General features: G+C 42.8%; 48 protein-coding genes, 1 tRNA gene and 6 pseudogenes (2 of these 55 cut by a window edge). 10 read left to right on the forward strand and 45 right to left on the reverse strand.

The annotated features are described in order from the left end of the window. The 25 genes and pseudogenes from DXA07_RS04025 to tig form a co-directional block, all read right to left on the reverse strand. Positions 1-501, reverse strand: partial view of a hypothetical protein gene (locus tag DXA07_RS04025; protein ID WP_118483470.1) — the 5' portion only. Its footprint begins 21 nt before the window's first position; only the first 501 of its 522 coding nucleotides appear in the window; its start codon is at positions 499-501; its stop codon lies beyond the left edge, outside the window. A gap of 212 nt (positions 502-713) precedes the next feature. After that, complete coding sequence (locus tag DXA07_RS04030; RefSeq protein ID WP_118483472.1) at positions 714-1169, reverse strand: class B sortase; 456 nt, start codon at positions 1167-1169, stop codon at positions 714-716. 30 nt (positions 1170-1199) lie between these two features. Next, positions 1200-1328, reverse strand: coding sequence for a hypothetical protein (locus DXA07_RS13690; RefSeq protein ID WP_256448233.1), 129 nt, complete (start codon positions 1326-1328; stop codon positions 1200-1202). A 90-nt stretch (positions 1329-1418) separates the two neighbouring features. Beyond that, entirely contained in the window at positions 1419-3275 is a 1857-nt protein-coding gene (locus DXA07_RS04035) for a recombinase family protein (protein WP_001820670.1), read from the reverse strand. 54 nt (positions 3276-3329) lie between these two features. Next, positions 3330-3521 (reverse strand): hypothetical protein, encoded by a 192-nt coding sequence (locus DXA07_RS04040; RefSeq protein ID WP_001820669.1) that lies wholly within the window; start codon positions 3519-3521, stop codon positions 3330-3332. A gap of 71 nt (positions 3522-3592) precedes the next feature. Continuing rightward, on the reverse strand, positions 3593-3823 hold the full coding sequence (locus DXA07_RS04045; protein WP_001206986.1) for a PC4/YdbC family ssDNA-binding protein: 231 nt from the start codon (positions 3821-3823) through the stop codon (positions 3593-3595). Positions 3824-3868: 45 nt separating this feature from the next. Next, the gene (locus DXA07_RS04050) at positions 3869-4723 is read right to left on the reverse strand and encodes a ParB/RepB/Spo0J family partition protein (RefSeq protein ID WP_000743700.1); all 855 of its coding nucleotides are present in this window, start codon (positions 4721-4723) and stop codon (positions 3869-3871) included. An 8-nt stretch (positions 4724-4731) separates the two neighbouring features. Continuing rightward, a complete protein-coding gene (mobV, locus tag DXA07_RS04055; RefSeq protein ID WP_001820668.1) occupies positions 4732-5697 on the reverse strand; it encodes a MobV family relaxase in 966 nt (321 codons plus the stop codon). A 522-nt stretch (positions 5698-6219) separates the two neighbouring features. Continuing rightward, positions 6220-7245: an AAA family ATPase gene (locus tag DXA07_RS04060; RefSeq protein WP_001170964.1), complete on the reverse strand. Its 1026-nt coding sequence runs from the start codon at positions 7243-7245 to the stop codon at positions 6220-6222. Between the two features lie 154 nt (positions 7246-7399). Next, positions 7400-7874, reverse strand: a pseudogene (locus tag DXA07_RS04065) (sigma-70 family RNA polymerase sigma factor). 83 nt (positions 7875-7957) lie between these two features. Next, positions 7958-8383: a sigma-70 family RNA polymerase sigma factor gene (locus DXA07_RS04070; RefSeq protein WP_000323895.1), complete on the reverse strand. Its 426-nt coding sequence runs from the start codon at positions 8381-8383 to the stop codon at positions 7958-7960. A 94-nt stretch (positions 8384-8477) separates the two neighbouring features. Then, positions 8478-8987, reverse strand: a complete 510-nt coding sequence (locus DXA07_RS04075) for a sigma-70 family RNA polymerase sigma factor (protein WP_105116765.1) — start codon at positions 8985-8987, stop codon at positions 8478-8480. A 600-nt stretch (positions 8988-9587) separates the two neighbouring features. Then, a pseudogene (gene tet(40) / locus DXA07_RS04085) lies at positions 9588-10807 on the reverse strand (tetracycline efflux MFS transporter Tet(40)). A gap of 50 nt (positions 10808-10857) precedes the next feature. Further along, the gene (gene tet(O) / locus DXA07_RS04090) at positions 10858-12777 is read right to left on the reverse strand and encodes a tetracycline resistance ribosomal protection protein Tet(O) (RefSeq protein ID WP_117477955.1); all 1920 of its coding nucleotides are present in this window, start codon (positions 12775-12777) and stop codon (positions 10858-10860) included. A gap of 303 nt (positions 12778-13080) precedes the next feature. Next, positions 13081-13317, reverse strand: a pseudogene (locus DXA07_RS04095) (DUF6674 family protein); the annotation flags it as partial. A gap of 60 nt (positions 13318-13377) precedes the next feature. Continuing rightward, on the reverse strand, positions 13378-14067 hold the full coding sequence (locus DXA07_RS04100) for a SpoVG family protein (protein ID WP_117477954.1): 690 nt from the start codon (positions 14065-14067) through the stop codon (positions 13378-13380). Positions 14068-14070: 3 nt separating this feature from the next. Next, positions 14071-14469: a hypothetical protein gene (locus tag DXA07_RS04105; protein ID WP_117477953.1), complete on the reverse strand. Its 399-nt coding sequence runs from the start codon at positions 14467-14469 to the stop codon at positions 14071-14073. Continuing rightward, complete coding sequence (locus DXA07_RS04110) at positions 14462-15079, reverse strand: class D sortase (RefSeq protein WP_117477952.1); 618 nt, start codon at positions 15077-15079, stop codon at positions 14462-14464. The genes DXA07_RS04105 and DXA07_RS04110 overlap by 8 nt, the downstream gene beginning before the upstream one ends. A 13-nt stretch (positions 15080-15092) precedes the next feature. Beyond that, on the reverse strand, positions 15093-18590 hold the full coding sequence (locus DXA07_RS04115) for a helicase-related protein (protein WP_243013730.1): 3498 nt from the start codon (positions 18588-18590) through the stop codon (positions 15093-15095). 112 nt (positions 18591-18702) lie between these two features. Next, complete coding sequence (locus tag DXA07_RS04125; protein ID WP_014081111.1) at positions 18703-18930, reverse strand: DUF6462 family protein; 228 nt, start codon at positions 18928-18930, stop codon at positions 18703-18705. A gap of 242 nt (positions 18931-19172) precedes the next feature. Next, positions 19173-20786 (reverse strand): lysine--tRNA ligase, encoded by a 1614-nt coding sequence (gene lysS, locus DXA07_RS04130; RefSeq protein ID WP_118483476.1) that lies wholly within the window; start codon positions 20784-20786, stop codon positions 19173-19175. Positions 20787-20827: 41 nt separating this feature from the next. After that, the gene (greA, locus tag DXA07_RS04135) at positions 20828-21310 is read right to left on the reverse strand and encodes a transcription elongation factor GreA (protein WP_117785230.1); all 483 of its coding nucleotides are present in this window, start codon (positions 21308-21310) and stop codon (positions 20828-20830) included. A gap of 143 nt (positions 21311-21453) precedes the next feature. Beyond that, a tRNA-Leu gene (locus DXA07_RS04140) sits at positions 21454-21537 on the reverse strand. A gap of 88 nt (positions 21538-21625) precedes the next feature. Further along, on the reverse strand, positions 21626-22780 hold the full coding sequence (locus DXA07_RS04145) for an FKBP-type peptidyl-prolyl cis-trans isomerase (RefSeq protein ID WP_118483478.1): 1155 nt from the start codon (positions 22778-22780) through the stop codon (positions 21626-21628). Between the two features lie 77 nt (positions 22781-22857). Then, entirely contained in the window at positions 22858-24084 is a 1227-nt protein-coding gene (tig, locus tag DXA07_RS04150; protein WP_117823185.1) for a trigger factor, read from the reverse strand. Positions 24085-24584: 500 nt separating this feature from the next. Here tig and nrdD point away from each other — a divergent pair. The 3 genes and pseudogenes from nrdD to dut all read left to right on the forward strand — a co-directional run bounded on the left by nrdD (position 24585) and on the right by dut (position 27957). After that, positions 24585-26709, forward strand: a pseudogene (nrdD, locus tag DXA07_RS04155) (anaerobic ribonucleoside-triphosphate reductase). Positions 26710-26974: 265 nt separating this feature from the next. Beyond that, positions 26975-27511: an anaerobic ribonucleoside-triphosphate reductase activating protein gene (gene nrdG, locus DXA07_RS04160; RefSeq protein WP_021943173.1), complete on the forward strand. Its 537-nt coding sequence runs from the start codon at positions 26975-26977 to the stop codon at positions 27509-27511. Further along, positions 27511-27957, forward strand: coding sequence for a dUTP diphosphatase (gene dut / locus DXA07_RS04165; protein WP_118483482.1), 447 nt, complete (start codon positions 27511-27513; stop codon positions 27955-27957). The genes nrdG and dut overlap by 1 nt, the downstream gene beginning before the upstream one ends. A 57-nt stretch (positions 27958-28014) precedes the next feature. On the opposite strand, the gene DXA07_RS04170 is transcribed toward dut, so the two are convergent. From DXA07_RS04170 to DXA07_RS04205, 9 genes and pseudogenes are all read right to left on the reverse strand, one after another. Continuing rightward, positions 28015-29055: a peptidylprolyl isomerase gene (locus DXA07_RS04170; protein WP_182429563.1), complete on the reverse strand. Its 1041-nt coding sequence runs from the start codon at positions 29053-29055 to the stop codon at positions 28015-28017. Between the two features lie 87 nt (positions 29056-29142). Next, the gene (gene mfd / locus DXA07_RS04175; protein WP_118483484.1) at positions 29143-32667 is read right to left on the reverse strand and encodes a transcription-repair coupling factor; all 3525 of its coding nucleotides are present in this window, start codon (positions 32665-32667) and stop codon (positions 29143-29145) included. A gap of 135 nt (positions 32668-32802) precedes the next feature. Beyond that, positions 32803-33360 carry an aminoacyl-tRNA hydrolase gene (gene pth / locus DXA07_RS04180; protein ID WP_021943169.1) on the reverse strand — a complete coding sequence of 186 codons (558 nt, stop codon included), beginning with the start codon at positions 33358-33360 and terminating at the stop codon, positions 32803-32805. 1 nt (position 33361) lies between these two features. Next, a pseudogene (locus DXA07_RS13950) lies at positions 33362-33823 on the reverse strand (sugar phosphate nucleotidyltransferase); the annotation flags it as partial. Continuing rightward, a complete protein-coding gene (locus DXA07_RS13955) occupies positions 33769-34029 on the reverse strand; it encodes a hypothetical protein (RefSeq protein WP_348980741.1) in 261 nt (86 codons plus the stop codon). The pseudogene DXA07_RS13950 and the gene DXA07_RS13955, both read right to left, overlap by 55 nt. A gap of 303 nt (positions 34030-34332) precedes the next feature. Further along, positions 34333-34749, reverse strand: coding sequence for a hypothetical protein (locus tag DXA07_RS04190; protein WP_118483486.1), 417 nt, complete (start codon positions 34747-34749; stop codon positions 34333-34335). 102 nt (positions 34750-34851) lie between these two features. Further along, a complete protein-coding gene (spoVG, locus tag DXA07_RS04195) occupies positions 34852-35112 on the reverse strand; it encodes a septation regulator SpoVG (RefSeq protein WP_008400199.1) in 261 nt (86 codons plus the stop codon). Between the two features lie 29 nt (positions 35113-35141). Then, entirely contained in the window at positions 35142-36266 is a 1125-nt protein-coding gene (glgD, locus tag DXA07_RS04200; RefSeq protein ID WP_117808643.1) for a glucose-1-phosphate adenylyltransferase subunit GlgD, read from the reverse strand. Positions 36267-36268: 2 nt separating this feature from the next. Beyond that, positions 36269-37537: a glucose-1-phosphate adenylyltransferase gene (locus tag DXA07_RS04205; RefSeq protein ID WP_008400201.1), complete on the reverse strand. Its 1269-nt coding sequence runs from the start codon at positions 37535-37537 to the stop codon at positions 36269-36271. Between the two features lie 355 nt (positions 37538-37892). On the opposite strand from DXA07_RS04205, the gene DXA07_RS04210 reads away from it, so the two are divergent. Next, positions 37893-39503, forward strand: coding sequence for an asparaginase (locus tag DXA07_RS04210; protein ID WP_118483488.1), 1611 nt, complete (start codon positions 37893-37895; stop codon positions 39501-39503). 132 nt (positions 39504-39635) lie between these two features. Here the strand turns inward: DXA07_RS04210 and DXA07_RS04215 are convergent, their stop codons facing one another. Beyond that, positions 39636-40043, reverse strand: coding sequence for a transcriptional repressor (locus DXA07_RS04215; protein WP_118483490.1), 408 nt, complete (start codon positions 40041-40043; stop codon positions 39636-39638). Between the two features lie 243 nt (positions 40044-40286). On the opposite strand from DXA07_RS04215, the gene DXA07_RS04220 reads away from it, so the two are divergent. From DXA07_RS04220 to DXA07_RS13350, 4 genes are read left to right on the forward strand one after another with little or no spacing between them, the layout of a single operon-like run. Then, positions 40287-40643 carry a GntR family transcriptional regulator gene (locus DXA07_RS04220; protein ID WP_117808646.1) on the forward strand — a complete coding sequence of 119 codons (357 nt, stop codon included), beginning with the start codon at positions 40287-40289 and terminating at the stop codon, positions 40641-40643. 27 nt (positions 40644-40670) lie between these two features. Further along, complete coding sequence (locus DXA07_RS04225; protein WP_117823210.1) at positions 40671-41357, forward strand: ABC transporter ATP-binding protein; 687 nt, start codon at positions 40671-40673, stop codon at positions 41355-41357. Positions 41358-41375: 18 nt separating this feature from the next. Beyond that, complete coding sequence (locus tag DXA07_RS13345) at positions 41376-41825, forward strand: hypothetical protein (protein ID WP_243015410.1); 450 nt, start codon at positions 41376-41378, stop codon at positions 41823-41825. 41 nt (positions 41826-41866) lie between these two features. Beyond that, positions 41867-42145: a hypothetical protein gene (locus tag DXA07_RS13350; RefSeq protein ID WP_243015411.1), complete on the forward strand. Its 279-nt coding sequence runs from the start codon at positions 41867-41869 to the stop codon at positions 42143-42145. Between the two features lie 277 nt (positions 42146-42422). Here DXA07_RS13350 and DXA07_RS04235 read toward each other — a convergent pair whose 3' ends face one another. From DXA07_RS04235 to DXA07_RS04255, 5 genes are all read right to left on the reverse strand, one after another. Next, positions 42423-43433, reverse strand: coding sequence for an alpha/beta fold hydrolase (locus tag DXA07_RS04235; protein WP_118483492.1), 1011 nt, complete (start codon positions 43431-43433; stop codon positions 42423-42425). 41 nt (positions 43434-43474) lie between these two features. Beyond that, positions 43475-43933 carry an Lrp/AsnC family transcriptional regulator gene (locus DXA07_RS04240; RefSeq protein WP_117785369.1) on the reverse strand — a complete coding sequence of 153 codons (459 nt, stop codon included), beginning with the start codon at positions 43931-43933 and terminating at the stop codon, positions 43475-43477. Between the two features lie 245 nt (positions 43934-44178). Further along, entirely contained in the window at positions 44179-45435 is a 1257-nt protein-coding gene (locus tag DXA07_RS04245; RefSeq protein WP_118483494.1) for a Glu/Leu/Phe/Val dehydrogenase, read from the reverse strand. Positions 45436-45642: 207 nt separating this feature from the next. Beyond that, positions 45643-47790 (reverse strand): AAA family ATPase, encoded by a 2148-nt coding sequence (locus DXA07_RS04250; RefSeq protein WP_118483615.1) that lies wholly within the window; start codon positions 47788-47790, stop codon positions 45643-45645. Positions 47791-47835: 45 nt separating this feature from the next. Continuing rightward, entirely contained in the window at positions 47836-50451 is a 2616-nt protein-coding gene (locus DXA07_RS04255) for a S8 family serine peptidase (RefSeq protein WP_118483496.1), read from the reverse strand. Positions 50452-50716: 265 nt separating this feature from the next. On the opposite strand from DXA07_RS04255, the gene DXA07_RS13165 reads away from it, so the two are divergent. Then, a complete protein-coding gene (locus DXA07_RS13165) occupies positions 50717-51142 on the forward strand; it encodes a hypothetical protein (RefSeq protein ID WP_021943147.1) in 426 nt (141 codons plus the stop codon). Positions 51143-51235: 93 nt separating this feature from the next. Beyond that, the gene (locus tag DXA07_RS04265; RefSeq protein ID WP_021943146.1) at positions 51236-51661 is read left to right on the forward strand and encodes a peptidylprolyl isomerase; all 426 of its coding nucleotides are present in this window, start codon (positions 51236-51238) and stop codon (positions 51659-51661) included. A gap of 466 nt (positions 51662-52127) precedes the next feature. Here DXA07_RS04265 and DXA07_RS04270 read toward each other — a convergent pair. The 5 genes and pseudogenes from DXA07_RS04270 to sdaAA all read right to left on the reverse strand — a co-directional run. After that, positions 52128-53452 (reverse strand): annotated as a pseudogene (locus DXA07_RS04270) (uracil-xanthine permease family protein). 244 nt (positions 53453-53696) lie between these two features. After that, positions 53697-55952, reverse strand: coding sequence for an ABC transporter permease (locus DXA07_RS04275; RefSeq protein WP_118483498.1), 2256 nt, complete (start codon positions 55950-55952; stop codon positions 53697-53699). A 34-nt stretch (positions 55953-55986) separates the two neighbouring features. Beyond that, positions 55987-56697: an ABC transporter ATP-binding protein gene (locus tag DXA07_RS04280; protein ID WP_118483500.1), complete on the reverse strand. Its 711-nt coding sequence runs from the start codon at positions 56695-56697 to the stop codon at positions 55987-55989. A 295-nt stretch (positions 56698-56992) separates the two neighbouring features. After that, entirely contained in the window at positions 56993-57535 is a 543-nt protein-coding gene (locus tag DXA07_RS04285) for a histidine phosphatase family protein (RefSeq protein WP_021943697.1), read from the reverse strand. Between the two features lie 83 nt (positions 57536-57618). Then, a protein-coding gene (gene sdaAA, locus DXA07_RS04290) for an L-serine ammonia-lyase, iron-sulfur-dependent, subunit alpha (RefSeq protein WP_021943698.1) crosses the window boundary here: on the reverse strand, positions 57619-57671 show its 3' end. It continues 811 nt past the right edge of the window; only the last 53 of its 864 coding nucleotides appear in the window; its start codon lies off the right edge, out of view; its stop codon occupies positions 57619-57621.

The raw sequence follows: 57671 nt of genomic DNA on the forward strand, positions 1-57671 counted from the left end.
GAAGTAAGTAGGGGGAGAAATGATAGCGCTTACCGTCGTTATTAGAAACTTCCTCACGATATTGGTTATAGTGAAAATACAGAAATGAGATTTGTTTGCCTTGGTTGATTGCCTATTGATATTGTCTACCAAATAGTAGATCTGCTCATTCATCGGTTTGACACGCTCGGAAATATAGATATTCCTTTTCAGTTCTTCCGACTGATACACGCTTGTCATCTGCGACAGCTTATCTGCAAGCTCCGAGCTTTTCCTTGCCGTAATGAACTTTGAGGACTCCACCGCATCCATCAGCAGCTTCACTTCCGGCAGGGTAAACATATGACTACTCAGGGAATAGCGGTTCTCACGGCTTCTTTCTTCTTCAATATCAATACCAATATCACAGAGCTTCGCAATGTCTCCCGGTATGGTTTTTCTGTCGCAGGAGATACCGTTTTCCTTTAAGTATGTAATAATATCTCCGGTTGTGGCATAATGCTCGGCATCCGTGTTTGCCATAGGTATATTAGAATATATAAAATCCTGCTTTTTGTTTCAGCCATAAGTACCTCCGTGGTATGTTACCTTATTTGCTCAACACCTATCACAACCATTCTGCTGTCTTTACTGTCTCCGAAGCAGGTGGAAAGGGTTATTAGCTGCTCTTTGAACTGCGGCTCGATTCCGGTATCGTAAAGCGACCTGTCTTTAATTTCCGAAATTGCCTTTTGTTACTGCTCTTTGCTCTCAAAACAGGAAAAGCCGTACCATTCATCTGTTTTCTTCAGGCAAACCACCGCAAAGACTTGGTATATTCTCAATCCGCCTGCTGTTTCAAACTCAATGTACGGATGTTCCTCCCAGTATGCTTTATCCCTATATTGTGTAACATCAGAAAACATCGTACCGTTTTTCATATTGTGACCGTAGACAATCAAATTGTCACATTCCGGGGTAGAAGCCCCATCCAAAAACGGAATACCTGACACACTGTATTCACCCTCGAAGTTTTTACGAAGGTACTTCTGAGGTTCTTCGGGTGTAAACATAACCGGATAATTCACCGCCGTATTCGGAATACATATCCAGCCGATACAATCCCCGTTTGCTTCAAATAACGGTGTCAGATTGCGCGAGGACTGTTTCTGTTCCTGCGGTGTTTCGGTCTGTTCAACATTATCCGCCATTTCCGTTTGTTCAACTTCGGTTATAATATCCTATAATTTTTCAAACCCTTTTATATCTTGTTGGCGTTCCCGATACTCTTTTGCTATCATTCCAACAGACAAAAGCATTATAGCGACAAACAGGAGCGAGATTAACGGTAATACTTTTTTAGTTTTCATATAGACCTCCGTCAATAGTTTCTGTTTTTTACTGAACACCATATTTTACTCTTGCCTTGTCAGTTTATAAGTCCCGCTGACCGTTCCTTCTCAGTCGGTCATTTTTTGCGGACAGTTCATACATGCTATCCTTTTCTGTTCTCTGCTCCTGCGTTTGCTCTCGTTTGATTTCTCCCTCCGTATCTTCTTGGCACAAGCAGGACAATACCTTGATGCACCAGAGCCCGGGACATATTCAACGCCGCACACCGTACAATTTTTAGCGGGCATTGCTGCCCACCGTTTTGTAGGTATGATATGTAATTCATCGACAAAGCCGATGAATTTATAGTAAATCTTGATTTCCTGCTTCACTGTTCCGTCTGCCATCTTCTCACGCTCCGAAACAAGTATCTTGTCTATGAGTGCGTTTATAACTGTTGCATCCAGTTCTTTTAAGCCTTGATAATTTCGGATAAGGGCGAGGAAGTCACGGATTCCCCGTGATTTCTCGTAGCTTTCATTAAGAGTTTCCGTCACCTCTTTCAGCCTTGCTTCAATTTCAAGCTGCTCTTTCTGGTATTTCCCCGACATCATCTCAAAATTCCGCTCGGTAATACGCTCCATGACCTTATCCTCGTAGAGAGAGGAAAACAGCCTGTCCAGTTCCGCAAGGCGTTTGTTCAGCTTCTTACGTTCTTTCTCTAATGCTTTCGCCCTGCTCTGGTCTGTTTCCGTGAGCCGCTTTTCTATGGCCCTGACCGCCTTTTCATCATTCACTGCCATATCCGCAAAACAGTTGATGTCGGCAAGAACGGCATTGAATAAATCCCTTGCTTCTATATTGTGGGCACTACACTCGCTTCTTCCGTTTCTTGCATAATTATTACATGAATACTGTACACAGTCGATAATCTCTGGGCGTTTCCTCCTGTGTACGTTCATTGCCCGCAGAGCACATCCGCAGTCCACACACTTGATAACGCCTGCAAAAATATTTACAAATCCTCCCTTGTTCTGTGGAAGCCTACGACTTGTAATAAGCTGTTGGACAATATCAAATTCCTCCTGCGTGACTATTCCCTCATGGGTATTGGGTATCACTTCCCATTCTTCGGGCAGCTTAGAGGGGCGTTTCTTGCTTTTCATATTGGCGGCAATCCGTTTGTAGCCTACAAGATTTCCCGCATATATCGGGCTTCTTAAAATGCTCCTCACGCTGTTCCCACTCCAAATATAGCGTTTGTCCTCGTTCCCCTCAAAATGACGTTCAAAGCCTGTTTCGCCACGCTCCGCCGCATAAGCGGCAGGGCGTAGGATATGCTGTTTATTAAGATGTCTGCAAATTTTGGCAACTCCATTCCCTTTTAATGCAAGGTCGAATATCTCTTTTACAACATGTGCCACTTTATCATCTATCAGCAGATGGTTGTGGTCGGCAGGGTCTTTGATATAGCCATAAGGGGCGGTAGTTCCCATGAATTTCCCCTGTTGAAACCTCGCCCGATATGCCGATTTTATCTTAACAGATATGTCAGCGGCATACATTTCGTTTAAAATGTTGCGGAAAGGCGTGATGTCCATAGCAGATTTATTCAAGGTATCTACGCCGTCATTGACCGCTATATACCTCACGTTATGCTCTGGGAAGAAAACTTCCAGATATAACCCACAATCAAGATAGTTTCTCCCCAGACGGGATAAATCTTTCGTAATCACGCAGTTTATCAGACCGCTTTCAATGTCTTTTATCATATTCTGGAAACTTGGTCTTTGGAAATTTGTACCAGAATAACCATCGTCCACATACGTTTTTGCTATGTGCCATCCCTGCTTTTTCACATAATCCGTGAGGATGGATTTCTGTGTCGCAATGCTCGCACTCTCGTTATCCGTACCATCGTCTTTAGATAAGCGGCAATAAATGCCGACTAAATAGATTTTCTTTTCTTCTTTGATTCCTGCCATACTGTAAAACCTCCGTATCTGTCCTATCTGTTTTCATGTCCCATTGCGTACATTCTAAGCGGACAGCCCCTCATTGTCGAAGGTGTCGCCCTCGGCAATCTTCTTCCGAATATCCTCGGAGATAATCGGGACAAACGCTTCTGTAACGGTCTGTGTGCCGACATATTCACGGCTGATTATCATCTGCACTGGTGCTTTTGGCACGATACGCTTTCTCTTTTTATCTGCTTTCTTATCCTCGCCCATACTTAAATCTTCCTTTCCAGACAGGGCAGGGAAGAGTTTGGAAATGTCCCCGCCCTGCCAATCAGATACCATTAATCCTCGCTGTTTAATTCTTTCTGTAATGCTTTAAGGAGTGCCGCCGCTTCATCAGCGTTCAGCGTGATTCCCTTGCCGCACTTTTCACGGTTCGGGGAAAAGCTGCGGATGTCATACTTCGGCTCTTTCCCATTCCATGAAATGAGATTGATTTCCTTTGTGTAGCCACTGTCGCCCGTAGACAATACTGCGATTTCCTTTACGATTTCATACTGGATTTCTCTCATTCTCCATACCTCAACTCTCTGTATTTACTTCCCGAAAAAAGAAGATTAGCGGCTGTCACGGTTGCGTTTCCTCTGCAACTCACGCTCCAAAAGTTTGATGATGGTTTCCTCCATCTGCTTCGGCGTTGTGTTCTTCGGAAAGTATTTTTTCAGCTTGCTTGTGTTGATTTTCAAGGTTTCTTTCTGGTTGCCCTTTTCCTCCGTCATAATCGCAAATATCGTATCCATGTCAAGCCGCCCGCTCTGGCTTAACTGTTTCATCCGCTGTGCCTGTGAGAGTGAGGGCGTTGCTTCTTCGCTCTCCATCGTGGCAAAGAGGTTTTCCTGCTCGTCTTTCTTCAAGAAGGACAGTTCCACCGCAGGCGTGAGGGCGATTTTCCCCTCGTCCACCATCTGCAAAATCGGCGGTATCAGTTCCGTCAGGCGGATAAAACGCTGCACGGTCATCCTGCCCACGCCGAAGCCCTGTGCCACCTTGTCGTCCGTCCGCAACTTCGTCACAACTTGTGACGAGGTTAAGTCTGTGCGGAAACCCTGCCGCTTCATGGCTTCGGATTTCATCTTGTAAGCAAACGCCCGCTCCGATGGCAGGATATTCTCACGCTGCAAATTGCTGTCTACAAGGGTGATGATGGCTCGGTCACGGTCTAAGGGCAGGACAAACGCAGGCACGGTATTTATCCCTGCAAGTTCAGAAGCACGGACACGCCGCTGTCCTGCAATCACTTCATAACCGTCCCCGTCCTCTTTCGGGCGTGTGATTATCGGCGTGACAATGCCAAATTCCTTGATGCTTTCCGCTAACTCTGACAGTGTTTCATCTTCTGCCACATGAAACGGATTGTCGGGGAACGGGTACAAGTCTTTGGTCTTTAACACCTTAAAATCCTGTTTCTTCATTCACATATCTACCTTTCTTTCGCTCTGCTTCTATGATTTTTCTGCAATTCTTCCAACACTTCGGGCGGTATTTTTGACAGCAGCCGCCCCATCTGCTCGTTGGTTCTCTGCAATTCAAATATCTTCTGATTCGCTTTCTGCACCTTTAGTTCCTGCTCGTACTTTTCATCACGCATACGCCCCGCATAGTCTGATTCCTGCCCAATTCTCTCTTTCAAACTGTCGATATACGCCTGCTGTTTCCCGATTTCCTTAGAGAATTTCTCCACGTCTGGCAGCCATGCAGAGAGTAAATCTAACGCTTTATCCCTTTTCTTCCCTGCGTTAAAGGCGTTGATGTCGGATAGGGCAGACACGATTTCTTCATACTGTTTATCAAGCCTGCCGCCTAATTTATAGAGCCATGTGGGGACGTGTTTCCGCTTGGTTTCCATTGAGGACTGCCCCCGTTCAAGCTGATTCCACCGTGAGGACATCCGCTCATGGTAGGCGGTCTGCCACTCGGATAATGATTTCTGGTTGCCTAAGATAGCTTTCGCTGACAGCTTATTGTCTGGCGTAATCGGCACAAAGCAGAGGTGCATATGGGGCGTTCTCTCGTCCATATGGACGACAGCGGAGAGGATATTCTGCTTTCCAACACGCTCCGAAATGAAGTCAAGAGCCGTCTGGAAATACGCTTTTTGTTCTTCGGGCGGTAACTGGTTCATAAATTCTGGTGAAGCTGTGATGAGCGTTTCCACCATCATCACGCTGTCTTTCCTTGTCCTGCACCCCGCTTCGGCTACCATGCGGTTAATCTCTTTCTTGTAGGTGTACTTTGGTGGTGCTATGAGATGGTAATTGTTTTTAGAGCGTTCCATATCTATATCTGGGTTGCTTTTGTAGGCTTCTTTCTTCCGCTCGTTGTGGCGTTCACAAGCCGCAACGCCGCCCGCTTTTCGTTTCTGGAAACGCAGGATTGCATAAGGCATAGGCGGATTCCTCCTTTCTTTCGGCGGGTGACCGTCCTTTGGGGTGACAGCGGTGACGGTGGTGACAGCAGTTTTGGGATACCCCCTGCCGACTGCCGCAACTGTCACCCTCACCCCCTGCATGACGGTCATGTCGATGATGACGGTGTTTTTGGGATACCCCCCTCGCAAGAGCCGTCACCGTCATGCCGCCATTCTTTTATCCGAAGCCGTAAGGCGTAGGATAGCAGGGCACAGCCCTGCCTTAAGGGAGTCCAGAGGGAACGTCTGGCACACGACTTTGCAGGGCAAAGTGTAGTGTGTTACACCCTGTAAACGCAGTCGGAAAAATCGGAATGATTTTTCTGACCGCAGGGGTGGTTTTACACGACCGAAAAGGGCGAGTAAATCTCACGCCTGCATTTTGCGTTTACGGGGTGTTCTCCCGTAGGGATGACAGCGGCAGGGTATCCTAAAATCACTGTCACCACCGTCACTGCTGTCACCCGCAGCAGAGCCGCCAGCTTTACATGGCTTTAAGCGTCAATGACAGTAACAGGGGGGTATCCTAATATCGCTGTCACCACCATCACCGCTGTCACCCGCCCTCCTTGCAAGGGCAATCCGCCTGCCGTCTTTCCTGCGGCTGTACTGGTAGCAGATACGGTTCTCGCTTAAAAATGTGGTGCGGTATTCATTCAGCCATTTCGTAATCACCGTGGGTATGGTTTCCGTTTCCCCCATAGCGGCTAACAGTTCCGTTGCCGTGCCTATCCATTCTTCCTTATCCCTCATAAAATCCACCAACCGAAAAAGGACATCTGGTATCGTTTCTTTCGCAAGCTGCTCCTGCGTTTTCCGCTCCACAAGCTCCCAACGGCAATCACGGAAACGCAGCGTGTATTCCTGATAAGGCGTGTCCCTGCCCGTCACATACAGCTTGGCGGTGTCAGACGCACGTTTCTCCTTTTCCAGAACAAAGGTAGCGTCCGCACTCCCCGTTAATCCTGTCGTCCCAGACACCTTGTTGAACACGTCGCTGTCATTCTGCTTTCGGATGTGGTGTACGACAATGACCGCCAGAGAGTGCCTGTCGGCAAAGTCTTTGATGAGGGAGATGTCCCCATAGTCGCTTGCATAGGCATTGTCTTTTGAAGCTGTACGGACTTTCTGCAAGGTATCAATGACAATGAGCCTGCTGTCTGGGTAATCTTTCAGATAATCTTCAAGCTGCACGATAAGACCGTCTGACAGCTTGCAGCTTGCCACGGCAAAGTGGAGCCGCCCGCTTGCTTCGTCCGTCAAACGAAATAACCTGTCCTGTATGCGGCAGAACGTGTCCTCAAGGCAGAGGTAAAGCACATCGCCCTCCATTGTCGGCATATCCCATAAAGGGATTCCCTGCGACACGCATAAGCATAGCTTCAGCATGAGCCAGCTTTTGCCTATCTTCTGTGAGCCGCAGAACAGCGATAAGCCTGTCGGGATAAGGCTGTCCACCACAAAGGATGGTTTCTCAAGCGGTTCATAAAGGAGCGTTTCGGCGTTGACTGTCTGTAACTTCTGCATGGCTTTCCTCCTTTCGGGCGGTGTCTTTGTTTTCGTTGCACATAGGCGTTGACCTCCTTAAAAATAGATTTACTCCCACGGAAAAAAGTGAGAGTATGTAATGCCGCCAATCCCACACAAATAAAAAACAGATTTCTTTTTCGGGCGGTGTCGGTCACGGTTGGAGATATTTCTTCAATTTCCGCCTTTACTTTCTCCTTTGCAATCGCAACAGATTTCTGTATTGCCGAAGCGGTGCAATGCTCCATAGCGGCGATTTGGTAAAAATTGAACTCATACTCGTAGTAGAGCAGGAAACGCCGCCTTTGTATCTCTGGAAGGCTCCCAACCGCCTTATAGAGCGTTTCATTCCGTTCTTCCTCAACCATGCGTTCATCAAGGCTCTTAGGCACACGCAACGCCCGTCTGTAAAGGGTTTCGTCCCATACCTCGTTAAACTCCCTGTGCCGCTCGTCCCATTAGAAAAGATTCCTGTTCCTGCGCTCCATCTGCCGAAACTCCATAAAGAACTGTTCCGACACTTCCAACTCGTGGGATTTGCCCTGCCCGTCCTTAAAGCTGATAAAATACCTTGTGCCGCTTTCCGTGGATTCCTCCCGAAGCGTGTATGCCTTAACCCTGTATGCCATCCTGTTGTCCTCCTGCAAAAAATGAGTGAGGGGATTTCCATCCCTCACCCAGTAGCCCGCAGGATGGCAGGCTGTTTTAGAAGCTATAAAATTTTCCGCAGCTTCTTCCGCAGATGGTCTAACCTCGCATAGATGGCACCAGTCGTCAAATGCACAAGCGGGGCAATCTCCTTTGTGGAATACCCCTGCATTTTCAGCAGGACGATTTTCAAGGTACGCCCGTCCACCGTGACTAATACTTGATAGAGATTTTCGCTCTCAATCTCTTCCAGTAACTCCGCAACCGTACCCACTTCCGCCTGCCGCTCCCTGCCTGCCATGTCCTCAAGATATTCCGCAACGTCATTCGTCCATCGGTAAAACCGCCTGTTGGAATTGAAGTCTGCCCTGTCCGCCATGCGTATCTGCTCAATGGTCGCTTCATCAACGCCGCACTCACGCAGCAGCTTTTCCTCCGCTTCTTTCCAGATACGCCATTTCCTGTCCTCCCGTCCGTGGTTGTATGCCATTCTTATTTCCTCCAATCAGAATTGATTGAGAGGGCAGAGAAAAGCCCCCTCATCTTCCCAAAGGAAAAAACAAGGGGGCTGAACGCCTTAAATTTTAATTTTCTATTATCTTTCTTAGTTTTATTAGGATTCTGGCTTTGCGTTTGTTTACAACGCTCTGGGTTATGCCCAACCTCGCCCCGACTTCACGCTCGGAAAGTCCGTCAAAAAAGATTGCCTGTATCAGCTCCTGTTCACTATCCGACAGCAAAGGCAGGGCGGCTTTCAGCCTGTCCACCATGACCGCATTGACAACGGTTTCTGCAATGTCCACCGCTTCATCAGTGATAAAGTCCAGAGGATTCCCCTCGCTGTCCGTAAATCCGTCGAGAGATAGCAGTCTATTCTTTGTATCTAATTTTTGCAGATAACGCCACCGTTCCTTGTCACGGTAGAAGTCTGTGTATTGCTCCCTCACGACTTCAAGCAGACAGCCTTGAATGGGGATAAACAGCTTGTCCATATAGGTCTGGTCGGATTCCCTGCAACGGCAGAACTCCGTGTAGGATAATTCCACATAGCCGCCACTTTCTCTGATATATACCTTTCTTGGTGCATATTTCACCATAAATACCTCCCATCTGAATTTTTGAAATGTAAAAAATCCAGATGGAGAGGCGGAGAACGACACCGCATATCAGAAACAGCCCTACGGCACTTTCCAACAAAAATCGACAAAAGAAAAACCGCAAAGGCTCTGTGACCTTTACGGTTATAGGAAATAGTAATTCTATTGTATGGAGATTGTACTTCTACTTTCAAGGTGAGAAGTACCGTTGCACTGGCAGAAATTTTTTTTAACTGGTTTCCTGCCGTTCTCTGATATGCTATGTATTGATAAATTTTGCTTCGTATGAGCAGATAGATAACTGCCCGAAAAAAGGACATAAAAAAATCCCTCCAAATTTAAAAACAAATTCAGAGGGTAATTTAGGGTATAACAAAATAACCCACCCGAATATCGTTTTTTTTATTTGGTGAGTTTGTTCTTTCAAATACGAAACAAATGCTCATGTACGGTAAAGTATCACAAGAAAATTATGTCGAATTGACAGCCGCCTCCGCTATACCGAATAAGGAAATAAAGAGTCCTCAAATTTTGCGCTACTAAATGAAGACGAGCGGAAGTAATCTCCCGCTCGTCAGTAAACTTAACTATGCCATATCAATCCCGCTTCTTTCCCGCCACCGGCACTAAGAACAGCGCGGGCAACAGCAGGAAAGCGGTACAGACCAGCCCCCAGGGTATGGACACCTGCTGGGCTACCAGCCCCACAATAGGCCCGCCGATGATCTGCCCGAAAGAGTCCAGCTGTCCGCTGGTGGAAAAGACTGTGGCGCGCATTTTCTCATCCACTTGGTCGTTCATCCAGGCGGCCAGCACAGGCTCCTTGATGGTGCGCATAAGCCCCGCCAGCAGGAACACCAACAACATGAACCAAAAGCTCCGCCCCACCGCGAAGAGAACCAGGAACAGGATATACCCGGCGCTGGTGGACATGACCACACTGGTTCGGCTGACAGTCCCTTTTTTCTCCATGCGGGCGATGAGCAACTGAGAAGCCAGAATACCTAAGCCGCTGCCGATAAGACTGATAACACCGAACCAAGTGACGCTGTTCAGCGGCCCGATAACGGGTATTACCGTGTCATCCAGAAAATGAGCGGTGGAGAGCCGGTCAAAGCCTTCACTGGCAAGTCCCCCGCATAGTGTGATTGCTAAGAGCGCCAGCAACACAGGTGCGCCTTTCACAAAGCCCAGGTTGAGCTTGAACAGGCAGACAAAGTCTTTAAGCAAGCCCTGCCGTTCCTCAATAGCAGGGGAGAAGTTGGTTTCTGGCATGATGCGAACCATCACCAGCCCCAACAACAAGCACAAACTGCCCCCCAAGATGACAGGCATTTGCAGGTTTATGTTTCCCAGCAGTGTGCCCAGCACCACGCCCAGAACGCCGCCGATTTGCCCCATTTGACTGCCCCGCAGGAACACCTTGTCTATGGGTTTGTCCTCTTCCTCCGAGGCAATCCACGCCTCCAGAGCGCCGGTGATGAAGGTATCACCGCAACCCCAGACAACCTGGCCAGCAGAACCGGCGCGAACCACGGTAGCGCACCCTCCATCAGAAAGCCCAGGCCGTAGAGGAACATTCCAATCAGCACCGAGCGCCGACGGCTATACAAATCCGCCACCACACCGGTGGGCATCTCGAACAGAAAGCAGGAGGTCTCCTGAACCGTCCCTACCAGGACAAGCTGGAAAGCATCCAGCTGCACCACCTCCAGGTGGTACACGATGGAAAGCACTGTGGACATAGAAACCGCCAGGGAACAGACAAATCGGAACAGCAGGTAGACAGAATATGCCTTTGAATTTTTAGCAAACATGAAGTTACATTCTCCTTTCAAATCTCATTTTATATGACTTTTGCAAGCTGTTAAGCTAACTTGTGGAACATATGCCGAACCTTATCTATACGGCTATTCGGGCGGCGGGGTTGGCAAATAAATTTACCAATAGCTGGCTGGTATCCTTTTAACTCTGTCAAGCAGACTCCCTGCCCATTTGTGAAATAAGTTAAATCGTTCCTGTATTCTTGAATACATCTAGCAGGGATTTCTCCTTTCAGAATGACCTCGTCATTCTTTATCTGAGTACTTACAATATCTGCACAATACCTTGGAGCATCATGATACGCCCGTGAGAGATATTCCTGCGGTGCATAAATTTCAAAGTGGAGATATGGCTCTAATAGTTCTGTCCCTGCTTTTTTTAAAGCCTGCTCCAATACGATAGGGGAAAGCAGCCGAAAGTCTGCGGGGGTACTTACAGGACTATAATACAATCCATATTCAAAACAGATTTTACAGTCTGTCACTTTCCATCCATACAGCCCCTGCTCGCAGCCATAAAGAACCCCCTCCATAACCGCATTTTGGAACGATTGATTTAAATATCCAAGTGAAACTCTGCTTTCATACTGCACTCCGCTTCCAATAGGGAGCGGCTCTATGGACAACCCGACAGAAGCCCAGAAAGGATTTGGCGGGACTTCTATGTGGATGGTATATTCTGCTTTTCTAAGCGGTCTTTCCATATATATAACAGTAGGCTCTTTTATTTCTGCCTCCACATGATATTTTTCCTCAAGGATGGCACAAATGACTTCCATCTGCACATTCCCCAAAAAAGAAAGTATAATCTCATGCGTTGTAGTATCCACATAATATTTTAAAAGAGGGTCGCCATCTGAAATTTCTGTAAGTGCCCCAAGCAATATTTCCCGCTGTTCAGGTTTCTTTACTGCAATCGTTGTTTGGAGCATAGGGAGAGGATTTTCAATAAATTTTCTCTGCGGCAACAGCATTTCGTTCCCCAAAATACTGTTTAGCTGCAAAACATCATTTGGTAAAATTACAATATCACCAGAGCAGGCTGTATCGGATGGATATAATTCACCGTTTGTCGGAACACACATCTCTGTGATTTTTATTTTCTCTTTTTCAGATATTCTAATAACATCCCTCAAATGCAATGTTCCGCTATATATACGCACATAAACAAAACGCCGCCTTTTCTCTGAATATTCAATCTTAAAAACCTGCCCGCATAATTCAGATTGACCTTCAGGCGTTGATGAATAAAATTTACTGGCAATCACTTCTATAAGCTGCCGAATCCCCAGATTGTTTTTAGCGCTTCCGTGATAAACGGGAAATAACGTTCCGTTTTGGAATCTCCTGTTTTCTTCCTGTTCCAGTTCTGACATTTTAAACGGTTTCCCTGACATATATTTCTCTAATAGTTCATCGTTTCCCATAATTACCGCATCCCACTGTTCCATATCGTCATTGTCCGTTACATTTATATGGGGATGCTGCCCAACCTTTTGCTTCACTATAATTTCCGAAGAAAGCTTTGCTTTCATTTCCCGATATACCATTGGCAAATCAATCCCCTCTTGGTCAATTTTATTGATGAAAAAGATTGTCGGAATCTTCATTGTCTGTAGTGCATGAAACAGTATACGGGTCTGTGCCTGTATGCCATCCTTTGCAGAAACTAATAATACTGCTCCGTCTAAAACGGATAAAGAACGGTATACTTCCGCCAAAAAATCCATATGGCCTGGCGTATCTATAATGTTGACTTTTACATCCTCCCACTGAAAAGATGTCACTGCTGTCTGGATAGTGATTCCCCTTTGACGCTCCAAATTCATTGTATCTGTCCTTGTTGTGCCTTCATCTACGCTCCCTAGTTCTGCAATTGCACCACTGGTATATAATAAACTTTCCGTTAATGTTGTCTTTCCTGCGTCAACGTGAGCCAGAATGCCTAAGTTAATTATTTTCATGTGATTTTCCTCCTATCAACACCCAAAAAAGGGCATAAAAATACCCAGTGATAAATACTCCTATCACTGGGTAAATAACTCCAATAGCCCCAAAACACTTATATGTTTTCGGGCATATAAAATTACATGATAAAAGTATTCTTAAACTGGGTACAAAAAACTAAGCCCCATATTAAAAGTGAAACGGGACTGCTACTTTTTGTTCCCACTATCAAATTGACAGTTTATTTAAGAATACCTTGCCGCATATTTATTAACTCCTTGTATAAAACTGAATCTAATTATATTCCTTAACCCTTTATTTGTCAAGCCCTTTTTAGCATTATTGACAAGAGTATCTTCCTGCATTTCTTTGATCTGGTTCTGCATATTGGTGAGTTCTTCCGTCATGGAATCAATCTTTTTCTCCAGTCCATCCACATAGCTGCATATCTCAAATACATCGTTTGCCTGCTCTTTCATGGCATTTTTCTTTAATAAGTCGAGAAGTTCTCTTATGACCTCCTCATTGGTAAGTGTTTTTCCTGCTTCCATATCCATTCTGTTTCCTCCATTCTGTAAATGGGGCAGCCTTGGCCGCCCCTGTACTCTGATTACTGATTATCGAAAGGGCGTCGCCTCTTTGTCCTTCTCTTTATCGGGATTGCCATGATGTTTCTCTGCACTCTCTCTTGCATTTTCGTTGCTCTTATCCTTTGCTTTCTCATATTCAGAGATAATCTCATTATAGAGTTTTTCCCTGAAATCCTTTGTGACCGGATAGCAGACATCCTGGTAGATTGGCTTGCCCTGCTCGTCCACCTGCTTTGTCTTATAAGAAGGCATTGATACAAAGATTTTCTCTTTGCCCTGCACGATATTGATGTTATTTACGATGAAACTGTTTTCAAAATAAATGCGTGCAAGTCCCTTGATGTTACTACCTTCCCTCTCATAAGGTGTTACAGTTACGGAAAACTCCGGCATTTCCTGTGTACGCTCCTGCTTCTGTGTCTCCTCTTTCTCCGGTTCCTTAATTCTTGCATAGGCATCAAGGATATTGGTATAGAGTTCCTCTCGAAACTCTGCTGTGATAGGATTGCACACATCCTTATAGATCACACCGTTGCTTTCATCACGCTCATTGGAGCGGTATCTTGGCATTGATACAAAAAGCTCTCCCTTATCCTTATTCTCAAGGATTGCAATATTGGTAATCTTAAATGAATCACCAAATACTACTGTTGCAAATCCTTTGATGTTGCTGCCCTCTTTTGCTCTTACTTCGTTTACTTTAATTGAATACTTCATATGCTATTCCTCGCTTTCTTTTTGTTCTTTGTTTTGCTCCGGTATGATAAGCTCACACCAAAGCTGTTCTATCTGTTCACAAGACAATCTGCCATTAAGCCAGTTGCCAAGTGTAACGACCATTCCATCCTGCTCGTAATAGAGCCACTCCTGTGTTTCAATGTTCCCCTCATACACGATAGTCACATCAAAATCAGGCATAAATAATCCTTCCTCTGCATCCCATACACAGGCTATTCCCTGTCTGAGTGTCAGATTCAGGCTTTCGACATACACAGACCAGCCGCTTACGACTATCTGAAAGTCATCATCAATCTCAGCAATATCATCCTCGATGTCAATTAGCTCTTCCATTTCTGCTACTGCCTCTTCTATCTCACCTAATCGGTATCTCTTATTCATCCATCACCGCCTCCTTATAAATGCACCTGACCACAAAACGCATGGTTCCTTTCTGGGAACAGGTAAAAAGAGTTAATTCTTTTTCTGTACCCTGTGTCTTGATGCTGTTATCATACGGATTTACTACCTCTGTCTCTATTACCTCATAGATATGCTTCAGCCCATTTTTGTCGGTTATCATTACTTCATCACCTATGGATATCTGACTTAGTGGTGTAAAAAATGTGCCATATCTGCTGCCATTATGACCGCACAATACACAGTTGCCACTTTCTCCGATTCCTGCAGTCTCTTCTATATGACCAATCCCTGCATTAAGCACTTTACTTGTGGTTCCTTCCATTACCGGATACCTGATATCTAAGCCCGGTATCTCAATGATGCCGATAACACCGCCTTCTTTAAGAATGGCTTCATCCTCTTTACTAATGGAGGTTTGCTCTTCCTCCACATCTGTTTCTTCATCGTAATCATCCTCCAATGTCTGCTCAAATTCACTTATGAGCTGTTCTGTCTGTTTTTCTCCGGTTGTCCGCCAGAAAAAAGGGACTGCCATAATGGCAATCCCTGCTGCAATCAGTAGTCCTGCGACCACTTTTCTTATGCTCATATTATTCACTCTCCTATCGTGTTCTGCCCTCTCTGTCGGCTGGATAAGCACCTTTATCCTCTGCTACAATTGCTGCAGATTCCATTCTGTCATCAGCTTCTCTTTCTTCCTCCGGTCCGCTCAGGTCTGCATCCACAGCCTTTGCGTTCTCAAGGTCAAGCTGGGCATTCAGTTTACACTGCCTAGCCAGCTTTTCTTCCAGTTCCTTGCTGTACGCAAATGGCTTGTCATACTCTGCCTTTGATGCTTCAAGGTCATTCTGGTACTGCTCAATCTTCTTTTCAAAGAAATCAATGTTCTCATGGAGTCCATTGAACAGGTTTTCCAGCTTCACCATGCTGCCGACAGGACTTGTGGAAAGCTCTGCTTTATACTCTGTCTTTCCACGAAGCACCATATAATTGATGCCAAGGAAGTTCTTTTCCACAAGCAGCTCAAATCCGTGGAATTTACCGATTACAGTTGTCTCTCCGGTCTTACATTTACTGATTGCTTCAAGCATCATCGTTCCGCCATCCACACGCTCTGTGTAAGTTACTTTGCCTATGGTAATGGCAAATTCCGGATTATCAATCAGCTCTTTATCCCTTGCCTTTACATCCTCTCTTACATTGGCAAGCTTTTCTGTTGCTGTCTTAATCAGCTTCGGATACTTAATCATAAAGTTATCCTGCAAGCCATATCTCTGATTGTCATAGGATGCCTTTAAGAGCTTTAATCTCTGGACATCATTGTCAATCTCCATCTTTTCCTTGATTAAAGGATTGCCTGTGGCAACCGCTTTAATCTCTGCATAGGAAAGTGTTGCCTCGTCGATATCCTCACAGCTTCGGCTTACAGCCTTGCTTGTCATGACCTGACTGATGAATCGCTGCTTATTTTCAACAAGCGACCAGTTGTATGCATCAAATGTCCCTTTGGTGACATATCTGTAGATTGCCACCTCTTCATTTTCATTACCCTGTCGTATGCCTCGTCCTTCCCTCTGTTCAATAGAAGAAGGCTTCCAAGGGCAATCCACATGATGCATTGCAACAAGGTGTGTCTGCACATTGACACCTGTTCCACACTTGTCCGTTGAACCGATAAGAACCTTCTTTTTACCTGTCCTCATCTCCTTAAAAAGTGCGTCCCTTTGTGCATCCGTCTTGGCATCATGAATAAAAGCTATCTCATCTGCCGGAATACCATACTGGATCAGTGTTTCTTTCAGATAATCGTAGATGGTAAAGTCCTTATCTGGTCCCGGTGTGCCGATGTCCGAAAAAATAAGCTGGCAGCCTATATGACCATCAGCATTTCCTTTCTCATATTCTTTCCATACATTCTCCGCTACCTTATTGAGTTTTCCATCCGGATTGTTCGGCGCATCCTTATCAATCAGTCTGGCATCCGTTCCAAGAAGTCTTGCCTCATGGGTAATCTTTAGAAAGTTATCCACGCTTGGATCAACTCCACCGCCTCTGATACGCTCTGCCCTCACAACAAAGTCTTCCATGACCTGCTTCACATACCAGTCAGGCTCCGACTCCACTATAATAGGCTTGCCGCCACGGAGAGCTGGCACATCAAGGTCAAGCATGTCTGCGGTCTGCACATCTGCTACCTCACGGAAGATATTCATAAGCTCCGGCAGATTCGTAAACTTATTAAATCTGCTCTTAAAACGAAATCCGCTTCCCTCTACAGTAAGCTCAAGTGCTGTTGTCACTTCACCAAAGTTTGCTGCCCAAGAATCAAAGTGATAAATCCCCATCTCTTCAAGTGCCGCTTTCTGTAAGTAAAGCTGCATGACATACATCTCACACATGGTATTGGATATTGGTGTACCTGTTGCAAACACAATACCCCTGCCATCATTTATCTCAGACAAATACTGGCATTTAAGCTGCATATCCGTTGACTTCTTAGCTCCGCTACTGCTGATACCTGACACATTATTCATCTTGGAAAAAATCGCAAGGTTCTTAAAATTATGTGCTTCGTCTACCATAATAGAATCTACACCCAGTTCCTCAAAGGTAATAAGGTCATCCTTCCTGCTCTCATCTGACAAGGATTTCAGCTGTTCCTCCAGTTTTTTCTTCTGGCTTTCCATCTGCTTTACAGTCCATCGCTCTCCGTTACGCTCCTTCATCTCATCAATCGCATAGCTGATTTCATCAATCTGCTCGTTAAGCATTCGCTCCTTTCTCTCTGCGGAGATTGGGATTTTCTCAAACTGTGAGTGTGACATGATGATACAGTCATAGTCACCAGTTGCAATCCTTGATACGAACTGCTTTCTGCGGCTTTTTTCAAAATCACGCTCCGTGGCAACTAAGATATTTGCTGACGGATAAAGCCTTAAAAACTCTGATGCCGTCTGACCGATAAGCGGCTTTGGTACAACCATGATTGTCTTATTGGCAAGTCCAAGTCTCTTCTGCTCCATGCAGGCAGCCATCATCTCAAATGACTTTCCGGCACCGACACAGTGTGCCAGCAGAGTATTTCCCCCAAGAAGAATTCTTGCCACCGCATTTTTCTGGTGTGGCTTTAACTCAATCGCCGGATTCATTCCCGGAAACTGTAAGTGACTTCCGTCATACTCACGCAGGCGGATGTTATTAAATGTCTCGTTGTAATACTCCACATATTTCTGTCTTCGCTCCGGCTCTGCAAACAGCCACTCCTTGAACTTCTCCTTGATCATGTTCTGCTTTTCCCTTGCAAGCATTGTCTCATTCTTATTGACTTCGTAATGATACCTGCCATCTCCATCATCAATCCTGTCCCTGACTGTTACAGTTTTCAGGTTCAGTGTATCCTCAAAAATAGAATAAGCATCCATGCGGCTTGTACCATAAGTTTTAGTAGCTGCCACTGAATGCTTATCCATACTCTTATTCTCGATGAACCATTCCATGCTCATCTTATTCAAATGCACCTGAATACCTGAATTATAATACTGGCTCCTTACTGCTCTTGCCCGTCTTGGTGTATTAAGCAGCTCATAGATAAACTGCTCATAGTCCAGAGGCTCAATCCATGTCGTACCAATCTTTACATCAATATCTGATGCCTCTATCCATTCCGGCTGTACCTTTTCAAGTGCTGCCACATTTCCTGCAAATCTCTCAGCCTGTGGATTATCTGTATCTGCTGCCATAGCCTTTGCTACACGAAGCTTATCCCTTACATTTCCGAACAGATACTCGTCTGCTGTCTCCCAGCCTACCTCCGGATTATTCTCATTGTATCGGTCGGGATTTAAGAAAATCAGTCCCTCCAGCTCTTCCACAAGAACTGCCCTTCTAAGCTCTGCCAAAGCATCATCACTAAATGTTATCTCATCAGCTGTCTGCCCGGACTTTTCTGCAAGTTCTTCCTTTGCATTAGTAATATCCGGCTCATAGATAGAGAGCATATAGGCAAGATTTACATATCCAAATTCATTGACGGATACATTTAATGCTAAGCTTGTATAAAGAACCTGCCGCCTTAGCAATATATTCAGTTTCTTCAACACTTAATCCATATTCCCGAGCCACCTCTTCAACCCTTATGTATCTTTTTATTACCTCTGCACCATGAAGGTAAGCCCTAACATCCGGCTGTAATTGTGTTACCATCCTTTTCACCTACTTATAAAATTCATCATCAACTATATGGAATGTCTCAAGGTACTCATCAAATATTTTTAAATTCACAAGTACTAACTGACCTAACTTATAGATTGCTTTGGCATCCTTAGCCATTTGCATAAACTTTGATACGCCCATATGATACATTTCTGCTCCTTCGCTATATCTTACAAACTTTGTATTACCATTCTTCTTAAATTCCTGATATGCCTTTGTGTGTTCCATGCTATTCTCCTTTCGGTATTTCAATTGTTCCTATAACGCAAAAAAGGACATCTTCTAAATTTCTTTAGAAAATGTCCTCTAAGTAATACAATCTTTAATTTTTCAGACTAAGCAATCTGTACTAACCTGTACTAATCTTTTTTTGACTATGCCAAAAATTGGTCAAATCTTGGTCAAAACCCCTTGACCAACTATATATTTTAGTACATCCAAGTGCTGAAACCCTTGATTTTCCTGCATTCCTACTTATCAATAGACTTCATAGTTGGGAAGAGGAGCACATCACGGATTGCCTGTGAATCAGTCAACAGCATAACCAGACGGTCGATACCATAACCGATACCGCCTGTAGGAGGCATACCGATCTCCAGTGCATTTAAGAAATCCTCGTCTGTATGCTCTGCTTCATCATCACCGGCTGCTGCATTTGCATCCTGTGCTGCAAAACGCTCACGCTGATCGATCGGATCGTTCAGCTCGGAGTATGCATTACACATCTCCCATGTGTTTATAAACAGCTCAAAACGCTCAACCTTACTTGGATCAGAAGGTTTCTTCTTGGTCAGTGGTGAGATTTCGATTGGATGATCCATGATAAATGTAGGCTGGATCAGTTTTTCTTCACAGAACTCCTCAAAGAACAGGTTAATGATATCACCCTTCTTGTGACGTTCTTCATATGCAATATTGTGTTCATCAGCCAGCTTCTTAGCTGCTGCATCATCTTCTACCTGATCGAAGTCGATTCCGGTATATTTCTTGATCGCATCATTCATGGTCAGACGCTCAAACGGCTTACCGAAATCAATCTCGATTCCATTATAGGAAATCTTTGTGCTTCCGCAAACCTTTTCAGCAAGATAACGGAACATGGACTCTGTCAGTTCCATCATACCTTCATAGTCTGTGTATGCCTGATATAATTCCATCAGCGTAAATTCCGGATTGTGTCTTGTATCAACACCCTCGTTACGGAATACTCGTCCAATCTCGTAAACTCTTTCCAGTCCGCCTACGATCAGACGCTTCAGATATAATTCCAGAGAGATACGAAGTTTTACATCCTCATTTAATGCATTGTAATGTGTCTCAAATGGTCTTGCTGCCGCACCACCTGCATTTGCAACAAGCATAGGAGTCTCAACCTCCATGAAATCACGGCCTGCAAGGAAGTTCCGGATCTCCTTTAATATCTGTGAACGCTTGATAAATACTGCCTTGCTCTCCTGATTCATGATAAGGTCTACATATCTCTGACGATATCTGACATCTGTATCTGTTAAGCCATGGAACTTCTCCGGAAGGATCTGTAATGACTTGCTTAAAAGTGTCATTTCTTCTGCATGGATAGAAAGCTCTCCTGTCTTTGTACGGAATGCCCATCCCTTTACACCATAGATATCCCCAATATCGGATTTCTTGAAATCTGCATAAGCTTCTTCACCGATCTGATCTCTTGCAACATATACCTGAATGTTACCCTTCAGATCCTGAATATTACAGAAGGACGCCTTACCCATAACGCGCTTGAACATCATACGTCCTGCAATGCTAACATGGATCGGTGATGCATCCATGATCTCTCTTTTCTCGTTATAATCGTTGTTCAGCACTTCCTTCTTCTGTGCATCATCCAGTCCCTCTACATCCGGCTCCTGTCTGCCTGCAAGAAGCTCTGCTTCATGTGCTGTATATGCTTCTTTTACATCTGTACTGTGATAAGTCACATCATACTTTGTAATCTCAAATGGATCTTTGCCTGCCGCCTGTAAATCTGCCAGCTTCTCACGACGAACCTGTAACAGCTTATTTACATCCTGTGGCTTAGCCTGATTATTCTGCTTATTCTCTGCCATCTTTGTTTAATCTCTTTCTACTATATTGATTATTCTGTTTATTAGATTGCTCTCTTGATATCTAATATTCTGTATTTGAATTCTCCGTCCGGTGCTTCTACTATTACTTCTTCACCAACGCGCGCACCCTTTAATGCCATACCAACCGGCGATTCATCAGAGATCTTATTCTTCATGATATCTGCTTCTGTTGAACCAACAATGTGGAATACAATTTCCTCGTCAAATTCATAATCATATACTGTTACGGTACGGCCGATACCGACAACCTCTGTATCAACCTCATCCTCGTCAACGACCTCTACATTTTTCAGGATAGCCTCTAACTGCTCGATTCTTGCCTCGATATCACGCTGCTCGTCCTTTGCTGCATCATACTCAGCATTCTCAGATAAGTCTCCCTGCTCTCTTGCTTCCTTGATCTTGGCAGCAATCTCTCTACGTTTATTTACCTTCAGATCCTGAAGTTCTTCTTCAATTTTTTTAAGTCCTGTATAGGTAACTACCTGTTTCTTTTCAGCCATCGCCGACTACCTCCTAAACAATATCTGTGTTTTCCGTTAAGTTCTCACAAGTATCCTACATTATATTCCAGTTTCCCTGTAATGTCAAACCTGTATATAGAAAAAAGAAGCCTTAAAACTAAGACTTCTTTTCCTTATATCAATGCAGTTGATGGGACTTGAACCCACACCCACGTAAGTGGACATGAACCTGAATCATGCGCGTATGCCAATTCCGCCACAACTGCATGAACGTGCTTTATCTCACGCACTCGTTTAATATAGCACGTCATCTGCTTCTTGTCAAAACAAATTTTGTAAAAACGTCAACTTTTTTTATTCTGCCTCTGAAGCTGCCTCTGTTGTTGACTCTGTGCTCTCTGCTTCAGTGGAACCATCTTCCGATGCATCTTCTGAACTTGCTTCTGTTGAATCTACCTGAACAGCTGTACCCATCAGATAATCAAGAACCTTTTCCTCTGTTGCATAGAATTTCAGATCGCTCGCTGAATATTTGGAGTTGATCGTATCCTCGTCTACCTCATTATCATCCATCAGCTTCTGCTTATATGCATCAGTCTCTTTATCATTTGCGATCAGATTTTTTTCTAACGCGATCGAGCTGACAACGATCTTCTCCTGCATTACAGATTCAACTGTGCTCTGAAGATAGGAAACAAATGCAGATTCATCTGTATATCCATAGAAATACTGTAAGAATGTTGGTACGCCGATTCCATACTGGGAGGCACTGGACTCGATATTATCCATAACACTCTTGACATAGGAATCAATTTCGCCTTCCGGATACTGATTAAATGTTGTTTTCTCTTTGATTGCCTTTAATACATTTGCACGATCTGTACTGTCTGCAGTTTTGTCTGTATCCTTCTGAAGCTCATCTGTCAGATACTTGGTATAATCCGCCGTCGTTGTATATTTACCATCCGTAGCCGACTTCACAAGGTCATCTGTATATTCCGGTGTCGTCGTTATCTTGATATAATTGATCGTTACATCAAATACAGCTTCCATTCCTGCTACTGTTGTATCAGAATAATCATCCGGATATGTGATCGTGATTTTCTTCTCTGTACCAGGCTTTAATCCGATCATCTGATCATCAAGTCCCGGTGCTAATGCATCCTTGCCTATAACAACGCTGGTTCCGGCTTCATCATCATTCTTATTCTTTTCCTGACCATTGATCGTTTCTACATAATTGATGTTGACATCATCACCATCTTTAATGGCACTGTCATAATCCTTTGTCTCTATATTATTATCTGTACAGAATGAATCAATCTTCTCATCGATCTGATCCTGTGTTACCTCTCTGGATGCCGGAACATATTCAACACCATCATAATCACTTACCTCTGCACATTTTGCATACTGCTTGAATTCACTCTTTGTGCTTCCACATCCGCTAAGCACTCCCATGCCGACAACGGTTGCCAGGCAAAGGGTCATTACCTTCTTCATTTTCATAATATAATCTTTCTCCTCAAGGCTTCATCTTATTATTTTATCATCCTCATTTTAAGGATCCTGTTTCAACATCCGCTTTAGTTTGCCTCTGTTGTTACTTCTGTGGTTTCTTCAGAAGCCGTTGTTGCTTCTGTTGCAGCTTCTGTACTCTCTACCTTCTTGCCATTATCAAGCAGGAAAGTCATAACCTTATCTGCAAGTGTATAATACATCAGATCTTCAGAAGAATACTGCTCTCTGATCTGATCCTCTGTTGTAGAATTATTGTCTGCCAGCTTCTTAATATATGCTGTTTCTTCATCTGCATCGATCGTAATATTCTCTGCTTTTGCAATCGCACAGACAGCCTTCTTTTCCTTTACAGACTCTTCACAGATCTGCTTTACATATTCTGCAAATGACTCCTCATCACTGTATCCATAGTAGTAATTGATAAATGTTGCATAATCGAAATTATAGGAGCTTGCCTGAGCTTTCAGGTTGTCAATAATTTCGCTTGCAAGACTTTCAACTTCATCTTCCGGTACATTCTCGATCTGTGCTTTATTAATAACACTTGTCATAACCACATTCTGTGCAGAAGTAAGTGCTGCAGTCTCATTGCTTGCTTCCAGTTCTGCTTTGATTGATGCTTCATATTCATCTACTGTTTTATAGGAAGTATTATTGGCAACAAGTTCATCGTTGTACTCTGGTTCAACCGGAATCTTAATGTAGTTTACAGTCGTCTTAAATACTGCATCCTTTCCATTCAGTTCTGTGTTTGTTGTACTGTAATCCTCCGGGAATGTTACATTTACATCAAATGTATCTCCGGCTTTATGACCTACGATCTGATCTTCAAAATCATCAATAAAAGATTTGCTTCCCAATGTCAGATCATAACCATTTCCATCAGAATTACCACCTTCAAATTCCTTACCATCTACAGTTCCGACAAAGTCGATATTTACAATATCACCCATCTTTGCTGCACTTGTCTTATCTTCATTATAAGTAGTGCAGGATGAAATAAAAGAATCTACCTTGCTCTGAATATCATCTGCAGTTACCGCTTCCGGTGCATATTCATATTCAATTCCTTTGTACTCTCCAAGCGTAACGCCATCTGCATATTTCTCGATATACTCATCGATCGTCAAATCTTCTGCTGCCTCTGTGCTGCTGTCTGATGAAGTCGCATCCGTTTGTGTTGCATTGTCAAGCTTACCGGTTGTATTCTTTTTATCGCCGCATCCCACAGCCATAGATAATGTCATTGCCATTGCAAGAGCAACCGCAAGTCCCTTTTTCAATTTCCTCATTGTACTTACCTCTATATTATTATAAAATTAGGTATCACCTATCATAGCTTTATATCACATTTCCAATTAAAAATAAAGCTATTTTAAGTAATTCATAGAAATGTCACAAACTATGCAACGTTATTGTTAAATGCCTGATTGTTCGCAATACTTCGACAGTATCCATACTTTCAGATACAATTTCCGACAATTTCACATAATGTCAATCACCACTCGAACAGTAAATCACATTTTCCCATGCAACACAATATCTAGTATTATTTCTTTGATTTTTTCTCAATATTTTGTACTGATTGATATAGACAAACCAAAATGGTGATGCTATAATGTGTAACTGTCGGGGACATAGAGTTACAAAATATTCCAAACGATTTTTTAGTCTCACAGATTTTAAATCGTTCATTTTTTTGTCTTTTTTTCACACGCGACGCAATATGTTGGGGTTTGAGAAAATATTGCACTCAATATCTAGATAATCAATTTTGAAGGAGAATGTAAAAATGCAGGTAATCAAAAGAGACGGTCGAGCCGTATCCTATGATCGCAGCAAGATTATCGTTGCCATCCAGAAGGCAAATGCCGAAGTCGAAGACTGCGAAAAAATTTCTGAAGAAAAAATAGAAGAGATCATAGACGGTATCGAAGCAAAAAACAGAAAAAGAATGCTGGTCGAGGACATCCAGGATATCATCGAGCAGAAGATTATGGCAGAAGGGAAATTCGTTCTTGCCAAAACTTACATTATATATAGATACAGCCGTGAACTGATCCGTAAAGCAAATACAACTGACGATTCCATTCTCAGCCTGATCCAGAACAGAAACAAAGATGTTATGGAAGAGAATTCAAATAAAAACGCAACTGTTGCTTCCACTCAGCGAGATCTGATCGCCGGTGAGGTTTCAAAGGATCTTACCAAACGACTTCTGCTGCCTGAAAAGATTTCAAAAGCACATGAAGAAGGTGCGATCCATTTCCACGATGCTGATTATTTCTTACAGCCGATTTTCAACTGTTGTCTGATCAACATCGGAGATATGCTTGACAATGGCACTGTCATGAACGGCAAACTGATTGAGAGCCTAAGAGCTTTCAGGTTGCGTGTACGATCGTTACACAGATCATTGCTGCCGTTGCCTCCAGCCAGTATGGTGGTCAGTCCGTTGATATCCGTCACCTCGGAAAATATCTGCGTAAGAGTTACAATAAATACAAAGCATTATATCAGGAAGAATTTGGCGAGAGATTAGATGCTGATACATTAGAGGAACTGGTAAAAGAAAGGCTGAACGACGAGCTTCGTTCCGGTGTTCAGACGATCCAGTACCAGATCAACACTCTGATGACTACAAATGGTCAGTCTCCATTTGTTACCTTATTCCTGAATCTCGATCCAAATGATGAATACATTGAAGAGAATGCCATGATCGTAGAAGAAATCCTTCGTCAGCGTTTAGAGGGTATTAAAAACGAAGTTGGTGTTTATGTAACACCTGCATTTCCAAAGCTGATCTACGTTCTGGATGAGCACAACTGCTTAAAGGGCGGCAAATATGATTACATCACCCGACTTGCGATCAAGTGCTCCGCAAAGAGAATGTATCCGGATTACATCTCCGCTAAGAAGATGCGTGAGAACTATGAAGGTAATGTCTTCTCCTGCATGGGATGTCGTTCTTTCCTTTCTCCTTGGAAGGATGAAAATGGCAACTATAAGTGGGAAGGACGTTTCAACCAGGGTGTTGTCAGTCTGAATCTTCCTCAGATCGGTATTCTGGCAAAGGGTGATGAAGATAAATTCTGGTCACTCTTAGATGAACGACTTCAGTTATGCTATGATGCCTGATGTGTCGTCACAGAGCACTGGAAGGCGTAACTTCAGATGTCAGCCCGATTCACTGGCAATATGGCGCGATCGCACGATTAAAGAAGGGTGAGGTTATCGATCCATTACTTCACAACGGCTACTCTACTCTGTCGCTTGGATACATCGGATTGTATGAAACTTCTATCCTGATGAAGGGTGTCAGCCATACAGATCCGGTTGGTGAAGAATTTGCATTAAAGGTTATGAACAGAATGCGTGCAGCCTGTGATAAATGGAAGGCTGATACCGGACTTGGCTTCGGCTTATATGGAACACCAGCCGAAAGCTTATGTTATAGATTTGCACGTATTGATAAAGAACGTTTCGGTACGATCAAGGATGTTACTGATAAGGGCTACTACACAAACTCCTACCATGTTGATGTCCGTGAGAAGATTGATGCATTCAGCAAGTTCAGATTTGAGAGTCAGTTCCAGACGATCTCATCCGGTGGTGCGATCTCCTATGTCGAGATACCAAATATGCGTAACAATCTGGATGCTCTCGCGGAAGTGGTCCGCTACATTTATGAGAATATCCAGTATGCTGAGTTCAATACAAAATCCGATTACTGTCATGTATGCGGCTATGATGGCGAGATCATCATCAATGCAGATGGTGAATGGGAATGTCCGCAGTGTGGCAACAAAGACCACGCAAAGATGAACGTTACAAGAAGAACATGTGGTTATCTCGGTGAAAACTTCTGGAACGTAGGCAAGACTAAAGAAATGGCTTCCAGAGTATTACACCTGTAGGATTCAGGTCTGATGCATGTGATTCATCCGTAGCACAAACAGAATAATATATACCACATACGATCAGAATATACCGGAATTTTTATAAAAACACTTGCTATATTGAAAAAATTGGTTTATATTAAAGCTATGCATAAAGTATTTACTTGTATGAACAGTTTACATCCGATTTTTAACTAAGTGCATTAATAATTTCAATTTGTATGGTCTGCATGTCGTAGAGGGCAATGCGGGCCATACTTTTTATATGGGAGAAATAACGATTATGAATTATATGGATATCAAACGGTGTGATATCGCAAATGGAACCGGAGTCCGAACCTCTCTGTTCGTATCCGGCTGCACACACCACTGTAAGGGTTGTTTTAATCAGGATACCTGGGATTTCAACGCAGGTAAGCCTTTTACTCAAAAAGAAATTGATACGATCATTGAACTCTGTAAGCCGGATCATATTGTAGGGCTTACCCTGCTTGGCGGCGAACCATTGGAATTCGTCAATCAACAGGGACTGCTTCCACTTCTGGAACAGTTCAAGGCTGCTTATCCGGATAAAACGATCTGGTGCTATACCGGCTATGATTTTGAAAAAGACGTTCTGGACAAGATGTATTTCCAGTGGGATTTCACTCACAAATTCCTGTCCTATCTGGATGTTTTAGTCGATGGAGAATTTGTTGAAGAAAAGAAAGTTCTGGATCTGCGATTCAGAGGTTCTACAAATCAGAGAATATTGGATGTTCCAAAATCATTAGCTGCCAAAAAAGCAGTCTTATGGGACGAGAAAGGAAGGTACTTCTAATGACCACATTTGATATTAACATTAAGAAATTGAATGAAAATGCGACAATTCCTTCTTATGGTTCTGAATTTGCTGCCGGCGCAGATCTGTATGCCTGCATGGAGGAGCCGGTAACGATTGCTGCCGGAGAAACCCAGTTCATCCACACCGGACTGGCTATCGAGATTCCGGTCGGCTATGCCGGACTAGTCTATGCAAGAAGCGGTCTTGCCTGTAAACGTGGTCTTGCTCCTGCTAACAAAGTAGGCGTTATCGATGCTGATTACCGCGGAGAGATTATGGTAGCGCTCCACAATCACTCTAATGTTGATCAGACAATCGAAAGTGGTGAACGCATCGCTCAGCTTGTTATCACCCCATACATTACCGGTTGTTTCCATACTGTAGATGAATTATCCGATACCGCACGCGGTGAAGGGGGCTTTGGCTCAACCGGAAGAAAATAAACAGGCGAAAAATGTCCATGGCACGAAATGTACCATGGACATTTTTATTCTATCCCATTAATTAAACGTGATCATACTATACACATCGGTATTTACACTCTTGGAATAAGTGTAATCTTTATCAATCTTTGATACCCAGTTCGTTAAAAGGTTATTAAAATAGGCATCATTCGCTTCTTTTGTTAACTCCGCTTTATTCGCAGCGGTTGCCTTCTCATCCGTCAGATATGTCATCTGGAAGATATGATAGCCATTCTCAGTCTCGATAACCTGCGAGATATCTCCATCCTGCATATCATATAAAGTATCCAGAACCTCCTGTCCATAGCTTTCCAGGATCTGATCCTTACTCATGGTATGGCTTCCTGCATATTGCAGACTATTTGTGTGACCAAGGAAAGTAATATTCAGGTTCGGATTGTCCGATAACTGCTGTTTGATTGAAGTATAAGCCTCGTCCGCTTTTTGTTTCTGTTCTGCAATCTTATCCTTACTATATACTACGATATTTCCAAAATCATCCTCATAATAACACTCAAAGAACATATCGTAAAATGTCGTCATTCTTGCCTGCTCATCGGATACCTCTGCAGAGGAGTCGCTCATGACATGATCGTAAATCTTCTTTGCCAGTGCATTCTCCTGAAGAACACGGGATGGTGTATCTGCTTCCATGCCGGTTTCTTTCAACTGCTCATCGGTCAGACTGTTATAGAAATCTTCCGCTTCCTGTTCTGCCTGCGCCTGTTCTTCCGCCGTCAGGCTGATCTTATATTCATCTGCCTGTGCGATCAGCGCCTTGGTCTGGACAATGTTGGAGATTACTTCGCGTCTTGCCATTTCCTCGACATCCATCTCAATGCCGCCATCCGTCTCGATCGTTTTGCCCCAGATGTTACTGCCGTATTCTTTCTCGTACTCATCAATGGTCGTCTGTGCATAGATATACACCTCGTCCAGATAAATGTTGTCATTTCCGAATTTGAATACGATATATTTTCCTGTATTATCCTGACTTTCTTCTCCGCACGCCACAAGTGCAAGTAACATCACACATGCACAGATCAAAGAAACAGTCTTTAGAATTCTACGTTTCATCCACCAACCTCCTGTTCTTCCAACTCACCGATTCCAGCATCTGCATCATCCTGCAAATATTACCGTTTTCGGTATACTGATCATCTTTTATTCTTCTGCAAGTTCCGCGATATCGGCTACAACCGCTCTCGCCTGCTTCCAGATTTCTTTCTCTGTGATCGTCTTCATCTTAAGCACAAAAGACGGACTATTGCCGATCACAAATTTCATGCTTCCTCTGTATTTATCTAATAACGAATCAATCTTTGCTGTGTCGATCTTCGCCTGTTTAAACATCGAAAACCGCAGCTCCGCCCCCGCCAGCATAATGCTGGTTATATAGGCACAATTTGCCTTTGCCTTTAATAAAGATACATCAAGCAGGTTCAGAACCTCTGTCGGTATCTCTCCAAATCTGTCGTTTAATTCGTCAATAATATCATCGTAATCATCATCCGATGCGATATGAGATATCCTCTTATACAGATCCAGCTTAATGAATTCATTCTTGACATATTCAGCCGGTATATAAGCATCCACCGGAAGCTGTACGGTTGTCTCAAACCGTTCTTCAACCTTCTCGCCCATCTCCTGACGGATCGCATCATTTAACATCTTACAGTACAGATCATAACCAACTGCTTCCATATGACCGGACTGATCCTCGCCTAAGATATTTCCCGCGCCGCGGATCTCCAGATCCTTCATGGACACCTTGATTCCAGAACCAAGATCGGTAAATTCCCGGATCGCTTTCAGTCTCTTTTCCGCAGTTTCCTTAATAAGTTTATCCCGACGGTACATCAGAAATGCATATGCATTCCGATCTGAACGACCGACACGGCCGCGGAGCTGATACAACTGGGATAAGCCAAATGTATCTGCATCATGAATGATCATGGTATTTGCATTCGGAATATCCAAGCCTGTCTCGATGATCGTCGTAGTAACCAGCACATCAATCTCATGATTGATAAACCGGTACATGATGTCCTCCAGCTGTCGTTCATGCATCTGGCCATGCGCATACTCAACGACTGCATCCGGTACAAGGGATGCGATCTCCGATGTGACCATCTCTATATTATTTACCCGGTTATATACATAATATACCTGACCATCCCGCGCCAGCTCACGCTTGATCGCTTCTTTGACAAGTTCGGGATCAAGCTCCATGACATAGGTCTGGATCGCCCGTCTGTCCACTGGTGCTTCTTCCAGAACACTCATATCCCGGATACCGATCAAGCTCATATGAAGTGTACGAGGAATAGGAGTCGCTGTCAAGGTCAGAACGTCTACATTTGTCTTCATCTGCTTGATTTTTTCCTTATGTGTTACACCAAACCGCTGCTCCTCGTCTATGATCAGCAGACCAAGCTGCTTAAATGCCACATCCTTGGACAACAGCCGATGTGTTCCGATCACGATATCCACCTTTCCGGCCTTCAAATCGGCGATCGTCTCCCGTACCTCCTTCGGTGTACAGAAACGGCATAACAGCCGGATCTCGACCGGGAATTCCTTCATACGTTCTTTGAATGTATTATAATGCTGCTGTGCAAGGATCGTAGTAGGCACAAGATATGCAACCTGTCTGCCATCGTATACCGCCTTAAATGCCGCACGGATCGCAACCTCTGTCTTACCAAAGCCCACATCACCACAGATCAGACGATCCATAATCTTGCTGCTCTCCATGTCTGCCTTTGTCTCTGCGATTGCTTTCTTCTGGTCATCCGTTTCCTCGTACGGGAACATTTCCTCAAATTCCTGCTGCCAGATCGTATCCTTCGAATAGCAAAAGCCCTGTGATGCCTGTCGTTTCGCATACAGGTTCACCAGTTCCTTTGCGATCGTTGCAACATGACCTTTTACCCGGCTTCTGGTCTTCTCCCAGTCCTTGCTGCCGAGCTTGTTGATCTTCGGCCGTCTGCCCTCTTTATCACTGTATTTCTGAATACAGTCTACCTCAGAGGCCAGCACATAGAGCTTTCCGCCCTCTGCATAATTGATCGTTACATAATCTTTTAAGACACCGTCCACTTCGACCTTCTCGATACCGCCATAGATACCAACACCATAGCGTTCATGAATCACACAGTCACCCACGCTGATATCAGAGAAATCCTTGATCACTTCACCGGAATACCGAGGCTTCTGGTTCTTCTTTTTCTTCATACTGCTCCGTGCAGTAAAGACATCGCCTTCATTTATCACAACCAGCTTCAGCTCCGGGAACTCAAATCCTGCCCGAAGTCTTCCTGTCGTAACCATTACCTCTTTCTCAGAAAGAACACGGTCGGTATCCTCTGAATAGAAGCACGCCACATCATGGCTGGTCAGATTCTCAACCATGCGTTTTGCTCTGGTCGTCGATGGTGAGATAAATATGATACGGTAATTCTTCTCTCGCCATTTTCCGATATCCGCAATCAACGCTTCAAAATTATTCCTGTAGGAATTAACCACTCGGCTGTCGTAAGTTACATCATGCCGGATCGTAAAATACCGATCCTCATGATACAGAATAGAAAATGCGAGCGTCTGAAACGCCTGCATCTTCTGCACGATTGCCGGATAAGTAAATAAAATGTTCATCATACCCGGAAGGATATAGCCACCCTCCAGACGGCTCTCCATGCTCTCAAGGAAGGTTGCCATATAGTTATCCGCATAATCTGATATTCTCGAGGTTTCATCTAATAAAACAACTGTATTTTTTGTATGGAAGCAGTCTAACAGTGATACGGTCTTACTGTAGAAATACTCTACATAACTGTCGACTCCTGCCATCCCATGAAACTCCGTCAACTGCTCTTTGATCTCTCCGATCTGCTTCTTTAAGCGGGCAGCTTCCTCTGTCTTGAACTCTTTCCGCAGCTTCTCATAATATGGTTTGAATTCCTGCTCCAGCTTACGGATCCCCTGTGCCGTCCTGCAATCAGACAACACCATCTCACTTGCCGGATAGATCTGGATCTCCTGTACCTGCTCGATCGACCGCTGGCTCTCTACATCAAAGCTCCGGATCGTATCGACCTCCGTATCCCACATATCGATACGATATGGACATTCCTCTGTCAGAGGGAAAATATCAATGATACCACCACGCACCGCAAACTGTCCGACACCGTCTACACTATCAGCCTTTTCATACCCCAGTTCCACCAGTCGTTTCTTAAGCGCTTCAACATCCAGTTCTTCCGCCTCGCGGATCGTCACAACGTTTTTCTTAATGTAGGACAGATCCGGCATCTTATCAAATAACGCATCCACTGTCAGAATGATCGTACAGGCTTCTCCCTCGATCAGTCGTCTGAATATATCCATCCGCCGTCTGGTGATAGAATTTCCATGGATATCTGAGCTGTAAAATAAAATATCTTTCGACGGATACATATACACCGCTTTATCATAGAAACGGAAGTCCTCGTATAACTGTTCCATTCTCTGTTCGCTGTAGGTTACGACCAGTCTCACATGTGCATCGGATGAAAATGCATGCATCAGATACACACGATCTGTTCCGTCATTTCCGGATATATTGACGATGCCATCCTGCTGTTTTAACCAGTCCTTTATCTGTATATAATTTTCGGTATGTTTTACAGGCTCATTGATTGCCTTCATATCGACGCCAAATGCCAGGCTGATACAGCCTGGCTCCCTTTCTTTTTTATTTTCTGATTATTTATACCTGTCTGATCGTATGCATGGCTTCACCCCGTATACGACCTGTTCCGATCAACACATTTAGTCTTTCAGTTAATTATATTTATTCATTGCTGCTGCCGCACTGTCTTTTAAGATCAATGCGATCGCATCACAGGCATTATCACAGCCTGCCTTGATCTCCGGAAGTTCATCTTTTCCGAATCTGGATAATACATAATCTGCAAGATCCATACGATCCGGTTTCTTTCCGATTCCGACACGGACACGGACAAATTCCTGTGTTCCCAGATGCGAAATGATATTCTTCATTCCATTATGTCCGCCGGCACTTCCCTTTTCACGGATCCGAAGCTTGCCGACTGCCAGATCGATATCATCATAAGCAACGATCACATCGGATGGATCGCATTTGTAATAATCGACCAGTTCCCGGACACTTTCTCCACTCAGATTCATAAATGTCTGCGGCATTGCAAGGATCACTTTCTCTCCTTCTATCATGCCCCTGCCATAGATCGCTTTATGCTTCTTTTCACTTAATTCTATATTATATTTATCTGCAAGTCCTACGATTACGGAAAATCCTACATTATGTCTGGTTCCCGCATATTTGGTTCCCGGATTTCCAAGTCCTACTATCAGTTTCATCTTATCTTGACCTCATTATCTCTTCTGCTTCTGCAAGCTGTTCCAGTGTATTGACACCCTTGATCTGATCTGCATCCTCCATGGCTGCCGCATCGACCGGAAGTCCCATTTTCTTGATGATCTCAATGGTGTCCGGCAGATAATATTCACCCTGTGCATTATCATTTGTAATCTGTGAAAGTGCTGCCAGTAATGCATCACATTTGAAAATATACATACCGGAATTCACTTCTTTAACTGCCTGTTCTTCCTCGGTTGCATCCTTCTGTTCTACAATCTTTGATAAGCCTTTCTCATCACGGATAATTCTTCCGTATCCAAATGGATCTGAAAGCATCGCTGAGATAACCGTAACACCATTTCCTGCTGCAACATGCTTCTTGATCGCCTGCTCTAATGTCTTACCGGTTACAAGTGGTGTATCTCCGCAAAGGACAACAACATCTCCCTCCGTGCCGATAAAATCAGAAGCACACTTAACTGCATGACCGGTTCCAAGCTGTTCGGTCTGTAGTGCATAGCTACTACATCCTGCATTTCTTCTGTCTTATCAAGCTTCGCATAAGTATCTTTAATACTTTTTTCTACTTCTTCTGCCTTGTATCCAACGATCACACAGACTTTATCACATCCGGCAGCTCTTGCCGCTTCTATCGAATAGTATACCATCGGTTCCCAAGCACCTCATGTACAACCTTTGGCTTTTCAGATTTCATTCTTGTTCCCTTGCCTGCTGCAAGGATGATGGCTTTCAGCATTGTCCTATTATCCTCCAAATAAAATATGAGATTACCACAGCTAATTTTACTTTATCCCTATTCCATTTTCAACCATATGGTGGAAATATTTCGTACATTCATCAAATTCTTCCTTACCACATGATAAACATTTCATAAATATAATCTCCTCTCAAATTAAATTCATAGCCCATATATTGGACTCCACTACGACTTTCTTTAATGGTCCATTTAATCAAAGTTCATTTTTCTGAAAAGGAACAGATATTCCCATCATCACACCAGCTAAAATCATTATGCTGGCATAAATCTCATTCAAATTAAAACATACCATAATCATAGCCAAAATAACAAAAATGGAGCAAATTCCCAGTTGAAGATTCTTTATTTTTCCCTTTTTATCTTTTTTTAACTTAACTATTAAAAAACCTACATCCAATAAAATATAGAGAATAAAGTCTACAATGAATAAAGCAATGTTTAAATCTTTTTCATAACAAATTGCTAAAATAATATTATACAATCCCAAAGCCACAGAACATACCTTGGTTAATTTAGCGTTCCAAATCACATTTGGAATCTTCCATTTGAAAGTAGACCAAACAATCAAAAAACAACCCGAAAACAATATCATTACTCTATTTATTTCCATAAATCTTCTCTCCCCTTGTTATAGATCTATATCATATATAAATACCAATACTAACACTAAAGCCAGCCACTGCATCTACAGTGGCTGGCTCCGTTTCACGTCTTAAGCTTCCAGTGATTCCTGATATTTCTCAAGTATCATCCGCTGCAGACGTTCTCTTGTCTCAGTATTGATTGGATGTGCGATATCTCTGTACTCACCATCTGCTGCTTTCCGGCTAGGCATCGCAATAAACAATCCCTTATCACCCTGGATCACTTTGATATCATGAACTACAAATTCATTATCAATTGTGATCGAAACGACGGCTTTCATCTTACCTTCTTTTTCAACACCCCTGACTCTGATATCGGTCACCTGCATCGTGTGTACCCCCTTGTCTTTCTTATCTGCTACAATGCGTATCTGAAATTCTTCTCCACGATAACCTTGATGTCATCCGGGCTACCCTGATGAACTGTATTTGCACGGATCGTATCTCTACTTTCTACAATACAGTTTTCGATTACACAATTATCCCCAATGTGTACATCGTTCAGAATGATAGAATTTCTGATCACACAGTTGTTGCCAATGTATACCTTCTTAAATAATACTGAATTTTCTACAGTACCATTTATGATACATCCACTTGCTACCAGGCTGTTATTCACAACCGCTTCCCCATTATACTTTGCTGGTGGAAGATCCTCCACCTTGGAGTAGATGTCAGGATGCTGCTTGAAGAAATAGTTTCTTACATCTCTGTTCAGGAAATCCATGTTTGTCTTATAGTAAGACTCCTTGGTTCCGATGTTTCTCCAGTAAGTATCCATCTTATATCCATAAATCTTCTTTACATTCTTATATCTTACAAGAATATCTCTTACAAAATCAGTTCTGCCTTCATTTGCACAGGTTTCCAGTAATTCGATGAGCTGTCTTCTTCTGATCACATAGATACCGGTTGAGATCGTATTGTTACCTGCAACCAGTGGCTTCTCCTCGAAATCTACGATACGGTTGTCCGCATCCATCTGTACTACACCGAAACGGTTCACATCATCTTCTCCAGGTTCGAGATCCTTACATACAACTGTAATATCTGCGCCTTTGCTGATGTGCTCTTCCAGAACCTTACCATAATCCAGCTTGTAGATACCATCACCGGATGCAATAACTACATATGGCTCATGACTTTCCTTCAGGAAATTAATGTTCTGATAAAGGGCATCTGCTGTACCTTTATACCAGTAGCTATTCTCTGATGTAATGGTTGGTGTGAATATATAGAGACCACCCTGTTTTCTTCCGAAATCCCACCATTTGCTGGAATTCAGATGTTCGTTCAGAGATCTGGTATTGTACTGTGTAAATACCGCTACCTTCTGGATATGGGAATTTGTCATATTCGAAAGGGCAAAATCAATAGCTCTGTAACCGCCAGTAATAGGCATAGCTGCAACAGCTCTCTTTGCTGATAATTCGCCCATCTTGTTGCTATTACCACCTGCTAAAATTATACCTAATGCTCTCATCTCTATTCACCTGCCTTTATAATACTTCCGCCACTCTTTAAGTTACCATCCGGATAATCTTCCGGAGTAGTCACACCAGATATAGCAGTATTCTTACCGATTGTTACACCATCAGGAATAACTGAGTTTTCTCCGATCGTAACAAGTCCAAATGAATAAATCTGTGGCTTGAATTCATTGACAGCTTCTTCTCCGATTCCAAGCTTAGCATCCTTACCAATCTTAACATTCTCTGCGATGATAGCCTTGTCCATATATGCATTCTCACCGATCGTTGCGTTATTCATAATGATCGAATTACGGATGACTGCACCCTTTTCGATCGTAACACCGGAACCGATAACGGAATTCTCAACATCGCCGTATACCTCTGTTCCTTCACCGATGATACATCTGCTTACTCTGCCGCTTGCATCTATGTACTGTGGTGGGATCGCATCTGTCTTGGTGTAGATCTTCCAGAACTCCTCATACAGATTGAATTCAGGAACAATATCTACTAACTCCATATTTGCTTCCCAGTAAGAACCAAGTGTTCCTACATCCTTCCAGTAACCCTTGAAGTCGTATGCACAGATCTTCTTGCCATTTGAATGGCAGTATGGAATGATGTGCTTACCAAAGTCACATTCCGGCTGATCCTTCATCTTTACAAGTGCCTCACGAAGCACCTTCCAACTGAATATATATATACCCATAGATGCTTTGTTACTTCTAGGATTTGCAGGTTTCTCCTCAAATTCTGAAATAACATTGTTCTCATCTGTAATTACAACGCCAAATCTGCTAGCCTCTTCCCATGGTACCTGATATGTAGCAAGTGTAATATCAGCATCACAGGATTTGTGATATTCCAGCATGTTTTCATAGTCCATCTTGTAGATATGATCACCGGATAATATCAGAACATATTCAGGATTATAATAATCTATAAACTCCAGGTTCTGATAAATAGCATTTGCAGTACCTGTATACCATTCGCTGTTATCACTTTTCTCGTATGGCGGAAGAACTGTCACGCCTCCTATGTTACGATCCAGATCCCAAGGGATACCGATTCCAATATGCTGGTTAAGCCTCAGTGGTCTGTACTGTGTAAGAACACCTACTGTATCAACACCTGAATTAATACAGTTGCTTAATGGGAAATCGATAATCTTGTATTTGCCGCCAAAAGCTACAGCCGGCTTAGCCAGATTAGAGGTCAGAACACCTAAACGGCTTCCCTGTCCTCCTGCAAGAAGCATGGCTATCATTTCTTTTTTAATCATAATGTCACCCCTTCGTGCGTATTAATATAAATGCATTATACCACTGTTTTTGTAATAAGCAAAGTTTTTTATTGCATTTTCACAATAAAAGTTGAAAGAATATAGAAATTTTAAACATTTTTACAAAACAAACACATATTTTGCATGAATTTTTCATGTATCTTTTAACAATTTTTACTGGTTATTTTTGATTAAAAAATTTCTTTCCTATATTCTCCGGGTAGAAATGGTTTTCTACTTGTGATAAACTCTACTTAATTATTTTACCGATATACTTTCAGGCTGTTACACAGATTTTGACCTGTCATAATCCCACAAATGCCTGAGTATACGAAGATGAAAGGAAGAAGAACTTATGGCTGAAATTTTAGTAAAAGAATACCGTGGCGATGTTGTTGAAAATGTACATTATGGATCTATTGCTATTGTTTCATCAACCGGCGAAACAATTGCTTATACCGGTGATATTGAGCGCCAGACTTATATGCGTTCCGCAAGCAAACCGATCCAGGTGCTTCCTACCCTGCTTGCAGGTCTTCATAAAAAATATAACCTGAGCGAGGAAGAAGTAACGATCTGTAATTCCTCTCACTGGGGCAGTAATCATCACATCTATGTACTTCAGAGCATCATGGAAAAAACGGGCTTAAAAGAAGAAGATATGATCATGAATCCAACGATCTCCACATCTGCAACACCGCTTGCGGACAAGCTTGCACTTGGTTCCAAGCTGAATCCTGTAGAGGGCAAGAGCCGTTTGCAGCACTGCTGCTCCGGCAAGCACTTAAGCCTTATGATGCTGCAGCGTGAACTGACAGGAAAAGTCACCGGCTACCAGCTTCCGGACTCTCCTGTCCAGAAGCAGATCATTTCATTCTTATCCATGCTAAGCCAGACTCCGACTTACCGGATCAGTCTGGGAATCGACGGCTGTGGTGTTCCGGTATTTGCACTTCCAATGCGTAATATCGCACTTGCTTATGCAAAACTTGCAGATCCGTTCAACCTGCCGGATGATATACGGGAAGCAATCACCTATAACTTCGACTGTATTAACAAGAATCCTGAAAAGATCAACGATTACTTTACACCATCTTACTATGTAAATAAGAACCCGGATCTTCTTATGAAGGACGGTTCCAGAGGTGTGATCTGTATGGCGATCCGAAGCCGGAAGCTCGGTATCGTGATCAAGCTCGAAGATGGCTGGAGCGACGAATATCAGGGAATCATTGTTGCCCGTATTTTGGAGCAGCTTCAGTATGATGATAAAGAACTGATCGAACAGCTTAAGAAAACGTATAACACAAAGATTTATAACGACTGCAAGGATGAGGTCGGACATGCCGAAGCAGATTTTGATATCCATATCGAACAGTCCTATTTCGATGAATTATTCGGAAATGCAGAACCGGAAGAAGACGATTCGGATGAATCTGATGCAGACACTGCAGACGAAAGCGCTGATTCCGAAGATTCCGATATTGATTCTTCAATCGAATACGAAGACATGGAAGAACTTGAAGATGATGAAGATACCAACGAAACCGATAAATCGTCCGGTCAAAAAAACAGCTTTGAAAGCTCCGACTTTATAAGCACTCTTTTGAATATGCGCGGCAAAAAAGCCCGGTCAAATTCCGAGCATAAGCCTGTCACAGATCATAATGACATGGATGAACCGGAAGACATCGACGAGGGTCCCGAAGCAGATGAGGATATGGAAGATGAGGAACAGCTCCCTGCAGAAGAACGTGCCAGACGCCGTGCAATCCGTGACCGCAGATCCATTCTTGGTCAGAATGTTGTCCTGCCATCATCAAACCAGACTTTCATCCAGAATCCAATGACCGATCCGATGCGTCCTGTAAAATCTGCCAAGGTGATTTCCACCATCCAGAATAATGACGCTGAGTTTGAGGTTTTCGACAGGGAAGACAATGAAGATAACAAAGAGCAGGAATAACACCATGCTTTATAACACTATCAGGATTTATATAAGATTGCATAAAATATAGCATACACATACAGCAACACCCATATGTGGTTGTCTGTATGTATGCTATATTGCAATCTTATATAAAACCTGAACAACCCATCAAAGCATGGTGTTATTCCTGCTCGTTCTGACATTCAGGCAGATGCCGACATATTCAAGATTGTGGGATGAAATGATAAAGTCCTCATCCGCCAGTCTGCCCCGCTCATCGATCTCAGGATCATATGGCACATGGCTGTCGAAGATTCTTCCGCATTTAGTACAGATAATATGATAATGCGGAACCGGATTGCCATCAAAATGTTCATTCTTATCAAATGAGAATACATTCATGATAATGCCGTCATCAACCGCATCCGCCAATACTCTGTATACAGTCGATGCACCTATATTATAACCTCTCTCCACCAGGATCTGATGAAGCTGCTGAGCAGTCGGATGACTTTTCAATTCTTTTATAACCGAATATATAACCTGTTTTTGTTTTGTGTTTCTTTTCTCTGCCATACCCATTCACTCCAATGATTTATTCCGATCTTACTTTTGATAAGTTTATACTAACACATATTTTGTCAGGTTTGAATACCTTTTTAAGAATTATTCTCATTAATTTCAACCTTTATCCGGCAATTCACCTGTAAATGGAAGTTTTTGCCGGCAAATTAATATTTATAAATTTATTTTTTATGCTTGACATCCCAAGTGTATTGGTGTACTATCCAACTAGCACAGTAGTTAGGAGGGAAGCATTTGGAATTTAAATCAAACCTGCCGATCTACCTTCAGGTCATCGATGATATAAAAAAGAAGATTATTACAGGTACCCTGCCACTTGGTACCAAGCTCCCATCATCCAGAGAGCTTGCCATCCAATATGACATCAACCCAAACACCGCGGCCCGGGTTTATAACGAGATGGAATCTCTCGGACTGTCATATACGAAACGTGGAATTGGTACATTTGTAACAGAAGATCCTCAGGTAATTGATCGGCTGAAACAGGAACAGTTAAAGCAGATCCTTACAGTTCTGGATGAACAGCTCACCGGCATGGGATATACGCCGGAAGAGATCATCCGATTATTGCAGGACTACTATTCCCTGTAAAAACAAGTATTGAAAGGAATGAATACTATGATTAAATGTGAACACTTAGTAAAAAAGTATATGAGTACGACCGCTGTTTCGGACCTGTCACTGGATATCATATCCGGTAACATTTATGCTCTACTCGGTCCAAACGGAAGCGGTAAATCCACCCTTATGAAAATGATCGCCGGGCTTTCAAAACCGTCCTCCGGTACGATCACAATGGATAACCGTCCACTGGATTACAGAGCAAAGGCGCATATCGCATATATGCCTACAGAAGCCTATTTCTTCGGTTATATGAACTGCATCGATGTCGGAAAATATTACCGTGATTTCTTCGCTGATTTTGATTATGACAAATACATGCGACTGTTACAGGAAATGGATCTGTCGCCAAAGCAAAAAGTGCGTGAGATGTCATCCGGTATGATGGCAAAGCTGAAGATCGTTGCAACACTTTCAAGGAATTCGGAAGTTATTATGTTAGACGAACCGTTAAACGGCATCGATATCATTGCCCGCGAGAAGATCATTCATACAATCGTGTCTAATATCTCAGACGACACTGCCGTTATCATGTCAAGCCATCTGGTGGATGAACTGGAAAAGATCATTGATCATGCCATCTTCATCAAAAACGGAACCTGTGTATTACAGGGTAATGCAGAAGAACTTCGTATCGCACAGGGCAAATCCATTGTTGATATGTATAAAGAAATCTACGCATAAACTGGGAGGTATTCAATTATGTTAAAAATGTTAAAATATGAATTTCGCCGTGGAATCTTTCCACTTCTGATCGTAGGGATCGTCATAGCTGCCATTGAGCTTTACTTTCTCATTGGTACGTTAACCGAACATGCAGATCACTCTGTTATTGCTGTTTCCCTGCTTATTCTCGCGGCTTTCTGCTGTTACCTGTTTGTATTGATCTACGGCATAATCAGTTACAGCCAGGATCTGAAAAACAAATCAGGATATCTGGTCTTTATGGCTCCTATATCCAGCTATAAAGTAATCGGCGCCAAACTGTTATCCATCCTGCTGACAGGTGCAATAATCGTTGCTGTTATATTTGGATTACTGACCTTAGATCTCAGCCTGGCATACTCCACATATGACTCCATTGATACTTTTTATGATTTTCTAAGTAATATTCTTGAAATGGGGGGATATTCCCTGGCGGCGTTATCTTAAGATTACTGGCATTTATCCTTGTATTTCTGATCCAGTTCTTTATGACGATCACACTTGCCTACCTTGCGGTATCGGTATGCTCCACCATTCTTCAGACAAAGAAGATTAAAGGTTTTATCAGTTTCGTACTGTTCATCGTCTTCTATGTGATCCTGTCTGTAATTGCTTCTAAGATTCCCCATCTGTCCAATCCCGGACCGGATGCAACATTTATGGAAGCCATGTATGCCATGATCCCACAGATCGCACTCTACTTCGTAGTAATGGTGGCAAGCTATATCGGAAGCTCCGTGCTCCTCGAAAAGAAGATCAGCTTGTAACGCAAACGAACAGGCGGTAACTCTCAGCCGTTCATGCTATGGTTTGAAAATGCCCCGGTTGAGGGTTACCACCTGTTCTGTTTTTACATAATATAAAGATTTGCAATCCAAAGTATATTAGATTTTTGTACAATATATTTTCTTATATTAATTTATGAAATCCATATACTTCACACTCACATTTGTATATAAAACAAGGGCATATCTGTAAAATACGAAGGTAGTCATGCGTATTTTACAGATATGCCCTCGTTTATAATCAAATGTGTTTCCATCCCTACACCCCTATGGTGTGCAGGTCGATCCAGTTATAGATATCGTAATATGCCTGAATATTGTTGATCTCGTTTATGACTTCGTGACGCGCATCCTTGTACAGGATGCATTTGACATCATCTGTGATATATCTGCTGTATTTGTTGTATAAAAGCTTCACGTCCAGGCCATAGTGTCCGACTGGATCTTTGCTCCCTGATATGAACAATACCGGCATATTCTTTGGCACATTTGCCAGATTATCCTCATCCTGAATAAATTCCAGTGTTTTGAATAACGTCTTGTAGCCCTTTACCGTAAAAGTATAGTCATACATCGGATCTGCCATATATTTGTCAACCTGAACATAGTCTCTGCTCAGCCAGTCTTTCACGGTACGCTTCCGCTTCTCACCGTTCATGATCGTCATTCTGGGAATACCGAAAAGGTAAGTACCAAATGCAAGCACCTGCAACAATTTGCTTCTATGCTTCTCGCCACGGAGCATACTCTCCACTCCGGCTACTGCCTCTCCGATCTTCAGCATACACTTCGGATGTCCGCCCGTTCCCATACAGATAAAACCATCTATGCTGGCATTTTTCTGCAGCTTTGCAGGGTACTTTGGATCTTTTGCATATTCGCACATATATCTTCTTGCAATAAATGATCCCATACTGTGTCCCATAAGAAAATACGGAAGATCCGGATATGCCCGTTTTATGCATCTGGTCACACGATGAACATCTGCTGCCATCGTCTTACTGGCATCATAAGCATACATGTAACCCATCTCGGATTTATTTCTGGCTGTCAGTCCATGCCCCAGATGATCATTTCCGCATACCAGAATTCCTCTGGCAGCCATAAATCTTGCAAAATGGTCATAACGTTCCATATCCTCTATCATACCATGAGAGATCTGAAGCACCGCCTTGATCTCACCCTTTGGAATCCAGACAATGACATGTAATTTATCTCTTCCGTTGGATGATGGAATATATGTCTCTTTTTTCTTTACGTTCTGTTTCATAAGCAACCTCCCATTGTTAGTATCCGCTTTCGAAAAAAAATTTATGTATTCGGCTCCTGATTTTCTTCCTTCCAGTAGATATTTCTGTGTTCTACAGAGGTCGAGAATGCGATCAAAGTCTTTGTTTTTCCAAATCTCTGTAATTCACCAATAAACAGATCCAATGCCATCGTCGTCTCAAAGATAACCTCGATCAGCATAGAATAGTCACCGGTCACACAATTACATTCCACAACATTTTTGCAGTTCTTGATAAATGGATAAAAATCCTGTTTGTCGTTCGGCTCTACCTCTAAATTAATAAATGCTTTTGTATAATATCCCAGTGCGATCGGATTAATCTGTACCTGAAAGCCCTCGATCACCCCTGCTTCCTTTAACCGCTCTATTCTTGTAGATACTGCTGTTGATGACAGAAACACACATTCTGCAATATCCTTTAAAGACATACGGGCATCCTTCTCTAACAGTTCCAGAATCTTCTGATCTACCTCATCCAGACAGTAAGCCGTCTCTTTTACTTCACGCATAGTTTTACTCTCCATTTTCTTATACATCTCATCTGCCAAATACCTTTATTTATATAGAAACTTTGGTATAGAAAAAGGACATCCTTCATCTGAGAAGGACATCCCTTTCATATTTCTGATATCAATGTACTTCTATCTATCCTATCTGTATTTTACTACTAATAACAGGATAAATCCAGCACTAAAAATACCATGTAGTATTGCATCTGTATATTTTACGGGAATATACCCTTGATCTCTTCCGTATGGATCAATCGTTTTAAAGCAATGATATAGGCTGCCATCCGCAAAGTACAATGACTCTTTTTGCTCTCCTCCACGATTTCTCCAAATGCTTTCGTCATGATCGTTTCAAGCATCTCATTTACCTGCGGTTTTTCCCATGTCATTTCCTGAATGTTCTGCACCCATTCAAAATAAGAAACAATAACACCGCCGCTGTTTGCAAAAATATCCGGCACAAGCCTGATACCTCTTTCTGCAAGGACCGGATCTGCATCTGCTGCCGTCGGTCCATTTGCACCCTCAACGATATAAGAACATTTTAACTTCTCCGCAACCTCTTTCGTGATCTGATTTTCAAGTGCTGCCGGAACCAGTACATCGCAATCACAGGTAAGAATATCTGTATTTGAAATATGGGTAACACCATCTTCCTGATAGTCTGCAAGCAGACCACCGGCTTCTACATAAGCCGTTACCTTATCTGCATCCAACCCAGTCTCCTTGTAGATTCCACCCGACACATCACTGAGCGCTACAACAACCGCACCTCTATGTCCAAATATTCTGGCTGTATTGCCGCCAACATTACCGCATCCCTGAATTGCAACCTTAGTACCTTCTAACGCCTTGCCATCTTCTGCAAGAAGGAGCTTGGTGCTGATCACAACTCCACGTCCGGTTGCCGATGGTCTTCCCTTGGAACCGCCAAGCTCCAGTGGTTTTCCTGTCACAACTCCGGGACAAGGTTTTCCCTTTAGCTGGCTGTATGTATCTAACACCCATGTCATAATCTGTGCATTTGTATTTACATCAGGAGCAGGTATATCGGTATCTGCTCCGATGATCGGCTCGATCGCATAGGTATATCTTCTCGTCAATGCACACAATTCCCGTCTGGAAAGTGTAGCCGGATCTACTTTGATACCACCCTTCGCTCCTCCAAATGGTATATTTGCCACTGCACATTTTAATGACATCCATGTTGCAAGTGCTTTGACTTCATTCAGTGATACGTTCTTGTGATAACGTATACCTCCTTTGAACGGTCCTCTGATATTTGAATGCTGGACTCTGTATCCTTCAAATACCTTAACACTTCCGTCATCCATCTCCACAGGAAGGTAAACCTTAGTCTCACGCTGTGGATTTTTGATGATCTCAAACATCCTCTTGTCAATTCCACCAATGTTCATGGCTTCTTCCATCACTGCTACCACATTCTCATATGGGTCGTACTGTCTGCTCATCTTCGTATCTCCTCGTTTAACAAATATTTTATTGTCACGAGTTATCCGGTGTTACCTGTAAGGGATAAACCTTTTGACAAGAGGCATTCTAATCCTCCTGCATTTATACGTCAATATCTCAAGTCAAGCACCATCCAAAATGATATTTTGAAGTATTTTATCTTAATAATGTATATTTATAGCAGTTCAAACTTGAAATAATCAAGTTTAATTTGTAACATTGATCACATATAACTGGTGCAGTGCTCTTGTACAGGAAATGTAAAATGCGTGCCGGCTGATCCGGTTTTCCATCACATCCTGTTCATTGATAACAAACACTGCATCGAATTCCATCCCCTTTGCAAGAAACTTCGGAAGAACGACCACGCCGCCATTATAGACAGTCGACTGATTTGTAAGATATGTCACCTGCTCATATTCTTCCAGTTCTTTGTACATGGCAAATGCACGTTCTTCATCATCACAGAGAATTGCCACATTATCAAAATCATCCAGTTCTCCATAATCAAGCTTCTCTTCGATAAATCCGGCAGCGTCCTCTATGCTCTCTGCCTGCTCCGTCACCGGCTCCATGCCATGGCGGTTGAGTGGATGGGCTTCCCCCTCGTCTGACGCCCGGTCTGCTTCCAGAATCTTGTTACAGAATTCTGTGATCTCACAGGTTGAACGATATGCAGTATCCAGAGTCTTGATCTGGCAGCCACCTGTTCCTCCATGCGGCACAAATACCGTCTGCAATACATCCAGCACCGTTTCCTCCGGATTATAATAAAGCACCTGCAGGCTGTCACCCAGTATCGTCTTCTTACATTTAAAAATACGATCCAATACCGCATACTGGAATATATTGTAATCCTGCATCTCATCGATCACGAGATGCTTGATATTGTCATAGGACTTGCATCCATAGAAATAAATCTGCAGATAAAAGACTGCCAGAATATCTTCATAGCACACCTTTCCATACTCATTCCGGTACTGTTCGATACCCGGATACTGTTCAGCCTGACTGTTAAGAAAATCCTGATATAATTCGATCAGGTTGCGCTCCGCATACTGATAGATCATCTCTTTTGTGATCTGGTTCTCCATCTTCTGATGCTTCTCATCCGTAAATGCCTGATCCTGTTCATCCTCTACCCGGTCTGCTATAAAATATGCGATCTTCTCAAAACGTTCATAGACCGGATATCTGGCAAAACGATTATAGAACATCTTCTCAATCTGATCCTTTGTAAATTCTGTTTTCTCAAAATGGAAATCTTTAAACTTAATATTTGCCGTATACTCTTCCAGATATTTGTTAAATGCCTGATAGAACGCTATCGATGATTTCCATGCAATATTCTTCATCTCCGGACTTTCCATATCAGGATGTGTCGTGATCCGGTCTGCCTGTTCCAGCTTTGTCTCATAATCACAGTCCACAAACAGGATTTCCTCCATCAGAGAATCAAATTCCTTCTCCGGTACATTATCCTCGCCGACCTCCGGCAGCACACCGGCAATATAATCGCCAAAGATTCCATTTGGCGACAGGATCATAACATTGTCTGCCGACATCGTCTTACGATTGTTGAATAACAGCCACGCCAGTCTGTGCATCGCAACTACTGTCTTACCACTTCCTGCCCGTCCATCCACAATAAGATTATAAGCTATTTTATTACGGATCAATGCATTCTGTTCTTTCTGGATCGTTGCAACTACGGATTTCATCTTCGTGCCGCTGTTCTTTCCCAGTGCATCAAGCAGGATCATATCATTGATCTTCTCATCGGTATCGACTGCATTATGCAGTCTTCCATTACTGATATCAAATTGCTTCTTCTCTACGATCTTTCCAAAATATTCTTTATCGGGGGCCTGATAGGATGCCTCGCCCTTCTCATAATCATAATACATCGATGCGATCGGAGCACGCCAGTCATAGACCTTCTGATCCTGTTCATCCATCGACCAGTAGCCGTTTGTTCCGATATAGACCGGAAGAACCTGTCCATCCTCCTGATACTCAAATGCAATCTTTCCAAAATACGGACTCTCGATCTGGTGCGCCAGTACATCTACCTGCTTTGCCGCATGTTCGATAAAAAATGTATCGTTATTTACATTGTTCATGTTCTGCAGGAATTCCTCGTCGTCCATATCTCCATGGCTGTCACGCATATATTTCTTCTGCACTTTGATCGCCTGATTCCGATAGTCGATGCTCTCCTGTGTGATCTGAAGATCACACTGCAGCTCATTTTCTACTTCTTCAAAATATTCCTGTTCTTCTTCCGGCGTTGTCTCTCTATATGTTTCCTGAACCTGTTTCTTGTCCATTTTCTTTCCTTTCAAAACAGACACCATCCAAAATCAAATCCACCTGACTTCAAATGATGCCTGTACATTTTACTTCTTTATAATTGTGACTCTTTTTGCTGCACTGCTCTGCGCACTGCCGCTTACTGCCTTTACCGTATATACATAGCGATAACCGGATCTTGCCGTCTTATCTTTCCAGTAAGGATCCGTTGTTGTTCCAATCTGTTTCATGGAGCCTTTTTCTTCCTGTCTGTATATCTTATACTTCTTTGCTCCTTTGATTGATTTCCATTTTACTGCAACACCGTAGCTGCGTTCTTTTACCGATATTGCCGGTCTGGTCAGTCTCCGGGTTACTACCGCATCGCTGTAAGCACCAAAAGATGTGCCCTTTCTAGCCCGGATTCTATATGCATACCATGTGCCTGATTTTGCAGATGTGTCTACATAAGTCAATGTGTCTCCGGAATTGACATCTCCGATTCTCTGCCATTTTCCTTTATATGTTCTGCGATAGATCCGATAGCCCTCTGCTCCCGGTACGCTGTCCCAGGTCAAAGACAAGCCACTCTTCTGGTTTGCTACCGTTTTCAGTTCTGCTGCTGCAAGCCGGATCGTATATGGACATTCGATCTTTCCGGTATAATTTCCGGTTCCGGTCACAACACAGGTTGCACGTCCAACCTTTTTGGCATTTCTGTATGTTACCGTATAATCTTCTTTATTCAATCCGGCAACCGTCACGGACGGCTTACAGCTCTTACCCGCATACTGATATACTTTCTTTGACAGTGTTGCTGTAAGACCGGATATATCCTTCGGCGTTACAGTCAGCGTATAACTTGCCAATGTCGTTTTATATGCTGCATCTGCTCCGACCGTTGCAGTGATCGTGCAGCTTCCTACACCCTTTATCGAAATATAGCCTTTTTCATCTGCTTCCGCAATTCTGGTATTAGATGACTGATATGTCACTTTTCCCTCTGAATTGGTCGTAACTTTATACCGATATGCCTTGCTTCCATATTCTCTGGTAACTGTCTGCTTGGAAAATGCAGTCTGCGATTCCGGCTTTTCATTTCCATTTTCATCATAATCTGTATACTGGACCTTCAGACCCGACTGATCAAAATAATCATGAAGATTAACATAGCCCCAGCCATATTGTGGATCCCAGCCATAGGTTCCCTTATCAACGGCATATTTCTTAAGTACCTTCTTCACACCCTTGTAGTTCAGTGATGGCTGGATCATCTTCACATATGCCACCGCCGCTGTTATATGTGGCGTTGCCATAGAGGTACCGGACATTTTCTGATACTTACCCTTCAGATATGTTGATACAACACTGGTTCCCGGTGCGCAGAAATCAACAGTATCTCCATAGTTGGAATAGCTGGCTGCAAAATTCTCATTGCTGTTCATCGCAGTTACAGTTATTACATTTCCTCTGTTTGCAGGGTAAGTTGTGCTGACATCCGTTGCATAATTACCGGCTGCACAGCAGACAACCGTTCCAGATGTCTCTGCCTTCTTTAATACATCCTTTAATAACGTAGAATATTTCCAGAATAATCCTGTCCATCCAAGGCTCATATTTACTACATCTGCCTTTTGGGATACCGCATATTGTAACGCGCTCCGGATTGCAAGATTTGACGATTTACCTGCATCATCAAAGGTTTTAAGGATCATCAGTTTTACATTTTCCGGTGTATTATCTGCAATGATACCGGCTACATGGGTTCCGTGTCCATTTCCATCCGTATATGCCTTGTTTTTGCTTACTTTATCTTTTCCCTGAAAACAATAACTATGCTTGGTATCTATTCTGCCCTTAAAAATCTTATTCGTTGCATCCAAACCTGTATCAATAATGGCAACTGTCACTTCCTGATCGATCACATAATAATCATATTCTGCTTTCAGATAGCCAAATCCCATCACGCTGCCGCCCCAGGACAGGGAATTATGGTCTTCAATGTCCGGAACATCTGCAAGAATATCACTGTCTACCACCTGATCGATAAAACAATGATCCGTACCATAAGCATCCGCTAACTCATAATAAGCATATTCCGTATCCGCAGTTGTATCAAACTGCAGCACATATTCATTATAATCTCCATAATGAAGGATCTCGGATGCACCATAGCTGTCTGTAAGCTGCGCTCCATCCGTCAATACCATCAGACGCTTTAACTGATATTTGTCATTGGAGTCTGTACTTCCATCGGATCCTGGTTCTGTTGTTTCTGTATCCGGTACTGTGTAGTCCTGATCCCAGTTATCATTGATCAGTTCTACCACATCAGAAGCATCTTTCGCTTCTTTCACCGGAACCCCGGCAATATATTCTACCGGATCCCGATTCTCCGCACTCTCATCCTGTATATCCTGATCACAGATCTCCATCGCTTCGTCCGTCTGCTCTGTCGTATCACTCAGCCCGGCAACCGTATAATCTTTCCCATTGATCTGTACTGTATGATCCTGCTGTTCTTTCGAAGCAAGCTCACTCATATCATATGTATGAATCGTTGTATCTGTCTGTCCTGTACTGGTTCTATTGGCATCGTGCAGGCTGTCCCAGGGAAAAACCGTGCTCGCTAATATAGCCGCCATCCCTATGCAGATACCGGCTTTTTTATAATTCTTCTTTTTCCTATAAAACAGCTTTTCTCGTTTCTGTCTATTGTTCATTTCTTTTCTCTTTTCATCATATCACTTATGTTTAAATCCAATTTCCCTTTTTATTTTAAACCATCTTGCTGATAACTTCTATAGTTAATTTTCAGGTTCTGCTAATATATTTACCGCAAATATATTTATGTGTCTTTTTTTGTACATCGTTTTTTGTATTCTCTATATAACAAAAACCTGTATACATTAACCACAATTCCGTTTTTCTTATTTTTCTCTATAGGCAAACGGTAGGTTGACCACATTTTCGATCGGAGGGATTCATATGTCACATTCAAATTCTAATTCGGGAGGATGCCTCCCAGGCATCATTATTTTTCTTATTATCTGTTACATCATCGGTGCTGTCAGTGACAGCGGAAAGCATACCTGCTATTATATCGGATGCGACCGGGAAGTGGATAAAAACGAAACCTACTGCTGGTACCACAAAGATTACGGTCACCGTAAATCCTATAATGTTACAACGCAGGCAACGACTGAATCCAATTATCATAAACAGTCCTCTTCTTCATCCCGTTATTCTACGGCAACTGAAGCTGCTCATTCTCAGGATGTTTACGACTCCTACGATGATGGATATGATGACGTATATGACAATATGGGAGATTACGATGAAGATCGATATGATGAAGATGACGATTATCGGGACGGTGTAGACGATGCCATTGATGAATTTGGTTACTACTAAGATCTTCAGGATATCGTTTTCATGAACATTTTATAGTCATTCCTCTGATTTCATGTTAGAATAAGACATTCAATGAAATCGGAGGAATTTTTTATGAGTAACGAAGGCAAGAAATGTACGGTTCACTATACAGGAACATTTAACGATGGAACAAAATTTGATTCATCTTATGACCGTGGTGAACCGATCGACTTTGTATGCGGTGCAGGCATGATGATCAAGGGATTTGACGAAGCTGTTAAGGGCATGGCGATCGGTGATATCATCGATGTACACCTTATGCCGGAAGAAGCATACGGCATGCCGGATCCCGACAATATCTTAACTGTTGAGATCAACCAGCTTCCCGGTGCTGAGGATCTGGAAATTGACCAGAAGGTATTCCTGTCAAATCCAGCCGGACAGTCTTTCCCTGTTAAGGTAACCGCCAAGGATGATACTACGATCACCTTTGACGCAAACCATGAGATGGCAGGCAAAGAACTGAACTTCAAGATTGAACTTCTGGATGTAGAATAAACAGAAAAAAATTATGTACACCTGATATAAAATCTCCCAGACGTTCCGGATATGATATACTACGAATTTCTACTCGTCACACGCATCTATCATATCCGGAACGTCTGGGAGATTTTTTATACCAAGTGTACATAATTTTCTCCTGCCATACATTTTTCCAACTCATCCATATACCGCACCATCCTTTCAATTATCGTTGTTCCAAGTATACCACATTATATCCTCTAACATCTTCTCAACCTACATAAGCCTGAATCCAGCTTGTAATACAAAACTGCCATATTAAGACCTCAAGCGAGGATTTCTTTATGAAATGCATATACCAGCAAATGTGGGTGCCTGTCTGAGCCCAAAGGGCGAGTTGGCACAGGAACATTTACGAATCATGTATATGCAGTTCATCGAAACCACAGCGTGTCTTAATATGGCAGTTTTGTATTACAAGCCAATTCAGGCTTTATTCATTTTACTCGTCGAATTCGTAGTCTTTGCCCGGAAGGATTGCGTTTAAAGCAATTCCAAGGATAGCTGCGATAGCAAGTGATGTTAATGTGATAGATGTTCCTGCAACTGTGAAGGTAATACCATTACCGAATCCAAGTCCGCTGACAAGGATAACAGCAGCAACGATCAGGTTACGCGACTTTGTGAAATCCACCTTGTTCTCAACAACATTACGAACACCAATTGCTGAGATCATTCCGTACAGCATGAAGCTGACACCACCAATGATCGATGCAGGAAGTGAACCGATACACTCAGCAACCTTTGGTGAAAAGCTGAGAAGGATCGCATATACAGCAGCCAGACGTACGACTCTTGGATCGTATACACGGCTAAGCTCAAGAACACCGGTATTCTCACCGTATGTTGTATTTGCAGGACCACCGAATGCAGCAGCAAACGCTGTAGCAAGGCCATCACCGATCAGAGTTCTGTGAAGTCCCGGATCTTTGATGAAATTATTACCTGTTGTAGCTGAGATTGCTGAGATATCTCCGATATGCTCCATCATAGTTGCAAGAGCGATAGGTGCCATTACAAGGATGGAAGTAATATTGAATTTACAAAGCTGGAATGGAGGAAGATCCACCCATCCGGCATCCTTTACTGCCTTAAATGTGAAGATCGCAGATCCGTCCGGATTGTGAACACCACATTTGAAAAGAATAAATGCAACTACATATGAGATCACAACACCCATAAGAATCGGAATGATCTTGAACATTCCTTTGCCCCAGATATTAAAGATTACGATAACTGCAAATGCGATAATTGCAAGAATCCAGTTTGTTTTTGCATTATTTACGGCTGATGGCGCAAGACTCAGACCGATACAGATAATGATCGGACCGGTAACAACAGGTGGAAGGAAACGCATAACACGTTTTACGCCAACCAGTTTTACAACCAGCGCAAGAACCAGATACAACGCACCTGCTACTACGATACCGCCACATGCATAAGGTAATTTCTCACCCATAGACATATCTTTGAAGATTCCGGTATCAAGATTTGCGACTGTGTTAAAGCCTCCTAAGAAAGCAAATGAGGAACCCAAAAATGCAGGCACCTTTAATTTTGTACATAAATGGAAGAATAACGTTCCTATTCCGGCACAAATCAGTGTAACCTGAATGGATAAGCCTCTCCATTAAAATAAGTATTTACCAGAATCGGTACTAAAATAGTTGCACCAAACATGGCAAACATGTGTTGCAAACCTAACAGCAACATTTTCGGAACACCCAGTTCCCTTGCATCATAAATCGCTTCTTTTTTCTGATTCATAATAATCTCCCTTCTTCTATTGTACCTGTTTTACTGTGATCCTATCGATTGAAATGCACGCTTTCTTTCGACAAAACCTCCAGCACACCATCTTTACGATGATAACATAAGAAGGGAGATTTGTGAACTGCAAATCTCCCTGTTTTTTATAAATTTGTTATATTTGTAAAAACTTTCAATATTGAAAGTTTTTAGGTCGTTTTTGTTTCAGATCATTCAATTTTGAACATTATGACCAAATGACTTATTCAACATTTTTCAGCGCCTCATCCATCGGGATCCGTTTGATCCTTCTTACCTGGAAAACAGCGATGATTCCATAGGCTGTCATCGACAGGATAAAGATCGCAGGATAAATGTACGGAGCAATGTACATTGTCAGCCATCCGCTCAATGCCTCCCGCATCATCGCATAATAGATTCCCACGATCGCAACCTGGGAAATGACGATTCCAAGAACGACACTGACCGCCATCATTAAGGTCGTCCCTGACAGATATAACTTATTGATCTCCTTATTCTCATAGCCCAGTATCTTTACCATGGAGATAGATACTGTATTTTTCTCAATGATCAGCTTCGTAAGAAGGTAAACCATCAGCATGAATAAGATCAATGCAAACGCCTCAAACAGATAGAACATTTCCCCCATGGAACGGTCAAGCTGTCTGGATACCTTTGTCAGGTCATCCTCTGTTATGATTGAGGCGATCAGCTTCTCATCAATGTCCGTCAGCTTCTCATCTGAGAAATATCCGGAGAAATATCCATCCTCTACATCGAACATCTCACGATAGGTCTCTTCGTTCATAAATACTGCCAGTGCCGCCGGATAAGTGCATACTCCGGATACCTTGATCTCATAAGAATCAGAAGTATATTCCTCCTCTAACTTGATCGTATCTCCATCCTCCAGCTTATATTTCTCACTCAGGCCATCAGAGATCAGGATTTCTCCATCCTTAAGCCGTTCCTTGTAATATTTGCTGTCTGCCTTGATTCCGTAGACCATAATCTCCTCATCTCTAATATCTGTCTTATATAGCAGGGATTTCACCAGATATTTCTCAGCATCCGGATTCTCGGTTTCTACCGGCATCTTCAGAACATACTGATAATCTGCGATCATATTATCTACGATATCATCCTGATAATGCTTCAGCAGCGGTGACATCATCATTCCAAATAACAGCATGATAATGGCAAATACAACACCGACAAACAGCACAACATAGCTTGAAAAATTCTGTATGATGACACGGAGCCGGAATCTGGTAAAGAACCGGAAATGCGGAAGTTTTATCGCTTTCTTTCTTCTTGAACGTGACAGATCACGCCGCAGAAATCTGAGCGGTGACATTTTCAGCTTGGAATTGATCATCCAGGCTGTTATCACAAGCATCAGCAGAATCGGAATGACCGTTGTCTTGATAAATGCATCTGCATTCCATCTGGTTACATAGGTTGTCAGGCTGTAGCTTCCATAATACATATCGGCTGCAACATCTTTAAATACCGTATAACCAAGGATATTTCCGATCAGGGCTGCAACTAAGGTCACAATGATAGGCAGCGAGATATAATGCCGCAGCATTTCTCCTCTTGTATAACCGGAAGCACGCAGCGTTCCGATCGTTCCTGCCTCTTTTACGATCGTATTGTTGATCGTGATCGCAAATATAAATCCCATGATGACAATCAGAATGTACAGCATTGTCTCTACCATAACGGTATCACTGCCCATGTCATCCCCGGTAAAATTAATGGCCTGATTTGCATATCTCGGCACAAATGTCTCCAATTCTCCATACTGGCTGATCACCTTTGCCAGATCATCTGAGACCTCTTTCTCCTCTTTCTTATCCTTCGGCTCCTCATCATATGTCCATGCATATGACATATGCATGAAATCCAGATCAAAGGAATTAAATCGTTCATCTGTTACGACTGCAACACCAAACAGTACAGAATCAAACATCATATCTGAATTACTCTGAAATAATGCACTGTAGTCTGACAATGCCACATAACCGGATACCTTGTAGTCGATTCCATCAACGGAGATCGTATCTCCTACATTGATCTCATTGTTCACGGCATACATACGGTCAATCGCGATCTCATCTGCATCTGCCGGCATCTCACCCTTCATCAGACAGACCTTGTCAACCTCTGTACGGTTTTTGAAGATACGAAGTGTGCTTTCTTTTCCATCCTTTTCAACCGTCTGTTCATAGAAATAATTTTCATACAGCTTTACGCCTTCTGCTTCGATCGCCTGAATGGCTTCCTTTGATGCCGCTTCCTTATATTCAAAATTTCCATTTTCGATATGATACTTCTCAAAGCTCTCATCATATGTAGCAACCATGCTCTCTCCGGCTACCAGAAATCCGGAAACAAAGCCGATACTAAAAACCATAAACAGGAAAATAACCAAATATTTTCCCAAATCTGCGGCCAGCTCCTTTGGCAGCCGCTTCCATAATGGATTTTTCATATTATATGTTCTCCTTTTCTCTGTCTTCCCACAGTTACCAGTCAAGATCCATAGCAGAAATCTTCACATCATTTACAACATTTTTACGGATCATTCCATCACGCAGCTTGATCACACGGTCTGCCATATTCTTGATTGCATCATTATGTGTAACCATGATAACAGTATTTCCATATTTCTGATTTACATCCTCGATCAGCTTCAGGATCTCCTTTGATGTCTTATAATCAAGTGCACCTGTTGGCTCATCACAGAGCAGGATATCCGGATTCTTGACGATTGCTCTTCCGATCGAGGTTCTCTGCTGCTGTCCGCCGGACAACTGATTCGGAAGCTTATGTCTGTGCTCATATAAACCAAGCGTCTTTAAGATATCATCGACATCGAGCGGTGAATCACTTAAATATGCACCAACCTCTACATTTTCCTTTACGTTCAGATTCGGGATCAGATTATACATCTGGAATACATAGCCAAGATGCTTTCTTCTGTACTGTGTCAGTGTCTTCTCATCCATATCAACTGTTTTTTCCCCATTGATCATGATATAGCCGCTATCTGCACTGTCGATTCCACCAATGATATTCAATAATGTAGATTTACCCGAACCGGATGGTCCAAGCAGGACGCAGATCTCACCCTTTGCTACCGTAAAATCCAGTCCTCTTAATACCTCTGTCCGGTTCTCCCCTGATCCGAAGCTCTTTTTCAGACCACTGATCTGTAAAAAATTCTGATTTTCCATTTTGTCTCCTCCATTCTCCAGTACTTTCTATCACACTGGTATATCTTTTTATGATTAACGTTTATCGCTTTGAACATTTGAATATGTGTTCATATGATTAATAGCACAAAACAACTGTATTGTCAATGGTTCTGTTGCAAATTTCAAATTTTTGTTAGTTTTAACTAACATTGTACTATTATACATCTATTCCCGGCACAGAACATGTAAAAAGCACATGCTTATTGATATATTTTTATCATTAAGCATGTGCTTTTACTGTTTTTTGTTTCTATCTGCTCTGCAAAGAGGCATTTTATCTGAAGTTATATTCCCGGATCTCGCAGTTCTTAATCCCGAAATGTGCAAATTCTTCATTTGTCATATCATAAAAATACGACTGTACGATCCTTGAAATTCCATTATGTGCAACAAGCAGATATGTCTTATGTTCAGACTCCGCTTTTATATCATCCAACAGATTATAGACACGCTGGCACAGATGCATCATCGTCTCTCCGCCATCATAATGATCCAGGAAATGGGATTTTGCTTCCATGAATTCTGCTCCATTTCTGGGTGTTGATTCAAACCGTCCAAAGTTTTGCTCCTTCAATCTCGGCTCCATCCGCATCGGAATCCCTGTCATTTCCGATATATGTCTGGCAGTCTCGGCCGCACGAACAAGTGGGGAATATAATATCTCATCGATCCCCGGCTGTTCTTCTGCCAGTTTTCTTCCAAGTTCTTCTGCCTGCCGGTGTCCCAGCTCTGTCAGCTCAATATCCGTTGCACCGCAGATCTTATTCTCCACGTTCCAGATGGTCTGGCCGTGCCTCGTAAAAAATACTTTTCCCATGTTATCTCCTTATTCTTATACTATAGAATTGGATTATATATACTATAATTTCACACCGGCTGTCAACTTTATTCCACAGGATTTCACAGACGTTCAGCCACCGCGATTCCGGTGGCGGTGGCTGCGAGTCCGCCTT

This window comes from Clostridium sp. AM54-37XD (assembly GCF_003478225.1).
Taxonomy (GTDB): domain Bacteria; phylum Bacillota; class Clostridia; order Lachnospirales; family Lachnospiraceae; genus Coprococcus; species Coprococcus ammoniilyticus.

Coding starts and splice junctions, on each gene's coding strand:
- DXA07_RS04030 (WP_118483472.1), bottom strand. CDS start 1,169: ATGGCGGATAATGTTGAACAGACCGAAACACCGCAGGAACAGAAACAG.
- DXA07_RS13690 (WP_256448233.1), bottom strand. CDS start 1,328: ATGAAAACTAAAAAAGTATTACCGTTAATCTCGCTCCTGTTTGTCGCT.
- DXA07_RS04035 (WP_001820670.1), bottom strand. CDS start 3,275: ATGGCAGGAATCAAAGAAGAAAAGAAAATCTATTTAGTCGGCATTTAT.
- DXA07_RS04040 (WP_001820669.1), bottom strand. CDS start 3,521: ATGGGCGAGGATAAGAAAGCAGATAAAAAGAGAAAGCGTATCGTGCCA.
- DXA07_RS04045 (WP_001206986.1), bottom strand. CDS start 3,823: ATGAGAGAAATCCAGTATGAAATCGTAAAGGAAATCGCAGTATTGTCT.
- DXA07_RS04050 (WP_000743700.1), bottom strand. CDS start 4,723: ATGAAGAAACAGGATTTTAAGGTGTTAAAGACCAAAGACTTGTACCCG.
- mobV (WP_001820668.1), bottom strand. CDS start 5,697: ATGCCTTATGCAATCCTGCGTTTCCAGAAACGAAAAGCGGGCGGCGTT.
- DXA07_RS04060 (WP_001170964.1), bottom strand. CDS start 7,245: ATGCAGAAGTTACAGACAGTCAACGCCGAAACGCTCCTTTATGAACCG.
- DXA07_RS04070 (WP_000323895.1), bottom strand. CDS start 8,383: ATGGCATACAACCACGGACGGGAGGACAGGAAATGGCGTATCTGGAAA.
- DXA07_RS04100 (WP_117477954.1), bottom strand. CDS start 14,067: ATGAAGTATTCAATTAAAGTAAACGAAGTAAGAGCAAAAGAGGGCAGC.
- DXA07_RS04105 (WP_117477953.1), bottom strand. CDS start 14,469: ATGAATAAGAGATACCGATTAGGTGAGATAGAAGAGGCAGTAGCAGAA.
- DXA07_RS04110 (WP_117477952.1), bottom strand. CDS start 15,079: ATGAGCATAAGAAAAGTGGTCGCAGGACTACTGATTGCAGCAGGGATT.
- DXA07_RS04125 (WP_014081111.1), bottom strand. CDS start 18,930: ATGGAACACACAAAGGCATATCAGGAATTTAAGAAGAATGGTAATACA.
- lysS (WP_118483476.1), bottom strand. CDS start 20,786: ATGGCAGAGAATAAGCAGAATAATCAGGCTAAGCCACAGGATGTAAAT.
- greA (WP_117785230.1), bottom strand. CDS start 21,310: ATGGCTGAAAAGAAACAGGTAGTTACCTATACAGGACTTAAAAAAATT.
- DXA07_RS04145 (WP_118483478.1), bottom strand. CDS start 22,780: ATGAAAATGAAGAAGGTAATGACCCTTTGCCTGGCAACCGTTGTCGGC.
- tig (WP_117823185.1), bottom strand. CDS start 24,084: ATGAGGAAATTGAAAAAGGGACTTGCGGTTGCTCTTGCAATGGCAATG.
- nrdG (WP_021943173.1), top strand. CDS start 26,975: ATGAATTATATGGATATCAAACGGTGTGATATCGCAAATGGAACCGGA.
- dut (WP_118483482.1), top strand. CDS start 27,511: ATGACCACATTTGATATTAACATTAAGAAATTGAATGAAAATGCGACA.
- DXA07_RS04170 (WP_182429563.1), bottom strand. CDS start 29,055: ATGAAACGTAGAATTCTAAAGACTGTTTCTTTGATCTGTGCATGTGTG.
- mfd (WP_118483484.1), bottom strand. CDS start 32,667: ATGAAGGCAATCAATGAGCCTGTAAAACATACCGAAAATTATATACAG.
- pth (WP_021943169.1), bottom strand. CDS start 33,360: ATGAAACTGATAGTAGGACTTGGAAATCCGGGAACCAAATATGCGGGA.
- DXA07_RS13955 (WP_348980741.1), bottom strand. CDS start 34,029: ATGGTATACTATTCGATAGAAGCGGCAAGAGCTGCCGGATGTGATAAA.
- DXA07_RS04190 (WP_118483486.1), bottom strand. CDS start 34,749: ATGGAAATAAATAGAGTAATGATATTGTTTTCGGGTTGTTTTTTGATT.
- spoVG (WP_008400199.1), bottom strand. CDS start 35,112: ATGCAGGTGACCGATATCAGAGTCAGGGGTGTTGAAAAAGAAGGTAAG.
- glgD (WP_117808643.1), bottom strand. CDS start 36,266: ATGAGAGCATTAGGTATAATTTTAGCAGGTGGTAATAGCAACAAGATG.
- DXA07_RS04205 (WP_008400201.1), bottom strand. CDS start 37,537: ATGATTAAAAAAGAAATGATAGCCATGCTTCTTGCAGGAGGACAGGGA.
- DXA07_RS04210 (WP_118483488.1), top strand. CDS start 37,893: ATGGCTGAAATTTTAGTAAAAGAATACCGTGGCGATGTTGTTGAAAAT.
- DXA07_RS04215 (WP_118483490.1), bottom strand. CDS start 40,043: ATGGCAGAGAAAAGAAACACAAAACAAAAACAGGTTATATATTCGGTT.
- DXA07_RS04225 (WP_117823210.1), top strand. CDS start 40,671: ATGATTAAATGTGAACACTTAGTAAAAAAGTATATGAGTACGACCGCT.
- DXA07_RS13345 (WP_243015410.1), top strand. CDS start 41,376: ATGTTAAAAATGTTAAAATATGAATTTCGCCGTGGAATCTTTCCACTT.
- DXA07_RS13350 (WP_243015411.1), top strand. CDS start 41,867: ATGACGATCACACTTGCCTACCTTGCGGTATCGGTATGCTCCACCATT.
- DXA07_RS04235 (WP_118483492.1), bottom strand. CDS start 43,433: ATGAAACAGAACGTAAAGAAAAAAGAGACATATATTCCATCATCCAAC.
- DXA07_RS04245 (WP_118483494.1), bottom strand. CDS start 45,435: ATGAGCAGACAGTACGACCCATATGAGAATGTGGTAGCAGTGATGGAA.
- DXA07_RS04255 (WP_118483496.1), bottom strand. CDS start 50,451: ATGAACAATAGACAGAAACGAGAAAAGCTGTTTTATAGGAAAAAGAAG.
- DXA07_RS13165 (WP_021943147.1), top strand. CDS start 50,717: ATGTCACATTCAAATTCTAATTCGGGAGGATGCCTCCCAGGCATCATT.
- DXA07_RS04265 (WP_021943146.1), top strand. CDS start 51,236: ATGAGTAACGAAGGCAAGAAATGTACGGTTCACTATACAGGAACATTT.
- DXA07_RS04275 (WP_118483498.1), bottom strand. CDS start 55,952: ATGAAAAATCCATTATGGAAGCGGCTGCCAAAGGAGCTGGCCGCAGAT.
- DXA07_RS04280 (WP_118483500.1), bottom strand. CDS start 56,697: ATGGAAAATCAGAATTTTTTACAGATCAGTGGTCTGAAAAAGAGCTTC.
- DXA07_RS04285 (WP_021943697.1), bottom strand. CDS start 57,535: ATGGGAAAAGTATTTTTTACGAGGCACGGCCAGACCATCTGGAACGTG.